At 43.3% G+C, this 57671-nt stretch carries 50 protein-coding genes (2 of these 50 cut by a window edge); 27 read left to right on the plus strand and 23 right to left on the minus strand.

Annotation, left to right across the window (positions count from 1 at the left end):
- Positions 1–350: the 3' end of a pyrroloquinoline quinone biosynthesis protein PqqE gene (gene pqqE / locus ACHEVO_RS03670; RefSeq protein ID WP_394123958.1), read on the plus strand. It extends 823 nt beyond the left edge of the window; 350 of the gene's 1173 nt are visible here — the last part of the coding sequence; its start codon lies off the left edge, out of view; its stop codon occupies positions 348–350.
- Positions 347–1402: a dipeptidase gene (locus tag ACHEVO_RS03675; protein WP_394123959.1), complete on the plus strand. Its 1056-nt coding sequence runs from the start codon at positions 347–349 to the stop codon at positions 1400–1402. Before pqqE ends, ACHEVO_RS03675 begins: the two co-directional genes overlap by 4 nt.
- Positions 1403–1481: 79 nt before the next feature.
- Here the strand turns inward: ACHEVO_RS03675 and ACHEVO_RS03680 are convergent, their stop codons facing one another.
- Positions 1482–2396, minus strand: a complete 915-nt coding sequence (locus ACHEVO_RS03680) for a LysR family transcriptional regulator (protein WP_394123960.1) — start codon at positions 2394–2396, stop codon at positions 1482–1484.
- A gap of 172 nt (positions 2397–2568) precedes the next feature.
- On the opposite strand from ACHEVO_RS03680, the gene ACHEVO_RS03685 reads away from it, so the two are divergent.
- The 3 genes from ACHEVO_RS03685 (at position 2569) to ACHEVO_RS03695 (ending at position 5062) form a co-directional block, all read left to right on the plus strand.
- Positions 2569–3543 carry a hypothetical protein gene (locus tag ACHEVO_RS03685; protein ID WP_394123961.1) on the plus strand — a complete coding sequence of 325 codons (975 nt, stop codon included), beginning with the start codon at positions 2569–2571 and terminating at the stop codon, positions 3541–3543.
- A gap of 304 nt (positions 3544–3847) precedes the next feature.
- Entirely contained in the window at positions 3848–4504 is a 657-nt protein-coding gene (gene nfsB, locus ACHEVO_RS03690; protein ID WP_197177063.1) for an oxygen-insensitive NAD(P)H nitroreductase, read from the plus strand.
- A 168-nt stretch (positions 4505–4672) separates the two neighbouring features.
- Entirely contained in the window at positions 4673–5062 is a 390-nt protein-coding gene (locus ACHEVO_RS03695; protein WP_394123962.1) for a nuclear transport factor 2 family protein, read from the plus strand.
- 116 nt (positions 5063–5178) lie between these two features.
- Here ACHEVO_RS03695 and ACHEVO_RS03700 read toward each other — a convergent pair whose 3' ends face one another.
- Positions 5179–6072: a LysR family transcriptional regulator gene (locus ACHEVO_RS03700; RefSeq protein ID WP_298810777.1), complete on the minus strand. Its 894-nt coding sequence runs from the start codon at positions 6070–6072 to the stop codon at positions 5179–5181.
- A 147-nt stretch (positions 6073–6219) separates the two neighbouring features.
- On the opposite strand from ACHEVO_RS03700, the gene ACHEVO_RS03705 reads away from it, so the two are divergent.
- The gene (locus ACHEVO_RS03705) at positions 6220–7095 is read left to right on the plus strand and encodes an MBL fold metallo-hydrolase (protein WP_394123963.1); all 876 of its coding nucleotides are present in this window, start codon (positions 6220–6222) and stop codon (positions 7093–7095) included.
- 133 nt (positions 7096–7228) lie between these two features.
- Complete coding sequence (locus ACHEVO_RS03710; RefSeq protein WP_394123964.1) at positions 7229–7843, plus strand: GNAT family N-acetyltransferase; 615 nt, start codon at positions 7229–7231, stop codon at positions 7841–7843.
- Positions 7844–7931: 88 nt separating this feature from the next.
- Here ACHEVO_RS03710 and dddP read toward each other — a convergent pair whose 3' ends face one another.
- Positions 7932–9284: a dimethylsulfonioproprionate lyase DddP gene (gene dddP, locus ACHEVO_RS03715; RefSeq protein WP_394124381.1), complete on the minus strand. Its 1353-nt coding sequence runs from the start codon at positions 9282–9284 to the stop codon at positions 7932–7934.
- A gap of 195 nt (positions 9285–9479) precedes the next feature.
- Complete coding sequence (locus ACHEVO_RS03720) at positions 9480–10349, minus strand: DMT family transporter (protein WP_379544322.1); 870 nt, start codon at positions 10347–10349, stop codon at positions 9480–9482.
- Between the two features lie 131 nt (positions 10350–10480).
- Between ACHEVO_RS03720 and ACHEVO_RS03725 the strand changes: the two genes are divergently transcribed.
- On the plus strand, positions 10481–11371 hold the full coding sequence (locus ACHEVO_RS03725) for a LysR family transcriptional regulator (protein ID WP_394123965.1): 891 nt from the start codon (positions 10481–10483) through the stop codon (positions 11369–11371).
- Positions 11372–11492: 121 nt separating this feature from the next.
- A complete protein-coding gene (locus ACHEVO_RS03730; RefSeq protein ID WP_394123966.1) occupies positions 11493–12239 on the plus strand; it encodes a carbon-nitrogen hydrolase family protein in 747 nt (248 codons plus the stop codon).
- 171 nt (positions 12240–12410) lie between these two features.
- On the opposite strand, the gene ACHEVO_RS03735 is transcribed toward ACHEVO_RS03730, so the two are convergent.
- Both ACHEVO_RS03735 and ACHEVO_RS03740 read right to left on the minus strand, forming a co-directional pair.
- On the minus strand, positions 12411–12998 hold the full coding sequence (locus ACHEVO_RS03735; RefSeq protein WP_298810790.1) for a 2-hydroxychromene-2-carboxylate isomerase: 588 nt from the start codon (positions 12996–12998) through the stop codon (positions 12411–12413).
- 63 nt (positions 12999–13061) lie between these two features.
- Positions 13062–13790, minus strand: a complete 729-nt coding sequence (locus ACHEVO_RS03740) for an SDR family oxidoreductase (protein ID WP_394123967.1) — start codon at positions 13788–13790, stop codon at positions 13062–13064.
- Positions 13791–13892: 102 nt separating this feature from the next.
- On the opposite strand from ACHEVO_RS03740, the gene ACHEVO_RS03745 reads away from it, so the two are divergent.
- Positions 13893–14366 (plus strand): winged helix-turn-helix transcriptional regulator, encoded by a 474-nt coding sequence (locus ACHEVO_RS03745; protein WP_394123968.1) that lies wholly within the window; start codon positions 13893–13895, stop codon positions 14364–14366.
- Positions 14367–14400: 34 nt separating this feature from the next.
- Positions 14401–14613, plus strand: a complete 213-nt coding sequence (locus ACHEVO_RS03750; RefSeq protein WP_394124382.1) for a zinc-binding dehydrogenase — start codon at positions 14401–14403, stop codon at positions 14611–14613.
- A 166-nt stretch (positions 14614–14779) separates the two neighbouring features.
- Here the strand turns inward: ACHEVO_RS03750 and ACHEVO_RS03755 are convergent, their stop codons facing one another.
- The 3 genes from ACHEVO_RS03755 to ACHEVO_RS03765 all read right to left on the minus strand — a co-directional run bounded on the left by ACHEVO_RS03755 (position 14780) and on the right by ACHEVO_RS03765 (position 17240).
- On the minus strand, positions 14780–15085 hold the full coding sequence (locus ACHEVO_RS03755; RefSeq protein WP_394123969.1) for a putative quinol monooxygenase: 306 nt from the start codon (positions 15083–15085) through the stop codon (positions 14780–14782).
- 99 nt (positions 15086–15184) lie between these two features.
- Positions 15185–16234, minus strand: coding sequence for a zinc-binding alcohol dehydrogenase family protein (locus tag ACHEVO_RS03760; protein WP_394124383.1), 1050 nt, complete (start codon positions 16232–16234; stop codon positions 15185–15187).
- A gap of 142 nt (positions 16235–16376) precedes the next feature.
- Positions 16377–17240, minus strand: coding sequence for an SDR family NAD(P)-dependent oxidoreductase (locus ACHEVO_RS03765; protein ID WP_394123970.1), 864 nt, complete (start codon positions 17238–17240; stop codon positions 16377–16379).
- Positions 17241–17622: 382 nt separating this feature from the next.
- On the opposite strand from ACHEVO_RS03765, the gene ACHEVO_RS03770 reads away from it, so the two are divergent.
- Positions 17623–18003 carry a LysR substrate-binding domain-containing protein gene (locus ACHEVO_RS03770; protein WP_394123971.1) on the plus strand — a complete coding sequence of 127 codons (381 nt, stop codon included), beginning with the start codon at positions 17623–17625 and terminating at the stop codon, positions 18001–18003.
- Positions 18004–18191: 188 nt separating this feature from the next.
- Here the strand turns inward: ACHEVO_RS03770 and ACHEVO_RS03775 are convergent, their stop codons facing one another.
- Together ACHEVO_RS03775 and ACHEVO_RS03780 are read right to left on the minus strand one after the other, a co-directional pair.
- A complete protein-coding gene (locus tag ACHEVO_RS03775) occupies positions 18192–19130 on the minus strand; it encodes a response regulator (RefSeq protein WP_394123972.1) in 939 nt (312 codons plus the stop codon).
- Between the two features lie 33 nt (positions 19131–19163).
- Entirely contained in the window at positions 19164–21521 is a 2358-nt protein-coding gene (locus tag ACHEVO_RS03780; RefSeq protein ID WP_394123973.1) for a sensor histidine kinase, read from the minus strand.
- A 609-nt stretch (positions 21522–22130) separates the two neighbouring features.
- Here ACHEVO_RS03780 and ampC point away from each other — a divergent pair.
- Positions 22131–23306: a class C beta-lactamase gene (gene ampC, locus ACHEVO_RS03785; protein ID WP_394123974.1), complete on the plus strand. Its 1176-nt coding sequence runs from the start codon at positions 22131–22133 to the stop codon at positions 23304–23306.
- Between the two features lie 132 nt (positions 23307–23438).
- On the opposite strand, the gene ACHEVO_RS03790 is transcribed toward ampC, so the two are convergent.
- Positions 23439–24656 carry an acetamidase/formamidase family protein gene (locus tag ACHEVO_RS03790; protein ID WP_201569086.1) on the minus strand — a complete coding sequence of 406 codons (1218 nt, stop codon included), beginning with the start codon at positions 24654–24656 and terminating at the stop codon, positions 23439–23441.
- 258 nt (positions 24657–24914) lie between these two features.
- A complete protein-coding gene (locus ACHEVO_RS03795) occupies positions 24915–26096 on the minus strand; it encodes an MFS transporter (protein WP_394123975.1) in 1182 nt (393 codons plus the stop codon).
- Positions 26097–26361: 265 nt separating this feature from the next.
- Here ACHEVO_RS03795 and ACHEVO_RS03800 point away from each other — a divergent pair, with 265 nt between their 5' ends.
- From ACHEVO_RS03800 to ACHEVO_RS03815, 4 genes are all read left to right on the plus strand, one after another.
- Positions 26362–27741, plus strand: coding sequence for an aminotransferase-like domain-containing protein (locus ACHEVO_RS03800; RefSeq protein WP_394123976.1), 1380 nt, complete (start codon positions 26362–26364; stop codon positions 27739–27741).
- Positions 27742–27998: 257 nt separating this feature from the next.
- Complete coding sequence (locus ACHEVO_RS03805) at positions 27999–28967, plus strand: EamA family transporter (protein WP_394123977.1); 969 nt, start codon at positions 27999–28001, stop codon at positions 28965–28967.
- A gap of 293 nt (positions 28968–29260) precedes the next feature.
- On the plus strand, positions 29261–30691 hold the full coding sequence (locus ACHEVO_RS03810) for a patatin-like phospholipase family protein (RefSeq protein ID WP_394123978.1): 1431 nt from the start codon (positions 29261–29263) through the stop codon (positions 30689–30691).
- Between the two features lie 428 nt (positions 30692–31119).
- Positions 31120–31551, plus strand: coding sequence for a DUF6789 family protein (locus ACHEVO_RS03815; RefSeq protein WP_394123979.1), 432 nt, complete (start codon positions 31120–31122; stop codon positions 31549–31551).
- Between the two features lie 191 nt (positions 31552–31742).
- On the opposite strand, the gene ACHEVO_RS03820 is transcribed toward ACHEVO_RS03815, so the two are convergent.
- From ACHEVO_RS03820 to ACHEVO_RS03830, 3 genes are all read right to left on the minus strand, one after another.
- Positions 31743–32870 (minus strand): M14 family metallopeptidase, encoded by a 1128-nt coding sequence (locus ACHEVO_RS03820; RefSeq protein ID WP_394123980.1) that lies wholly within the window; start codon positions 32868–32870, stop codon positions 31743–31745.
- Between the two features lie 380 nt (positions 32871–33250).
- The gene (locus tag ACHEVO_RS03825) at positions 33251–34795 is read right to left on the minus strand and encodes an ATP-binding protein (RefSeq protein ID WP_394123981.1); all 1545 of its coding nucleotides are present in this window, start codon (positions 34793–34795) and stop codon (positions 33251–33253) included.
- Position 34796: 1 nt separating this feature from the next.
- The gene (locus ACHEVO_RS03830; RefSeq protein ID WP_394123982.1) at positions 34797–35519 is read right to left on the minus strand and encodes a heavy metal response regulator transcription factor; all 723 of its coding nucleotides are present in this window, start codon (positions 35517–35519) and stop codon (positions 34797–34799) included.
- Positions 35520–35928: 409 nt separating this feature from the next.
- On the opposite strand from ACHEVO_RS03830, the gene ACHEVO_RS03835 reads away from it, so the two are divergent.
- The 7 genes from ACHEVO_RS03835 (at position 35929) to ACHEVO_RS03865 (ending at position 41666) form a co-directional block, all read left to right on the plus strand.
- On the plus strand, positions 35929–36213 hold the full coding sequence (locus tag ACHEVO_RS03835; RefSeq protein ID WP_394123983.1) for a hypothetical protein: 285 nt from the start codon (positions 35929–35931) through the stop codon (positions 36211–36213).
- A 177-nt stretch (positions 36214–36390) separates the two neighbouring features.
- Positions 36391–36687 (plus strand): hypothetical protein, encoded by a 297-nt coding sequence (locus ACHEVO_RS03840; RefSeq protein ID WP_394123984.1) that lies wholly within the window; start codon positions 36391–36393, stop codon positions 36685–36687.
- A gap of 194 nt (positions 36688–36881) precedes the next feature.
- A complete protein-coding gene (locus ACHEVO_RS03845; protein ID WP_394123985.1) occupies positions 36882–37475 on the plus strand; it encodes a c-type cytochrome in 594 nt (197 codons plus the stop codon).
- 155 nt (positions 37476–37630) lie between these two features.
- Positions 37631–38284, plus strand: coding sequence for a DUF411 domain-containing protein (locus ACHEVO_RS03850; RefSeq protein WP_394123986.1), 654 nt, complete (start codon positions 37631–37633; stop codon positions 38282–38284).
- A 119-nt stretch (positions 38285–38403) separates the two neighbouring features.
- Entirely contained in the window at positions 38404–40104 is a 1701-nt protein-coding gene (locus ACHEVO_RS03855; protein WP_394123987.1) for a copper resistance system multicopper oxidase, read from the plus strand.
- 25 nt (positions 40105–40129) lie between these two features.
- Complete coding sequence (locus ACHEVO_RS03860; RefSeq protein ID WP_394123988.1) at positions 40130–41155, plus strand: copper resistance protein B; 1026 nt, start codon at positions 40130–40132, stop codon at positions 41153–41155.
- Positions 41156–41198: 43 nt separating this feature from the next.
- On the plus strand, positions 41199–41666 hold the full coding sequence (locus tag ACHEVO_RS03865) for a DUF305 domain-containing protein (RefSeq protein WP_224737935.1): 468 nt from the start codon (positions 41199–41201) through the stop codon (positions 41664–41666).
- A 35-nt stretch (positions 41667–41701) separates the two neighbouring features.
- On the opposite strand, the gene ACHEVO_RS03870 is transcribed toward ACHEVO_RS03865, so the two are convergent.
- The gene (locus ACHEVO_RS03870; protein ID WP_394123989.1) at positions 41702–41923 is read right to left on the minus strand and encodes a hypothetical protein; all 222 of its coding nucleotides are present in this window, start codon (positions 41921–41923) and stop codon (positions 41702–41704) included.
- 109 nt (positions 41924–42032) lie between these two features.
- Entirely contained in the window at positions 42033–43160 is a 1128-nt protein-coding gene (locus tag ACHEVO_RS03875) for an alkene reductase (protein WP_394124384.1), read from the minus strand.
- 185 nt (positions 43161–43345) lie between these two features.
- Here ACHEVO_RS03875 and ACHEVO_RS03880 point away from each other — a divergent pair, with 185 nt between their 5' ends.
- The gene (locus ACHEVO_RS03880; RefSeq protein WP_394123990.1) at positions 43346–44230 is read left to right on the plus strand and encodes a LysR family transcriptional regulator; all 885 of its coding nucleotides are present in this window, start codon (positions 43346–43348) and stop codon (positions 44228–44230) included.
- 164 nt (positions 44231–44394) lie between these two features.
- Here ACHEVO_RS03880 and cobA read toward each other — a convergent pair whose 3' ends face one another.
- The 5 genes from cobA to ACHEVO_RS03905 all read right to left on the minus strand — a co-directional run bounded on the left by cobA (position 44395) and on the right by ACHEVO_RS03905 (position 54263).
- Complete coding sequence (gene cobA, locus ACHEVO_RS03885) at positions 44395–45306, minus strand: uroporphyrinogen-III C-methyltransferase (RefSeq protein WP_394123991.1); 912 nt, start codon at positions 45304–45306, stop codon at positions 44395–44397.
- 157 nt (positions 45307–45463) lie between these two features.
- The gene (locus tag ACHEVO_RS03890; protein WP_394123992.1) at positions 45464–48955 is read right to left on the minus strand and encodes a molybdopterin-dependent oxidoreductase; all 3492 of its coding nucleotides are present in this window, start codon (positions 48953–48955) and stop codon (positions 45464–45466) included.
- The gene (locus ACHEVO_RS03895; protein WP_394123993.1) at positions 48952–50430 is read right to left on the minus strand and encodes an NAD(P)/FAD-dependent oxidoreductase; all 1479 of its coding nucleotides are present in this window, start codon (positions 50428–50430) and stop codon (positions 48952–48954) included. Before ACHEVO_RS03895 ends, ACHEVO_RS03890 begins: the two co-directional genes overlap by 4 nt.
- Positions 50431–50482: 52 nt before the next feature.
- The gene (locus ACHEVO_RS03900) at positions 50483–52624 is read right to left on the minus strand and encodes a protein kinase domain-containing protein (RefSeq protein ID WP_394123994.1); all 2142 of its coding nucleotides are present in this window, start codon (positions 52622–52624) and stop codon (positions 50483–50485) included.
- 16 nt (positions 52625–52640) lie between these two features.
- Positions 52641–54263, minus strand: coding sequence for a NarK family nitrate/nitrite MFS transporter (locus ACHEVO_RS03905; protein WP_394123995.1), 1623 nt, complete (start codon positions 54261–54263; stop codon positions 52641–52643).
- Between the two features lie 526 nt (positions 54264–54789).
- Between ACHEVO_RS03905 and nirB the strand changes: the two genes are divergently transcribed.
- Both nirB and nirD read left to right on the plus strand, forming a co-directional pair.
- On the plus strand, positions 54790–57390 hold the full coding sequence (gene nirB / locus ACHEVO_RS03910) for a nitrite reductase large subunit NirB (RefSeq protein ID WP_394123996.1): 2601 nt from the start codon (positions 54790–54792) through the stop codon (positions 57388–57390).
- Positions 57391–57569: 179 nt separating this feature from the next.
- Positions 57570–57671, plus strand: partial view of a nitrite reductase small subunit NirD gene (gene nirD, locus ACHEVO_RS03915; RefSeq protein WP_296210530.1) — the 5' end (the start) only. The gene runs 249 nt beyond the window's last position; the window shows 102 of its 351 coding nt (coding positions 1–102); the start codon lies at positions 57570–57572; its stop codon lies off the right edge, out of view.

Below are 57671 nucleotides of genomic sequence, written 5' to 3' on the forward strand. Positions count from 1 at the left end.
TACGACATACACCACTGTCGGATATTTGGTATGAATCTGCGAGCTTCAATCAGTTTCGCGGTGACGATTGGATGCCCGATATCTGCCAAAGCTGCCCAGATAAAGAGCGCGATTATGGCGGCTGCCGTTGCCAAGCGTTTATGCTAACTGGGGATGCCAAAAACGCCGATCCTGTCTGTGGAAAATCGCCTTATCACTACCTGATTGAGGAGGCATGTATCAACAGCGAGACGCCTGTACCTTTTGAAGAACTGCGCTTTCGCAATCCAAAAAATTCTAAGTCACTGAGCAATAAACAGCTGAATAAAGACACACTGATTCCTACTCGTATGGTGACAGGTGAAATATGAATGCTAATACTAAGCCTGTGATATTTGATGGACATAACGATCTATTGACTCGCCTTTGGCTAAGTTCAGCTGCCGATCCGGTACATGATTTCATTTATGGTACGTTACCGGGACATTTGGATTTACAACGCTGCAAAGACGCGAATTGGATGGGCGGATTATTTTCTATTTTCTTGCCGCCCTACGCTTATGTGAAAAACAACCATCCTGACAAATTAGCCGACCCATCACATTCAGATTTTACTCCGCAAGAAATCGTCGATATCTGCTGTGAGCAATTGAAACTGGCTCAGCAACTAGAGGCAAGATCTGACGGTCAGATTCAGATTTGCACCTCGTTAGAACAAATTCAGGCCTGTCAGCAGAATAAGCAACTGGCCATTGTATTGCATTTGGAAGGTGCTGAGTTTTTAGCCATACAGCCTGACCTGCTGGATGTTTTTTATGAGGCAGGCCTCAGAAGCATTGGCCCACTATGGAATAGAAAGAGCCTCTTCGGTGATGGCTTGAATGCCTCCTTTCCGCACTCTCCAGATACAGGATCTGGTCTGACCGCTCAAGGCAAAGACCTCATTCTTAAGTGCAGTGAAAAGCATATGCTGATCGATGTGTCGCATATGAATGAACGCGCTTTTTGGGATACGATAGAGATTGCCTGCCAGCCTATTGTTGCGACACACTCCAATTCGCATGCTCTCTGTCAGCAAGCACGGAACTTAACCGATCAGCAGCTGGCTGCTATTAAACAAAGCGATGGTTTGGTTGGGGTGAATTTCGATGTGGCGTTTCTTCGTGCAGATGGGCAACGTAATACGCAAACCTCACTTGATGTGATTGTCGATCATCTTGATTATCTGATCGACCATCTAGGCGAAGATCACGTTGGGTTTGGCTCTGACTTCGATGGTTGCCTACTACCTGATGAGTTATCTGATATCAGTCAAATCTCTATGCTGATTGAGCGAATGCAACAACGTCACTTCTCAAACCGACTTATTGAAAAGGTGACGTCAAAAAACTGGTTTACGGTGCTTGACAAGGTATGGCAATAGTCATAATAATCAAGCAATTACTGTCTAGGGATTGCTGTTTTGCTCGTCTGATTAAACAGGGTAATCATTAGTTCTCGTTTTACCTTAACACCTGCTCTACTCGTTCAATCAAGTATTCTTTGACCGCATTAAACAATGGATCGATTAAGCGCCGTTCTGGACAAATCAAATACAGCGGATAGTTGGCCACTTGCCAGCCGTCCAACTCTACCTCGACAAGTCTCTCTGCCTTTAAATCGCCGGCTATATCTAACTGAGACTTTAATGCGATGCCTTTACCCGCCACTGCCCAGCGGCGTACAACGTCACCGTCTTTACTTCTGCGATTGCCATCCACGGCCACACGTTTAGTCTTGCCCGCTTTCTCAAAAGTCCACTCGCTCAAATACTTTTCATCATGCCCCAAACGTAAACAGTTATGCTGCGATAAATCTTCTGGCATTTTTGGGATACCGATACCCTTATCAATCTTGCTCAAATACTCCTTTGACGCACAAAGTATAGGGCGATTATTCAACACTATGGGTAGTGCGACCAGTGATGAATCTTTGGGCGCGCCGTAACGTAGTGCCAAATCAATCTGCTGACCGTACAAGTCCACATAGCTGTCTGACATATGTAACTGCACCGTCACTTTTGGGTGAATGTCTATAAAATCGTCCAACCAAGGCAAAATTAAGTTTCGTCCCAAATCTGATGATGCCGACAGTCGAATTGTACCCGTCAGCTCGGCATCATTATCATGCAATCCTGCATAAGCGTTATCTAAAATAGCCACGGCATCTCGGCAATGCTTTAAATATTGCTCACCCTTGCTAGTTAAACGCAGCCTACGAGTAGAGCGAACAAACAACACCGTCTCAATTTCGGCTTCTAATCGCTTGACCGCTGCACTCACAACTGCAGGCGACAGATCTAAGTGCCGAGCACAGGCAGATAGGCTGCCTAAGCGAGCGGTCTCAATAAAAATACGTAAATCCTGCAAATTTTTCATCGTCATGCCTTCGTTCAATTAGCGTCTAACTTAGCAACCACCATCGCTTGCTGCTAGCCTCATTATTATATAAAAATTATTGAAACTGTTTCTCTAAACCTGCTGATTATCAAAATCATTAATTATAGTAGCATGCACCTATAAGGTTTACTCACACATTTGGAGATACACGATGGATACTATAATACGGCCTACAAGCACACAGGATACTCAACACCATAGCCACCATGATGGAGATAATCAACAAAGCGCACTACAGCAAGCACGCAACTTACCACTACCTTCAAAATCAAACATGCTTAGACGTGCACCATCGGTAGAGCATTTCTGGCATCAAAACAGCCAGTTATTAGAGCAAGCATGGGCAGAGTGGGAAACCACTGAGCATGACTTGCCTGTACTTGATGACTCATTATTTGATCCAACTCTACGTGATGCAGTGACGCAAGCATGGCGCACTCCTTCTACGGAGACGGCTGTTAAAAATTTATGGCAAGAGATACTACCTGACGTATATCAGGGACAACTCTTTGACCCAGCACAACTATCAACGCTGCGCCATTATCTGCAAGCAATCGCAGACGCTAACATTCCCATACGTCCTCCTTACGGTATTGCCTTGAACAGTAATGGGGCCATGCTAGATGCGCGCTCGCTAGGCTATTTGGCCACCCCTAATTTTCAGGCGTTTTATCATAAAGTCATGAATCAATATATGCGCCCTATCGCTCGGTTGTTATTTGCCAATATTTATGGCTATGACACTCAGACCTTTGGGTTCTCGATTCAATACCAGCCGACAGGTGATACATCGCTACAACTTCATACCGATGCTTCAGCGGTGACCATGAATATTAACCTAAATCTGCCAGGCGAAGACTTTACTGGATCAGAAGTTGACTTTGTTGATCGCCATTTAGGGCAAACCAAACGTGCTATCTTTAAACCTGGCATGGCGATTATTCATAGAGGCTCGGTGCCGCACGCCGCACATCCAATCACCAGTGGCAAACGTACCAATATGGTGCTTTGGCTGTATGGCGATAATATGCAAGTACCACGAGGAGTTGGGCTTAATAGTCATATTGATGCCAATCAACGTTGGACTGCTACGCACAGCCAGCCTGATAATTTCGCGCCGTTTTAAGATCAGTTTATGCGTTTAATGGATTTATCAATTGATAAAGCACCTTCATTATACGTCCTAATATAGCTAATAAATAACCTTTAGATAGATTAAAAACGCCATATTCTCAAAATAATATTGAAAGTGTTTTCTCTTGTAGCTAGTGGTTCTAATGTATGAACTTTACTATTATGAGTCATCGCTAGGACGGGCTAATCATTCAACTTATCTATGCACGAATAAGGATTGAGTAGCACCGTTTGTTAAATCCGTTTGTATTACCAGCTGACTAAAAAAATGAAACTTACTTTACTTAAGGACAATCATGAAAACCATTAATGAAGCACTAAACTGGCGTTACAGTACCAAAGTATTTGATGCCAATAAAAAGATATCTGCTGAAGATTTTGAGCAGATCAAAGACATGCTACAAATGAGTCCATCAAGCACCAATATTCAACCATGGAGCTTTGTCATTGCAGATGATGACGCAGGCAAAGCGCGCATTGCCAAAAGCACGCAAGGTGCCTTTCATTTTAATACACCTAAAGTCCTAGATGCCTCACACGTGGTGGTTTTCTGTACTCGTATTCATGCCGACGATGAATACATGCAGGCGGTGTTAGAAAAAGAAGATCAAGATGGTCGCTATGCGCAGCCAGAATTCAAAGCACAGATGCATCAAGGTCGCCAATTGTTCTTAGATATGCATCGCTTCGATACCAAAGATGAGCCACATTGGCTTGCCAAACAGGTATATCTCAACATGGGCGGAGTACTATTGGGCAGCGCGCTTTTGGGTATTGATACCGTCCCTATGGAAGGCGTTGATTTACAGGCGCTTGATACGGAGTTCGACTTACGTAGCAAAGGATATTCTGCTGTGGCAGTGGTATCGTTTGGCTACCGCAGCGATGATGACTTTAATGCCAAAATACCTAAATCACGCTTGAGTGAAGAAACTATTTTTATTAAGGCTTAAGCAATCATTAGGGTCTAAACATTATCAAATGGTCAATAAGCATAATTTTAACGTTGCTATTGGCCGTTTGAGTTTCTGCTATAGATTTTCTGACGTTTTTTGATAATATTTCTTATTAATTTACTGTGTTGCTTTCAAAATAAACATAAATAATAACTGGAGACGACGATGAATTTGGCAAACAATAAAAAGAATGCTATCGCGTTCTATAAGACCGCTTACGAGGGTAATCCACAAAAGGCCGTCGCTGATTATGTGGGCGATGATTATATTCAACACAATCCCGCTGTAGCCAATGGTAAATCAGGATTTATTGAATACTTTGAACGGATGCAAGCACAGTATCCGAATAAGTCAATTGAGTTTGTACGTTGTATCGCTGAAGATGACTTAGTCTCATTGCATACCCATCAAGTCTGGCATAATGAAGATAAAACCATCGATGAATTCGTGACGATGGATTTCTTTCGATTTGATGATAGTGGGAAAATTGTCGAGCATTGGGATTCTATCCAACAAATACCAAAAGATTCTGCTAATGATCAAACCATGTATTAGTTCATATATATAGAGAGGTGACAACCCCTTTTATGCGTAATCAGACTGTGCATAATCTACGCCTTTAATCCTTAATCATAGTAGTAACAAATACCTATTGGCTTATGAGTTTCTTGCTACCAATAAGGCGAACGCTTTATTTCTTCGGCAAGAAAATCAATAAACTTTCTTTGTAGTGGTGTCACCTGCTTTCGATTGGCATAAACTACATAAACACCTAAAGTTTTGGGTTTCCATTCAGGCAATAACTCAATAAGTTGTCCAGATGCAATCAAAGATTTGACTGCGCCAGATGGCTGTAAGCTGATCCCATGTCCACGCAACGTGGCAGAGAGCAAGACTTCAGAGATATTGGCGCTGATGTTGCCAGAGATAGGAACAGACTCTGGACCATTTGGCCCGTCAAACACCCATGCCGACCGTCCAAAATACGCAAACGATAGACAGTTGTGATGTACAAGCGACTGTACATCTGTAGGTCTGCCACGACTTTGTAAATACTCAGGTGCAGCGCATACGATAGAGTGGCACTCACCGATACGTCTGGCAACGACATTTGGCTCCAAGTCATTGGTGATACGAATCGCCAAGTCAATACGGGCATCAACTAAATTGACTGAATCATCAGTGGTAAGAATATCAATTGCTGTTTGAGGCCAGTGAGAAACAAAGCGACCAACCACATCCATCAAAAGGCTATCAATCAGCGAAAAGCTGGCAGTGATTCGCAGCTGACCTTTTAGCTCCAAAGTATTTTGATTGCGTATCTGATCCAACGAGTCAGTCAATCCAAGCAACTGGTACGCCACCTCAAGAGTCTGCTCACCAGGTGCAGTGAGGCTCAAACTTCGAGTTGTGCGATGCAATAAGCGCATATCCATCCAGCTCTCAAGCTCTGTCAGATAACGCGTTACCTTAGCTCTAGACATGTCTAAATTGTCCGCGGCACGGCTCAAGCTACCTTGTTCAACGATCGTAACAAACACCTGCAACGCGGTCAGTCTATCCATCTCTTCATCCTTATTTGCGCGAAAACTGAAATAGTAAATGCCGAATTATAGCGTATTTAAACGAAATACAATCGAATAGAATAGCCATTAACAACGAATACCGCTATTAACGCGGTCTATTTACTCAAACGAAAATATAGGTGAATTATGAAAAAATTAATGACAGCTTCTATGGCGGCCAGTGTGCTACTGCTCGCAACCCAAGTAAACGCAGCCGATCTACAACTGCAAGCATATAAACCAGATCAAAATGCTATTTTCCCAGTGACCTCTGTGCTGGCAAGTGGCGAGAAAGATGCTATTTTGTTCGATGCACAGTTTAGTGTTAAAGATGGTGAAGCATTGGTTGATATGATCAAAAAAAGCAATAAAGACCTAAAAATGATTTATATCACGGCAGGCGATCCAGATTACTATTTCGGTCTTCAGCCTTTAGTCAAAGCCTTCCCTGATGTGAAGGTTATGTCTAGCCCTTCTATTATTGAACACATTGAGGCGACTAAAGATGCAAAATTAAAGCATTGGGGCCCAATCCTTGGTAAACATGCGCCTACCAAGATCACAGTACCGCAGACACTTGATCAGTCCACATTGACCTTAGAAGGTCACAAAATCGAAATCAAAGAGATGGGAACCCATCAAGCATATATGTGGGTACCAGAGTCAAAAACCGTTTTCGGCGGTGTGTCAGTAACATCAGGTATGCATGTGTGGACTGCTGATACCCAAACTAAAGAAGCTCGTAGCGAGTGGATGCAATCATTGGAACACATGAAGCAATTAAAGCCAAACCTTGTGATACCAGGTCACTATTCAGGCAACCTACTCAAAAAAGACTATGCTGTTGATTTTACCCTCAGTTATCTAAAAACCTTTGAGAAAGCACTGGATGAGGCAAAAAAGCAAGACTCCAAGAAATCAGAAAAAGTGATTTCTACCATGGAAGTAGCTTATCCCGCGTTATCTGGGGATACTAGTTTACAAATAGGCAGTAAAGTAAATACAGGTGAAATGAAGTGGTAAATACGGACTATTAGATAAAAAGTATTATATTTTGCTAAGTCTGTTAGCGAAATACGAGTGTCAAAATGCTGGCGTATGAATGCTTGATCAATCAGCATACGCTAGCACTTTTAATGATAGATGAGAGTAACTAATGACAATACAGTATCGTCGTGCTATGCCTGAAGACTTTACAGCCATTGTCGACCTCTTTGTCGTCAATATGAATTTGAGTGTATTTACTACTGCTACAGATAAGCAGGTTCTAAAGCAACTGGCTACCCTATTTCTTGCGAAAGACTGTTATCGTGCTACTTTTATACAAGTTGCAGAATATGATGACATTATTTGTGGTGTGGTTATAGGTTTTACTAAAGAAGATTCATACAAGGCATTACCATTCGATGATAAGCCTATTATTGATCAGATAGAACACAAGCTGGGTCTATCTGATCAAGGTCGACAGGTATTAAGTGATTTACAGAAAAAAGAAACGGCTGGTGCGAAACGAAAAGAAGTCGATTTTGATAGCGAGCTACAGTTCTTCTGTGTAAATCCAGACTATCGTCGTCACCGTATTGGAGCGACGTTGATTCAAGCATTTGAGGCTTATCTCGTGGCACAGGGTGCAGACACGTATGCACTACATACAGACACCCTGTGCACTTATCAGTACTACGATAATAATGGCTATCAACGTGTTGATGAGCACCCCAACCATCTAAACCCGCAGATAATGCACTATACCTATGTCAAATCTTTATCTTAACAAGCTTGTATAGATGACCATCAATGATATTCAAACAAGCATAATCCAAAAGCTCTGAGACAATATTCATAAAACCAATAAACTATCTTTAACTAGCCAATAAAGCGGCTTCGAATGGATAGTTAGTAAGGTTTTCAAACCCAGTGTCTGTAATAATGATTTGATCTTCAAGTTTGACACCATTTTTACCACCAACTCGACCTACATACGCTTCAACGCAGAGGGCCATACCCGGCTCCAGCACACCACTATAGCCATGGCATTCAAGGTCTTCGGGGTAACGAATAGACGGGTATTCATCACAAAGACCAACGCCATGCATCATCACACCATATCTTTGCGCTCTATATTCTTCAGGAAGTACTAAACCAGATTTTGTCACCTCTTCAAATGTCATTCCTGGTTTTAATATAGTCATGTTGTGTTGGATATGTTCATAAGCTACCTGATAGAGATGCTTTTGCTCTGCACTTGGCAAGCACTCCCCAATCATCCAAGTTCGAGACAAGTCTGCACACATTCCATAAGGGCCAATCAAATCTGTATCGAATGCAAGTAACTCACCCTCCTTCACAATTCTAGGGCCACTTTCCTGAAACCAAGGATTGGTTCTAGGCCCTGAAGAAAGAATTCGACATTCTATCCACTCACCACCTCGACGAATATTTTCCGCATGAAGAATAGACCATATGTCATTCTCAGTGATACCGGGTACTGTTGCTTCTTGCATGCACTTCATCGCAACCTCTGTTGAGGCAATTGAACATCGCATGGCATTAATTTCATCTTCGTTCTTAATAGATCGAGCAAACTCCATCACTTCCTGACCATCAAAAACATCGATTCCTAACTGTTTTATCTTATTGAAACCAGCAATTTCAATTTTATCGATAGCCAATCTTTTATTGTCTCCAGCATGCTCCCGTAAAATAGATTGAATTTCTGAAGCAAACCTAGAGGCATGTTCGTCAGTTCTATCACCGGTTTCAAAGTAGAAAAAAGAAGCGCCTCCTCTGACCTCTTTGATCAAAGGAAGGTGTGCTGATAAGTGCTCACAATTGTGAAAATCCCATAAAATAAGATGTCCTGATGCAGATACAAAACAGGCTCTAGAGTGATTGTGGGTCACCCATACCTGCATATTTGTGGAGTCAGTCGCATATCGAATATTAAGAGGATCAAACAATAAGATGCCGCCAAGATCTCTTTTCTGTAGTTCTTTTACGATTCTTTGGAGGCGGTATTCGCGCATTCGTGTAAGGTTAGGAGGTGTCAGCCCTAGCTCAGCCCACTCATTGAAAGCAAGATCTGTTGGACCTATCTCGACACGGTCATTGTCGTTCAGAGAGCCATCAGCTTTAAACGTGCCACCTCGACGCCGTGAAGGGTCGATTTTTCGATTTGAAGATGTGACTGAGAATGTGGTTATATTGCTGATTATTTGGCCTACCTCATAGTAATAACTTCAACAAACAAGAGCTCCATTGAAGACTAGAGCCTTGCCTGAATGGTTGTATCTATAGTAATTTGCCACAAAAAATGAGTATGAAAAAACGATTTAAACACACGAATTCATGACATAAAGTCATGCTAATATTATGACGCTTTCTTTCTCCGCTCTCTATGTTTCAAAACGCTATAAGGCTGTTCTTTTATATTTAATAGACTCAAGCGTGGCGAGCCAAATTAAAGGTAAGACAATAAGAGCCGAACCTATTAAAAGACTGATATCAGGTATTTCATCAAACCATACGATGCCGATAACCACTGCTCCTAACAGACCCGTATATTCTGCACTAGATATTTTATGTGCTTCAACCGCTCGGTAGACCAGTACGCAGATACCCGCATAGATCAAAATAAACAAATTTGAGCCTGCTGCTATCCATAGCGCGTACCAACTCAAAGGAGCATGTTCCCAAATAGCCAAACCAAGCCCCAACGGTATTCCGACTAAATTGGTCAAAAACAAGGTCTGAGCAACGGTGTGATTCGAAGGCAATTTACGCACTAGTAGGTTGTTTGTCGCCATGGTTAAGGCCACGATCAGCGCAAATATAGCACCCATATTAATTTGTGTTGGTTTTACCACGACAAGAATACCTATGAAGCCTAGTATTGCCACAATGATGCTTGGTGCTGTGAGTCTGTCTTTATAAAACAGAAACCCTAACGGCAACATCAGTAAAGGTGCAGTATAAAAAATCGCATTGACCGTGGCTAGCGGTAGCGCTTGGATAGACAACACCATGAATACCGCGCCAAACAACCAAATATGCCCACGTACAAAATGCCATTTTACGTTACTAAGTAGCTTGGCTTTTTGGTTAAATAAACAAAACGGTAGTAGCATCAAGACAGCTGTTAGCTGACGCAATAGCACAAACTGATAGACCGCTGCACCATCTGGCAACTCTTTTATCAGCGCATCTGAAAGGACTGCAATCATGTTTCCTGCAACCAACAGTATCATTGCAAATCCAACACTCATCTTCGGCATTATCATGCTTATACCTATCTCAAAATACATAAAATTTTAAATTAAGCCATTTAATCTAATGGTCAGATAAATAGTATATTCGCGTATACTCATGACGTATAATGATATAAAAACGTTTAGTATTAGTTGAACTCATAATGAAACTCCCCCCATTACGTGCCATACAATGCTTTGAATCTGTAGCAAGGCTTAATAGTTTTTCCAAGGCAGCAGAAAGCCTCAATGTAACGCAAAGTGCTGTGAGTCATCAGGTTCGAACGCTTGAAGAATATCTTGGAGAAGCGTTGTTTTATAGGCAGGGTCGGACACTTTCTTTAACAGATATAGGTGCTCGCTATTTCACAGAGGTGAATCAATCGCTGACTACTCTATCCAATACCAGTCAGGCCATTCGCCATGATAAGCCTGGCCATATTCGCCTAGCGCTGTATAGTTCAGTGGCTGTCAATTGGTTGATTCCTCGGTTAGAAAACTTCCGCGAACAGCACCCAGAGATTGAGCTGACCTTAAATATGGTGACAGACCAAGACGACTATAATGAGCAATGTTCGGATTGCTTTATTACCGTCAATCCACCAAAACGCAACGTAGTCAGCAAGCTTTTATTCGCTGAGAAGCTATTTCCCGTCTGTGGCCAAAAGCTTTGGGCAGAAATAAAGGATCAGCCATTGCCTGAGGCGTTATGGCAACACCCTATACTGTCCGTAAAATATGCTGGAAAAAGTGAAGGTACGGCTAATGATTGGCTAAAATGGTGTAAAGCAGGCGGGTTTGAGATGCCAAGCGAGGTAAAGATTAATCAATTTAGCCATGTACTGCTTGCCGCACAGGCTGCACGTTATAACTTAGGTATTACGCTTACAGACAACTATATGATGCTAGAACAAACACATCAGCAAAATCTTGTCAAAATCCCAATGCATGAATTACTCACTGGCGACAGTTTCTATTTCTTTTATAATGACTTAAAGTCAAATCAACCAGACATCATTAAATTGAGTCGTTGGTTAGAGTCACAATGTCTTTAAAAGTGTTTTAAATAGCATTTTAAATAAGTGTTTCTAAAGACCATCATTAACGAGTATTACCTATAATTGCGACCATAAACACTGTGAAAGTATCAACCCCCTACGATAAAGAGCAAGACCTATGCAAATAATCCTCAATCAAATGGATATTACCGATTATCAAGTATCAGTAAATGCTGCTGCGATATTAAAATCAATCCATGATCATCAAGTTTGTGATGGCTTTATGATTTTTCCAGAACTTGCTTTGACTGGCTTTCCGACGCTAGACAATATTGAAGCGTTGTATCATCAATCAACAGAGCACTTTCACAGCATATTGAAAGCAAGCAAAAATACAGATTCAACCATCATTATTGGACATATTGACAAACAGGATCAACTTTTCTATAACGCATGTTCTTTTATAAAAAACGGCAAAATCATTCATAAACACCGAAAGTCAAAACTTTGGCTTGATGATGTTGGGGTATTTACAAGCGGAGAAGACTTATCAGTGGTTAGCATTAATGATATGGTTTGTGGTGCTCAGATTTGTTTTGAGCTAGAGTTTCCAGAAGGCTCAAGAGCACTGGCAAAAAAAGGCGCACAGATCATATTTATGCCAAACGGCAATATGTCTCCCTATGCAAATACCCACTATGTATTGACTCAAGCGCGTGCCATTGAAAACCAATGTTTTGTGATTACTTGCAACGGTGTGGGCGTCGGTCATGGCGGTCAGTTTGTAGGAGAGAGTCTGGTGGTCTCTCCTACGGGACGAATCATCAAAAAACTTGGTTCGTCGCCAGATATAGTAACAGTAGATATAGATTTAGAGGAACTAGAGCAGTCTAAGCAAAACTATCAATATATAGACTTGTCTTAATGTCACCATAGAGCTTAGTCATTAAACTGAGTGGCAAGGTTGTTTTCTAGAGAAACCACAGTGAAGAAAAATCACCGTTACGTATCGCGGCTGATGTCTGGTGGCTTGAGAGCCGATGGATTATCGTTGAGCTAGTACAGCGCAATCTATATATCCTATGACTTACTATTCTCAGTCTCTCAAAGCATCTTCAACAAAGCTCAACCGGTCTTGACCAAAGTACATTTCATCATTTACGAAGAAACTTGGTGCCCCAAATATGCCTCGTGCTACTGCTTCTTCGGTACTAGATTTTAAACGCGCCTTGACCTCAGGCTCACTAATACGCGCCATAAAATCAGTCGCCTCAATGCCTACTTTCGACAGAACTTCAGCCACGACTTCTGGTGATTCCATATTTAACTTTTCAGCCCATAGCCCATTAAAGACAGCGGATAAATAACTCTCAAATTTAGGTGTCCCCAAATAAGCGGTAACACCGCGCATAAGCTGCATCGTATTGACTGGGAAAAATGGATTGAAGCGAAAAGGCACGTCATAGATGGCTGAAAAACGCTTAAGGTCTTTGAGCATATAAGCGCCTTTAGCAGGTACGGCAGCTGGTGAGGTGTTACCAACGGCTTGGAACACTGCGCCAAGTAACATAGGTCGCCAAACGACCTCGGCATTGTGACGCTGCGCGATACTCGCTAACTGTGTCCATGCCAAATAACTGGCTGGGCTGCCCACATCAAAGAAAAACTCTACTTGTTTATTCATCTTTGCATTCCTTGCAATATATTAAAAATCCATTAAAATTTGACGGTTACTAATTAGATAAGATCAAAAAGTTTCCATCCATGGGCGTAAATCCAGCTCATGCGTCCAGCTATCTCTTGGCTGACAGTGCAACTGCCAATACTGCTCAGCGATATGTTCTGGATTTAAAATACCGTCTTGGTCTTTTAGCTCATAGCGCTCAGGAAAGTTGTCACGAATAAAATCAGTATCAATAGCACCGTCAATGATAGGGTGTGCGACATGGATGCCCTTTGGCCCCAACTCTCGCGCCATGCTTTGTGCCAGTGCCCGCAGAGCAAACTTAGCGCTAGCAAAAGCCGAAAAACCTTTACTACCGCGTAAAGACGCTGTTGCACCCGTAAAAATAATTGTCCCCCTCTCACGTGGAATCATGACTTTTGCCGCTTCTCTACCTGTCAAAAATCCAGCCAAGGTACCCATCTCCCACACTTTTCGATAGACCCTCTCTGTCGTATCTAAGATGGAGAAATGAACGTTTGCCCCGATGTTAAACACCACCACTTCAATCGGGCCAATGTCCTTTTCAATATGAGCAAACAGCTCAACCATCTCTTGCTCGACACGTGCATCACAACCGAATGGCTTGACCACTCCTCCAACCGCTTCGATATCACTGACTAATGCCTCTAGCTTCTCAACAGTCCTTCTGGTCACGCACAAAGTAAAACCTTCTCGCGCAAAACGTTTGGCAACAGCACTGCCAGTGGCATCGCCTGCGCCGATTACAACTGCTACGGGTGCTCTGTTCATGTCTATTTCCTTATAGGTTCCTTTTTAGAACTAACAAAAACATAGCTTTATTTTTGGACCCTGTCAAGCTAACCTATATCTTAAAGATAAAGGAGATAACCTATGCGTTGGGATGAACTGGACCAACAGTCTTGCTCGGTAGCTCGCACTTTAGCAGTCATTGGTGATCGTTGGACGCTCATGATTTTACGTGATTGTTTTTTGGGAGTCAGACGATTCGACGTATTTGAGCAACGCTTGGGCATTACACGTCATGTCCTATCTAACCGTCTTCGTAAATTGGTTGAATACGATATTTTAAAAAAAGTCGCCTATCAGCAGCGGCCGCTACGTGAGGAATATAGACTGACCAAGTGTGGATTAGATTTGCACTCGGTCGTACTGGCGTTGGTCAGTTGGGGTGATAAACACATGGCTGATGAACGCGGGGCACCGCTGTTGCATAGACACAAGGCATGTGGTCACATTATGCATCCGGTGACAGTATGCTCCGAGTGCGCTGAAGCCGTTACCGCACGTGATATTGAGGTTGAGATAGGACCCAAATGGATCGGTAATGATGAAGTAAGTATTTAACTTAGTAGCGGTTTATGAATAACTGGAGCTAGATATCAGAACACTTTATTTAAAAGACTTAACCTTTTACGGTTGTACCGTACTACAGCCTGAAGTATTCCAAAACCTCGTTAACTGTATCGAACAACGTAAAATAAATCCAATCGTTGCGTGTACCTTTCCATTAAAAGAGATACATACTGCTCAAGAGGTTTTCTTAGAAAAGAAACATGTCGGTAAAATCGTTTTGAACGTTGCTCAAGAATAATCATCGTTCAATAGCAAATAAATAGCATATAAATGGCTTTGAATATTTTATTCAAAGCCATTTATATCTAAATCAATAGCTACTATTTTGAAGCATGAAAGTCAATCTTATCAGTCATGACTGTCAACCATTCATTTTATTGTTAGTAGCAGAATATAGATCAAATCTATGAGATAACTGTCATTTCAGTAACGACAAATTCATCGACCATCCCATCTGTTACTTGTACATAGTTTTGGAAATGCGGGCTTTGTACATGTTGCTGAAGACACTCGTTGTTTTCCCAAATCTCATAAACCACGAAACCGTAACTATTTGCATTTTCTTGATGCAAGTCATATTGGATACAACCTTGATCATCTTGTGATGCTGCTGTCAGTTTAAGCAGCTCAGTTTTGACTTGTTCAACGTGCTCAGGTTTGGCTTTGATAGTGGCGACGATGGTAAGTGGTTTGTTTGCTTGCGTGCTCATCTATTTATCCTATGTTTATTATTATCATTGATTTAAATAGGTCCAACGTGTCTGCTAAAAACGTCACATTGGACCTATTAATCTAAATGGCGTTATGCGTTATGCAGACCAGCCTTCTAATACAATCTTGCCATGCGCTTGCTGTTTTTCTAGCATTTGATGCGCACTACGTAGGTGTTCAGCGGTGATAGCCCCAAGATTGTGCGCAACTGTGGTTTTGATCTCGCCTGCATCAATCAATTTTGCCACTGCATTTAATAAATGATGTTGTTCAATCATGTCTGGCGTATTGAACATTGAGCGTGCAAACATAAATTCCCAATGCAGGCTTAAGCTTTTGGTTTTAAGAGGGTTGGCATCTAGTGATTTTGGATCATCAATCAGTCCAAGCTTACCCTGCGGCTTTAAGCATTTAATGATTTCTTCATAATGATCTTCAGTATTATTGAGACTCACCACGTAGTCTACTTCAGCAATACCTGTTTTTTGTAGTTCATCAGACAATGGGCTGCGGTGATTGATGACATGATCAGCACCCAAATCTTTGAGCCACTGCACGCTCTCATCTCTCGAAGCCGTACCAATAATCGTGGCAGACGTTCTTGTCTTTAATAACTGAGTTAGAATAGATCCAACGCCGCCCGCTGCGCCAATGACCAATACTGAGACGTTATTAGCATTCTCGCTACTACCGCTATCATTCGCTGCGCTATCAGAGACAGGCACTTGTAAACGGTCAAATAACATCTCCCAAGCTGTAATCGTCGTGAGTGGTAATGCCGCTGCCTCAGCGAAAGACAAAGAGGCTGGCATGTGTCCAACGATACGCTCATCGACCAACTGATATTCAGCATTGCTGCCTGAACGGGTCAAATCTCCAGCATAATAAACGTTGTCGCCTACTGAGAATAAGCTGACATCTTCACCGACAGCCGTCACAGTACCAGCAGCATCCCAACCAATAACAGCATACTCACCCTCTGCGGCAGGACGCCCTTCACGGATTTTGTAATCTACTGGATTGACTGATATGGCTTTCACTTCTACAAGAATATCGCGGCCTGAAGCAATTGGCTTATCAAGGGTAATGTCTTGTAGCGACTGTTCATTATCGATAGGTAGATTGCTTTGATAACCAATGGCTTTGATAGTTTGCATAATATTGTGTCCTGTTTTTAATGAGAAAGTTTTTAATAATAAAATTTGAAAATATAGTTATTTGAAAATATAGTTAGTAATGGTTTAATTTTTCGAAATTTATTGATGCCGCAAAATATAAATCTTATGCATCTTATGCAAAAATTGACTGCAATACTGTCTGAGTCTGCTGCTCAAGCTCTGCAATGGCTGCTTGGTTTAGAGCATCAGCATGTGGTCGACCAAACGCCCCTCTCGCATCGCCATGTGCGCCATCTGTTATATCGTTATCAAAGTATTTACCAGTATCATCAGCGAACTCATCCGAGATGGCCAACTCCGTTAGGATATTTGCGCCCTTGGCTGCTGATGACCAATGCTGACCATACGCTTCGTTGGCCATTTTTGTGTTCAGCAGCGAGCCTGGATTGACGGCAATGACATTGATATCGTTGCTAGCGACGGTGTCAGCTAATGCCATACTCCACATCGTGAGTGCTAGCTTACTTTGGGCATAAGCATCCTTATCATCGAGGCGGGTCTGGCCTGCAAGTGCTTGATAAGATATTGACGCTTGCGCAGCTGAGCTTAAGTTCACGATACGCGCTTTATCAGACTGCTTGAGCAAAGGTAATAAAGCATTGGTCAGCTCATAAGGCGCTAGGTAATTGACTACGAAACGTACATCCAAACCGTCTTTAGTCATTGCTGATGCCGTGGTATAAATCCCTGCGTTATTTATGAGCACATCAAGCTTGGGCAGTTTTTCATTGACGTCTGCTGCCATCTTTAGCACATCCGTTAAATCAGAAAAATCAGCCACAAACCCATCAATATTATCTACTGCTACGCCTGTCGCGACTGCTTGAACTTCTGCAATGACGCTAGCAAGTTTGTCAGCATCGCGGCCATGCAAGTACACTTGGTGTCCAGCTTCTGCCAGTTTTAACGCTGCCAATTTGCCAATGCCATCTGTGCTGCCAGTAATTAAAATTGTTTTAGTGGTATTCAGAGTCATAAACCGTCCTTATTATTTGTTTGAATTATTTTTTCAGTTTTGGATACCTGTTCTATTTTATCCATCGTGATAGCGCTCATTGTAATGAAAGTGTTGTGCTTCAAACAGTAGTCATCACCTAAAACACTTTCAATATAATTTTGAAAGTAGGTTGTTTTTAAGGGGTTATTTAGATCGATATCTAAGCGGTTGCTTGTTATATTTGAGACAATACAACCGTCCTGTTTAGTCTGATGTTTCTCAAACGAGGGCCTGTCCTCCATTAGCGTATCTCAATAGGACAAATTGTTCATCCGCTTGACGCGCAAGCTCCGCCTTACTAACAAGGGTGAGCAGTTTTTACAGCACTGTAAGGATGCACTGGGCATCTTAGACAATGCCTATGTACTTAGAGAAGTGTGGTGAACCTAAGACACTGCCAGCATTGGCTGAACACAATCGGCTGTGTCTGGACACAATGACAAATATTTTAGCCAATGGACGTTTGAAGGCTTGGGCAAACAAACGAGCGTCGCTGTATCGGGCAAAAGATGGTGACGTGGTCAGGCGTTGGACAATAATGAGACATGGTGTTGCACTAGAATCTCGTTTGGACATTAGTTCTGATATCAAAGAAGGACGGCACATTGAAATTAAACTAGGGGGTTGGCAAGTTGCCCCCTACCCACTATATTTGATCTGTCCTGAACGACGATTGATTGACCCACTGTTCAATGCCGTAAAGGAATATTTAATCGACTGCGTGCAAAATGTTTTGGCTTGAATAGCGTTCGACCTTAAACAAAATACAGTCGACTCCTCTTAAAGAGCATACGGTTCTACTGGGATAAATATTGTGCAGCCTCTGTTATGCTTGCGAGCAGCCAATGAGAAAACTTATAACCATCAGCACATAGTAAAACCTACTAGCAAGATGATAATCATATGTATCACTTTTATGTTGGATTGACGTCACCTTCCAATGCGCCAACCTCTAAATTTGGCAAAAAAACGGTTTATCTTGTCAGAAAAGTTCAACGTCTCTGATTCCGGCACTGCTTCAACATGATGGCGAGCTGCCAATATCGGCTGCTGTACCAATCTTTCGTGATGATCAAACGCGCGATCAAGACTGATACTCATCATAGAAAAATTGGTCGGTCGTGGTAGGCAGCGATATACCTGACCTTTATTAATCAAATCAATCACCATATGTGCATCTTTGAACTCGGTCAACATGAGCACCATCAGATCAGGCTGAATATTTTTTAGCGCATAAACAATGGGAGTGATATTTTCTTTATTGAGCGTCGAATCCGTAATAGTGACGCCAAAGCGTTTTTTTTGTAATAAGCTTGCAGCCTGCTCAATATTGCTTGCCCAGCTCACGGTATAAGCACTCTTAAAATGACTTTTTATTTGCTGATAAACACTCTCATCATCATCTAACACCAATATACTACGCTTGCTATCAGTTCTGGCATGAATACGGTTTTGAATATCATGATTTTCAGTGGCATTTTGGGTGATTTCTTGGGTTTTCTGAGCAATCTCTGTGGCTTTATTAATGGTTTTTTTGAGTTCATCATTTTGCCAAGGCTTTGTGATATAGCGATAAATCTCGCCTTCATTCACAGAATCAATCACCGCATTCAGATCTGCATACCCCGTCAATAAGATACGAATAGTGTTCGGGGATGCCGACTTGATATCACGCAACACTTCTGTACCTTGCTTGTCTGGCATGCGTTGATCGCTGACGACCACTTGTACCTCATTCGCGCTGATATATTCCATCAGCTCAATGGCATCGGTGGTGATAAACACATCGTGTGACTGTCGAAAGTGCATTTTTAAACTGCGTAAAATGCGTGGTTCATCATCGATAAAGGCAATTTTTGGTTTTTGCATGAGGCTCTCTTTAAATAAGTAGTTGGAAATCTCTCAACTTTCAAATAAGGCCTGCGAAGATTCGGTTTTATGAGCGATAGACTGTATCGGCAGCAGGATGGTAAACGTCGTTCCAGTGCCAACGATTGAGCTGACCTCGATGCGACCGCTATGTTGTTCGATAATTTGTGCTGTGATAGCCAATCCCAACCCTGTGCCATCACCGGCTTTTTTGGTGGTGAAAAAAGGCTCAAAGATCTGCGTTAAAATACTCTCTTTGATACCAACACCATTATCTGTAATGCTGATTGCCACGTATTGTCGCGACTCATCAACAGACGAGAGGATCTGTAATGTCCCTTTATAATCCATTGGCATGGCTTGGGCGGCATTATTAAATAGATTGAGTAATACTTGGTTGATTTGCGAAGGATTGCATTGAATCAATGGTAGCTCAGCAAGGCTGGTGCTGACATCTAGAGTTTTTAGATTATTACGTGCCATCACCAAAGACGTGTTGATACAGTCATTGATATCGACCTCTTTTACCTTGGATTCGTCAATTCGAGAGAAATCACGCAAACTCACGACCAACTCCGCAATCTGATCGACGCCATACAGGCCGTCTTTGATCAAATCTGTCAAATCCTCACTGACTTCATCTTCTTTAATTGCCTCGCAATACTGCAAGGTCTCCTCTATCAATTGAGTCACTTGTGCTTGGTCAGCCTCTGGTTCTTTTAACGCATGCAATAATTGATCGGTATGCTGTATCAGCTCATCAAAACGCATGAGGTTATCACCGACCAGCTCCATATTACTACGCACATAGCCAAGAGGCGTATTGACCTCGTGCGCCACGCCTGCCACCATCTGACCGAGTGTGGCCATTTTTTCGGAGCGTACTAGGTGCACTTGTGAGGCTTTTAATTCGTCCATGGCTTGCTGCAAATCTTTCGTACGGGCGGTCACTTGGCTCTCTAGATGGACATTTATTTCAGCAAGCGCGCCTTCGTTTTCGACGACACGATCAATCAGTTGATTGGTCTGCTCGCTGATGACTTGGATTTCACTGACATTTGAGTGTGGCAATTTATGCACGCTTAATTTTTGATATTGTTTTTGCTCAATCAATGTGCCCATATCAGCCACGGCCATTGCCATGTGCTTTAATGGACGCGTAAAGTAGCGACGAAATACCCATGCAGTCAGTAATAAAATCGGAATAAACCCCAATAGCATGGCTTGAATCAGCTGGTTTGACAGTGCATTTGCCACGCTCATCATGTCATTATCAGGCTTAACGATGACCATCTTCCAATACGTAAATGGCATACGAAACACAAAAGCGGTGGCAGACTGCTGCAACACAAAATCATTGGGCACAGCGATGGTATCGACCAAATGACTGCCGACTAAGTTAAACGTCTGATCGATGTTCAACAGCAATAATGCGGAGAGTAATTGGGATTCTTGTTCGCTGATTTTGTCCAAATTGGTCGTGCTCAAAATACTACGGGCGGCGAGCGTGAAACGGCCTTCATCTTTGGCAGTCGCTTCATCGATCAGTGTGTGATTGATACTATCTAGGCGATCAGCAATAGGTGCAAAGCTAGGTTTTTTCTTGGCCAATTGATGTGCGGTTACCATTTCGCCCTGAGGATTATCTTCCGTCACTTGAGTGACCATCGACTGATCAGGAAAGGTCAAAAACCGATTGTCCAAGTCTACCAAGAAGACGTATCCACCTACCTTATCTTGCCATTTTTGCATGGCATCATCGAGATTATCCAATAACAAATTAAAACTCACCACGCCATCAAAAGCTTGGTTACGACTGTCATATAATGACTTTGCACACGTCATCATCGGCTGATTGCTCACGGGATCCACATACGCACGGCTCCAGACACAGTGGTCATGACGTGCATACATCGCTGGAATGTACCACCAATCTCGATAATAAGGATTGGGTGTTTGGCTCACTTGATTATAGCGTTCTGATGGTTGCATGTTGCCTGCATCATCACGCGCCCACACAAACGACTGACGCTCTCGACCTTGCTCATACATATTGGGGTCAAACCATACACCTCCGCCCACGATTCGCAGGTCCGTCTGCTGCATGAGATTGCCAAAGGTTTCTTTATAAAGAACGTCTTCTTTTGGCAAGCCACCAGCCATCGTACTGGTCGCCTTTGCCAATCCATCGACATGGCTGATACTCGCCATGATGCTATTGATTGCTTCATTACCCGTTTCAACCACTGTTTCTGAAGTCATCTCTAGTAGGCGCGGCTTCGCTTGGGTTTCAATAACCCAGTACACCATCAGAATAATCAATGAAAAAGCCAATGCCAAAATAATCAGCATGCGCGTGGAAATACTACCAAGCCGATTAGCCACACTCATAAACAAACCTTGTATTGATGCGCCTACTGTTATCAATGACTCATACAATAAGTCAAGACATCAGCCATACGCAGCCACCATTCATAGTGAGCTCAAGGATACGATGCGGTTATGACAAGATAATGACAAAAGTCGTGTTTTTAGGGTTTGTCCTCATTTTAAACATAACAAAAAAAATGCGCCAAATTGCTGTCAAACAAAAAAAACAGCGCAGACAATACCATAAGCATTTTGATTACTATTCATCATTCATCCCTGATTAATTCATTTAGTGATAAGTTAAGGTTTATCATTGACGACATCCCTTGCCTGTAGACTATAATTTCATAACAGCGCTTAGAAGTTTGTCGTGCACACGACAATTCCTCAATAAATGAGAGATAAATACGTTTAAACATTCATAGTAGAGGTATGAATTAACTTTTAATCCATGTTCAATAAACCGATTTCAGCTTGCCGGAATATTGGTATTCTGTAAAAATACGGAGGTTCTGTAAAAATAAAATAGGGAAATACGAAATGACATTCTCGAAGTCAGTAACCTATTTGCAGACTCGCTAAAGGAATAGACCTCCGCTACTTCTAACAAAACGGACAAGTAATATAATCATGAAAAAATCAGTGCAAACACTTTTTAGCCGAGTTGGTCTGACTGCTGTCATTGCCGCCTCATTGATATCTGGACAAGTGCAAGCAGCAGACAGCAACAGCCATCTGAAAAGCACAGTAGATGCACAAGCCAAGTCGCTAATGAAAGCACATGATATTCCAGGTATGGCGTTTGGTATTATTGTCGATGGAAAGTCGTCTTTTTATAACTACGGTTTGGCTGACAAACAATCTGGCAAGGCTGTTTCAGAAAACACTATCTTTGAGTTGGGCTCTATCAGTAAGACCTTTGCCGCGACTTTGGCCAGTTACTCCGAACTCAATGGCACACTCGACTTGGAGGATACCGCTGATAAATACATTCCTTATCTACAAGACAGCGCCATTGGTAACACCAAGCTTATCAACCTAGCCACCTATTCGGCTGGTGGTCTACCACTTCAAGTACCTAACGATGTCAAAAATAATAAGGAATTGTTCCGCTACTATAAGTCGTGGCAACCTGCCTTCCCTATCAACTCAAAACGTCTATACTCTAACGCCAGTATAGGACTGTTCGGCCATATATCAGCTTTGAGTATGGGCGCGGATTACACACAGGTAATGGAAGATAAAATACTGCCCTTACTCAATATGCCTAGTACCTTTGTCAATGTTCCTAATGACAAAATGGGCGATTATGCGTTTGGTTATAACGCTGCTGGAGAGCCGATAAGAGTTAACCCTGGGATTTTGGACGCCGAAGCCTATGGTATTAAATCAACCAGCGCGGATATGACTCATTACATGGCGGCTAACATGGGGTTAATCCCTTTGGATAAAGATATTCAACAGTCATTGCAAAACACTAGAAAGGGATACTATCAAGCGAGCACTTTTACACAGGGATTGGCGTGGGAGATGTATCCATTCCCCACTCAGCTAGATACACTGCTTGAAGGTAATTCAACGGATGTGGTACTCAAGCCACAGCCCATCATAGCAAACAATCAGCCGACACGTGTTTTAAACGATGTATGGGTGAACAAGACAGGCGCTACCAATGGGTTCGGTGGATATATCGCTTATATTCCCGCAAAAAAATCTGGTATTGTCATTTTGGCAAATAAGAACTACCCCAACGCAGAGAGGGTCAAAGCGGCTTACACCATCCTGCAAAGTGCGATGGCTAATTGAAGTAGAAGAAAATAGAACGTTACTGTGTTTCTAGTGATATTCACCTTTTTTAAACCAATATAATGAATGTAAAAAAGTCCTTTATATCAGTATAAAGGACTTTTTTTCTGAAGTTGAGATCGTTAATTTGTACTATTTTTCAAACTCTTTGAAATCTGCTTTACGAATTTTGGCATGAATACCTTTGGTCTTATCCACGACTTGCGATACTTCAAAATCTGTCGCTGCACTTAGGTAAGCATAAGCGATTGCCTCATCAATACCATACTCTTGATTTAAGAAACGAATCGCTTCACGAGTAGACTTCTTCATCGCCTCATCCAAATCTTCATCTAGCCCTGGCGTGATCCAAAATTCAGCATTCTCTGCCAAAGGTTGCACAATTTCCTTACCCGGAATCTTATCTTTACCTGCTTTTAGCAATGTAAACTTGAAAGTGGCACGAGCAGATGCTTCAAGGGCAGTCAATGCAACCTCGCCATCGCCTTGGGCAAAGTGACTGTCACCTGTATAAAACAGTGCACCTGCCACTTGTACCGGATAATAAACCGTCGCCCCTGCACCCAATTCATTGATATCAATATTGCCACCATACATAGCAGGTGGAACTGAATGTACTCGCTCTGAGGTGTTTGCTGCGACACCCATTAGACCCATAAAGGGACTGAGTGGAAAACGTATAGACTTACCAGAATCTGTTTTTAGGATACCTTCGTATTCACCTTTGGCATTTTTTTCGATAGGCGTAAATACGGAGACATTGCCGTAGCGCTCAGGGTGAGCGGCAGACGCGTTGTCTTGTTTTGCTTTTTTGGGAAACTCGCCTGCCAATGCGCCTTTGCCATGGCGGTTAGAGATGACACCATACGGCACGCGCGGCTCAACGTTGATGACTTCTACTTTTAGGATATCGCCTGGTTGCGCCCCTTTGATTTCGATAGGGCCTGTCACGATATGTGGACCATCTTTATCAAAGTCATGTTTTAATTTTGATTTTGTTATTGTTTTTGCTTCATCTAAAATAAAGTCGTCTTTGACCCCTTTTGACTTAAAGTATTTTGCTGCATCACGGCCCTGATCTTCGAGCAAACCTTCGTGTGAGACGGTATCAAAAGTCACCACACTACCAGAGGTAACAGACATAACGGGGCTGGCGTCTCTGTTGGGCAAATATCCCCATGTTATGGTGTCTAAAGTAGAAGGTACATAGTAATTGCCTTTGTATTCCCCACTACTCAACTGAGTAGGTTTATCTGCTATTTGCTTGAGAACCGTAAAGTCTTCTGCTTGGGATACTGATATACCAAACGCGCTTAGAATAAACAGTGAAAGAATGGTTTTTTTAAACATAGAACATACCCTCTTTAGTTAAAGCATGACAATATTGTCATACCTGTATAAGGGCAAGTTCTATGCCATGGGCAAAACGGTGTTTTCTATTAAAGTTAGGGATAAAAGCACTATATTGATACAATTGTTTGCTTTATCGTGGTGCTTCAGCATAAAAAAAGCATTGTTTTAGAGCATAGATATTGCATGTAGAGGTATTAAATTAAAAAATATTGAATGAAACGATAATGGATAGAGAACTGTACTATCAATTTTATTCTAAGTCACGCTATGCAAATTGGCGTTCGAACGATGACCGATTTTCAATATAGGCTGACTGGCAAATAAGACAATCACACCAACTAATGAAAACACACCAAAGGCGTAGAATGCAGTAGCAGCACCATACCGATCAACAATTAAACCAGTAAAGATGACAGGCACACTAAGCCCTATATATGCCATCAGAAAATAGCCTGCACTCGCACGTGCCTGCTCATTGCCAGCCGAGCGTGCGACTCCTAGCATACCTCCTAAATAGACAAAGCCATAACAACTACTACTAGCTAAAAAAGCGGCCAAAAGAATCACTGGTAGGTTGGCGTTCAAAGTTCCCCAAGCCAACAAAGCATATGCTGGTAGTAAGATCAAAAGACCAAGCTTGCTTGAAACTTGAGGGTCAAGTTTTCGGGCGATTGGCTGAACGATCAATCCACAACTGATGGCTAACATAGAGGATATCCCTGCATACTTAGCGAGTCCATGCGTGGCCAGTACAGAGGGAATAACTGACAACACCAATCCTGTCGTTGCCCAACAAATCAAAATACCGCTGCCATACCAAATGACTTCACGGTTAAAATAAGGTAGCCGTAGCATAGAGGTGGGCAAATTAGTGCGTTTAGGTGCTGTCTCTGGTAATTGATATAACAAAAACATAGCGAATATCCCGCTCGCTAGCAGTAAGAAAAAACTGGCTGGCTGATCGGTTTCATAAAACATCAAAGAAACTGTCGTCAATACAGGACCAAGACCAAAACCTATCGTCGTACTGGCCGTCACCCACGCTGTCGCACGCATCGTATCTGATGAGCCAAGCAGCTCAATCATATAGGCCGTCGCCGTAGCAGCCATCAGAGCCGTTCCCACACCCAGTATGAGTCGTGCTACTGCTAACGCTCGCGTGTACGGATAGAACAACATAAGAGCCGTCGCCGCTATTGATAGTGCCAAAGAGATTACAATGGTCTTGCGCCGTCCGATTCGATCAGACAATCCACCAAAAGCCAACAATACAGGTATGACGCCTAATACATAAAAGGAAAACGCTATCGTAGTTGCTAGTACACCATAGCCATCATTGTGCGCATAAACGGCATAAAGCGGCCCTTGAATATTGACGCTTGTCGTTATCACACATAAGGCAAACGCCAGATATTTATTATATTTTTTAGTGGTCATATATCGCTGCTTTTTGAATAATAATCGTTGAATTGACTGAGGTTAGTGTGATTCACAGTAGAAACACATCTACCTCTACATCGTTTACGTTCAATAATTAAAACAAAAGCACAGTAGGTTATCTATATACAATACAGTACAATTAGACAGAACTGTTTGGTCTATAAAACCCATACAGTTCGAACATAAAATTAATATATTGTCCTAGCTATAACCTTAAGATAAAACCTTCATAAAAGCCGCCCTACCAAAAATTGTAAAAAATATGAATAAGAAGCTAACACGCATCGAAGTTGTCATGGCTGACGTAAAAGAGAAAATAGCGACTGTCATCTACATGCCAGAGTCGCGACTACCCTCCGTCCGTGCTGCTGCCAAAGATTATGGGTTCTCGCCATCTACCGTGGTTGAAGCCTATGAGCGCCTGCAAACTGAGGGCTTTATTTACTCTCGGCCTGGTGCAGGGTTCTATGTGGCAGAGACGACAGCGCCGCTATCATTGACAGATATAGCACCAAAAATTGATCGAGTGGTAGACCCATTGTGGGTATCGCGGCAGTCGCTGGAGCCACCCGATGGTGCGCTAAAGCCAGGCTGTGGGTGGTTACCAGCGGACTGGCTGTTTGAGGCAGGTATACGCCGTGGTCTGCGAAATGTAGCAAAAGCTGACGCGTCCATTATCAGTGAGTATGCAACGCCGCTAGGGCTGTTAGCATTGCGTCAACTACTCACGCGGCGTATGGCAGGATTGAGTATCAATGCAGAACCGTCACAGGTCATATTGACGGATTCAGGCACTCAGGCGATAGATTTGATTTTTCGATTTTTGCTGACGCCAGGTGATACGGTCATCGTCGATGATCCTTGCTACTTTAATTTTCGAGCACAGCTGCTTGCCCATCGAGTCAAAGTGGTTGGCGTCCCTTATACGCCAAACGGGCCAGATGTAGAGGCCTTTGCAGCGATTTTAGATGAGCATAAGCCGCGTCTGTACATCACCAATGCTGCCATTCATAATCCTACGGGTGCCACGTTATCACCTGCTACGGCATACCGTGTATTACAATTGGCTCAAGCGGCTGATTTGTACATTATCGAAGACGATATTTTTGCAGATTTTGAAGTCAAGCCTGCGGCGAGATTGGCGGCTTTGGATGGGTTATCACGAGTATTCTATATCGGCAGTTTTTCTAAAACGTTATCCGCATCCCTACGCTGTGGTTATATTGCAGCACCTACAGAGTGGGTTGAGAGTTTGGTAGATTTAAAGATAGCGACTGGCTTTGGTGGCAGTCAGTTAGCAGCGGCGGTTGTGTTCTCAGCGTTGACTGATAGCGGCTACCGTAAGCATATGAATGATATCCATACTCGGCTGGCAAGCGCGCGTACTCATACGCTACCACGATTGGCTAAATTAGGCATCGTACCGTGGCTGCTCCCACAAGCAGGTATGTTCCTATGGTGCCGATTACCTAAGAATAATAATGCGACCGAATTGGCCAATCGCTGCTTATCACAGGGTGTGGTATTGGCGCCGGGCAATGTTTTTAGCCAATCGGACAATGCTGAGAACTTTATGCGGTTCAATGTGGCACAAATGAGTCATTCAAAAGTTTTCGAGGTATTGGCTCAATCTTTAGACTGACCAATCAGAGACTTATATAGTCATTCCACTATAAAAGTATGACAGCGTTAACCTCGCTTGAAGTATCAAATGTACATCTATACTCGGTTGCCTTGTACTACTTTTAAATTGAATCGACTATAGTGTGCTAGTACCGTCTTATTATATGGCAACCTTTCGACTATAATTCTAAGCCTAAATATCAGCCAAACATAAGCCGAACACAATTAAATCCAACCATCCCCGACAACGGATACTATTTCTCTAGGATAGCTCATATGTCCCCTATATATACTGCATTGACTGTACTGGTTACCTTTATCTGGGGCGTAAATTTTACTTTTATTGCGTGGGGTCTTGAGAGCTTTCCACCATTGATGCTTACCGCCCTGCGTTTTTTCTTTACTGCTGTGCCACTGGTATTGTTTCTAAAGCCGCCTAAATTCAACCGTACCTTGTTTATTTATGCCATCGGTACATTTGTCATGCAGTACGCCTTTGTCTTTACAGCGATGCATCTGGGTTCATCCCCGGGGCTGACGGCACTACTGCTACAAATTCAGATTTTTATCACGGTTTTGCTAGCGTACTTTATATTGGGCGAAGCAGTCAGCCGTATGCAAATCATCGGTATGTTGGTCGGTGTACTAGGACTCAGTGTGATTGCGCTAAACCTTGGCGGTGATATGCCTTTGGCAGGGTTCATCTGTATCCTGATAGCTGCCATCGGTTGGAGCTTTGGCAACATTGCCTCCAAGCAAGCATCAAAACAGGCCTCAGAAAAAACGTCAGAGCAAATGGCTCTAAAAGTGATGCCGCAAGGAACAAGGGTATCTGTTACTACATCTAGCACTGGAAAAAATAAAGCCTCTGCTCTGTCTGCGCTAGCGTTGGTAGTCTGGGGCGGTCTCATTGCTTGCGTGATGTTAACGATATCTTCTCTTACATTTGAGACTGATGCATGGCAGATGGCGACGTTTACTGAAGCATCACTCAAGTCTTGGCTCTCACTTGGGTTTATCGTCTATATCTCAACCTTAATTGGCTTTGGCCTGTGGGCACACTTACTCAGTCAAAATACCGCGTCTAAGGTTATGCCGTTTGCACTATTGGTGCCCGTATTCGGTATGGTGACCTCAGTACTACTCACAGGAGAAGTGGTGACTTGGTGGAAGATGCTGGCCATGATATTGATCTTATCAGGACTGCTATTGGCGAATGTGAAAATGAAAAGAAGGGCTATTTGAATGGTTACTCAGTTTTATCTTGACTCGCTATTACCGTCCAGTTAAGGTTTATTCATAGTAATTAAATTTCCCACCGTGACTGATACTAGCAAAAAATCAATCTATATCAGCTTTGTTTTATATACGTCATATTTATAAGGTGCCCACTGCCCTTAAGTTTACTGCTCTTAAGTTTACTGCTCTTAAGTGTTAAGTCACAACCGACATGGAAGTCGAAAACTGACGTGGTTTGCTCTGTCATCAAGTAAAAAGTACAGAGCGCACCGTAGTCTACAAACTTTGAGGTGATTTGCATGCGTATAGACATACCGACTTACTATGATCGTCTGCTGCAGAAACTCTCAAAACTGATGGTTTCACCTCGATTATGCTTTGCGTTTTTTTTATTTATCATCATTGTTATCTCGCTGTTATTCACTGGTTGCGCAAAACGAGTCTGGAACAAGCCTATTATAGATAAGAGCACTGCTCGCTATGATTTTCATAACAACCTCCCAAAAAATTCAGACGAAGTCTTTGTTGTACTTGCCTTTTCTGGCGGTGGTACACGGGCAGCAGCACTCAGCTACGGGGTGCTAGAAAAGCTACGTGATACACCAGTAACTATCAATGGCGTAGAGCGCCGACTATTAGATGAAGTCGATGTCATCTCTTCGGTATCTGGCGGGAGCTACACGGCAGCGTATTATGGGCTATTTGGCGATGACATTTTTGAGAAATTTGCTCCAGAATTTTTGTATGAAGACTGGCAATCACGACTGATTAGACTTGCGATACGTCCGCAAAGCCTAATAGCGATGAGCAGTTCTGAATACAATCGTGGGGATTTGGTGGCTGACAATTTAGACAACAGTCTATTTCAACAAAAGACCTTTGCTGATATGAGCCGTGGAAAATTGCCTTACGTTATCCTAAATGCAAGTGATCTAAACAACGCGATGACTTTTTCATTTACTCAGCAACAGTTCGACTTTTTGTGTTCGGATTTATCAAGCTATCCAGTTGCCAATGCGGTGATGGCCTCTTCTTCAGTCCCTGGCATCTTTGCCCCTATTGCTCTACACAACTTTTCTGATTGTTCGCAGCGCTCGCAGCCTTGGGTCAATGACGCACTAAATCAAGACAGTCATTTGCCGCGTAGTTATGCGATAGCTCGCGCGTTAGATCGGTATTCGCAGCCAGAGCGGATGCCAGTAGTGCGCTTGGTAGATGGCGGGGTAACCGATAATCTTGGCGTGCGCGGCTCAATGATGAGTCCTGTGACCCAATATGGCGATGTGCCCAACATGGCAGGCGCTTTCAGTCCTGCGAAATTACGCCAAGTCAGACAAGTACTGGTCGTTGTGGCCAATGCTCAGACCTATTCAGAGCATGAGTGGTCAGTAGAAAATAAAGACCCGAGTTTTCTTGATACCATTTCAGCGGCGAGTGAAGTCGCACTAGGCACACTAAATAACGAAACTGTCTCATTGGCCAAAAAAGAGTTTTTACAATGGGGAGAGCATGTAAATGCTCAGCGACCTGCAAGTGCGCCTCAGGTAGAAGTGCATTTCTCCGTATTAACCTTCGATCAAGTCAAAGATAAAACAGAGCGTGCAAAGTTCGATGCCATGCCGACCACTTTTCATTTACAACCTGAACAAGTAGATGATCTACGCTATTTGGGCAGTGATTTACTTGAACAATCTAAAGAGTTTCAAAATTTCCGCAATGCCCTCCAATGACCGTCATCATGCTTGCCAATAATCAAGTATGCGTGACTGTCAAAACGCATAAGCAGCATCATGACTGATAGCATGCCAGCCTACATTTACCGCATTTTTCTACCTTTATCTCTATTTACTATATCCACCTCATTTCTCTTCGAACTGAATATTTATAGCGTACTTGTGGTTACAAGTAATATTGAACGATTACTCAAAATTACTTGAATGACTGTTCAAGACCTTTTATCGTAGAAACAATACATATTGGGGTTTTTAATACTTGGCAGGTAGTACACGATAGTCTTGAAGATTACCCATATTCTTCAATATCTCTACCGTATATATAAGCGGCCGTCTATCTCCAATGTATTACGACTGGATAATAACCAAAATTAAAAACGTTAAGAAAATAATAACGATTCAAACCTGAAAAAGGAATGACTACTATGAACAAATATATGGCTGGAATAATAGCTGCTTTTATCGCGACCATCGTTATGTCGCTACTTCTCATGCTAAAAAGTGCAATAGGCCTCATGCCTGATTTAGATATTATTGCGATGCTTGTATCGATGATGGGTGGCAGTCACATAATAGCGTGGATTGCTCACTTTATGATCGGATCGATCGGCTATGGTATCGTCATGGCATTGATAGCAGGTACGGATAGGAGTAAGAACTTTACGCTGACTGGCGCAATGGTAGGTGCAATTGGTTGGTTTATGATGATGATTGCTATTATGCCCATGATGGGCAATGGCTTATTTGGTTTATCTATGCCAAGCGGCATTATGATTCCCATCGCTACTCTTATGCTACATCTCGTATTTGGTGTAGTATTGGGCAAAGTTTATGCCAAGCTGGTTGCCGCACACTAAAAACTTAAACACCAATCAGCTATAAGAATATTTGATTGAAACTCGATATCAAAAATCAACATTAAAAAGTGACATCAAAAATATAAACTTAAGTGCCTTTATAAGTATTTGAAATAAGCTGCTAACGATGACCACTAAAACACTTGGCCATCATTAGCAGCTTTTTATTTTCTGCAGCTTTTTTTCTATAGTTATCGTAAATCATCCACGACAGCTAGCATTGCTACCAGTGATGCTTCGCCTAATTTGATAGAACGCTCTGGCGACCAACCCATCTCTTCATCGGGCAGATTATCATTGTCTTTGAATGGCATCTCTAACGTATTGGCGAGGCAATCAAAACGCTCTGCTACCCAATTGGTGGCAACGGTCATATTGGCAGCACCTGGTGCATCAATCTCATAGCCAATCTCAGACTGAAAATCAGCACTGGCTAACTTTAATACCTCTGAAAACTTATCACGTAGTCCAGCAAGACGGTCACTGTAGCTTGGCGTCCCTTGTGACCCAGCGAGGAATACGTATGGCAATGCTTCATCACCATGCACATCATAAAATAGATCCACGCCTGTCGCTTCCATTTTATTAATCACACGAAATACTTCAGGGCTTTTGTCTAAGCTTGGACTTTGCCATTCACGGTTTAAATTGGTTCCGGCAGCGTTAGTACGCAAGTGTCCACGTACACTGCCATCAGGGTTCATATTAGGGACAATATAAAAATTGGCCTTGTCTAATAACTGTTTGCCAGTCGCATTATCGTTATCTAACAAGCTATACAACAAGCCCTCGATCAGCCATTCAGCCATCGTTTCACCTGGATGCTGACGAGCAGTAATCCATATATTGCGCTTACTAGCATCTCCATCCCCGATTTTGACTAGGGTCAAGTCACGTTTATCAAGCGTTTCGCCTAGATGCTCTAACGTCACTAGCGGATGCACTTGCACAGCGGCCAATAAATCTTGATGACGCTCATAGCTATAAGGCGCAAAGTACGCAATTTGAATGGTTTCGCATTCTAACTCTGCCACGATGGTCAATTTGCCATCTTTGTAAGACGTTGGCAGACGGAACCAATGCTGACGATCATAAGAAGCCACCGCTTGATAATCATCCCAACCCTCCAGATAAGAGGCCTCTCCTGCATTCAGAATATTGAGAACATACTGCTCCCCTATTTGACCTGACAGACGAAAGTTAAACCACTGAAAGAACTCGCCACCAACATCTGGGCGAATCGCTAATTGAATGTCTTTTTTGTCATCAGTATTGATCACATCAATATTGCCTGCATCGAAATTAGCCGTGATATGCATAGTCATTCCCTAATTGGTTTTTATGATTGTGTTTTAAGTATTATGTTCGTTATCGACTTACTATTTTACCTATTGCCTTTTAATAATCTCTAACTTTGTATGGGGCACTAGATATACATTTACTTGGTCATTACCAACTCGTTTTCAAGGCAATCACTTGCCAAATCTATCTATTCAGATTGAATATCTATTGTTGACTAGGGCGTGTCCTCAATTCAATCGATAGTCATCTAAATGAGTTAAAAATGGCTAAATCTTGCCAAACGGTGTCAAATAGCTGACTAATATCTCGATATTATCTGCGCTATTCTCCTTGTTTGACTGCGATTTATCTCATTTTTATCACCATTTTTAAAATGAGGACACGCCCTACTAAAAGATTAAACTTCCGCCAATAATTCGACACTCACTTGAAAGTATTCATCGTCTTTTATAGTAATACTGACGTTACCGTTATGCGCCCCAACGATAGACTGTACGATAGATAGACCCAAACCTGTTCCTGTATGGCGATCTATTGTTTTGTGATGTCGATAAAAGCGCTCAAACAACTTATCTGCCTCACTTTGTGTCAACGGCTCATCTAATTGGTTGGTGATGGTGATTCGTAGAATAGCTTGTTTTGATTGTTGGCGGCTGGTTATCATTGTGCCCACTATCTTATCTGAGTTTACTCTATCTGCACTAATGGTTATAACGCTATCTTGAGCAGCATAATAAATCGCATTCGATATCAGATTAGCAAAGAGCCTTTGTAATAAACTTTTATCTCCTAAAACAGCGCTGAACTCACCTTTGGTTTCAATAGCGATACCTCTGTCTTCTGCAATCATTTCGTAGTAATCAACAAGCTTGGTGATTAAACGGTCCGTATCCACATGACTGATTTGCGAGTCACTCAATCCTTTTTGGGTTTTTGCCAGTAGCAGCATGTTGTTTATCATGGCCGACAGCTGCTCTAACGTGTCATGTTGATGGTGTAGCTGCTCAATGTATTCATCACCAGCTCTCGGTTTGTTTAACATGACTTGCGTTTGCGTGCTGAGTGTCGCTATTGGAGTGCGCAGCTCATGGGCGATATTGTCTGAAAACCGTGACAAAGACTCAAAATTACTTTCAAGCTTGGCCATCATTGAGTTGTAAGATTCTGCTAATGGTCGCAGCTCTAACGGCATATCACTGACCGTGACTCTGTCATCCAATCTGTCAGGATTCATTGTTTTCATTTTTTGGACGATGGTCGCCAAAGGTGCAAAACCCCAGTACACACCCAACGCCGCTACTGAGACGAGCAACAAGGTAATCGCGAACAAAATCATACTAAGCTGACGATTGAACTGTAATAAATACTGATGATGCACATCTATAGGCAATGCGATAAGCGCAAGCATTTTGTCGTCTTCAATGACCATTGCTCGATAGTATCGGCTGTTGATATTCATCACAAACTGTTGCTTATCATTATCTTGTTTCAGTGATGAAAGATTAAACCCTGCTCCTAGCTCTTGAGCAAAGTTATTGGGGGTACTAGACAGTATCTGCCCTTCTTTATTAGCGATAATGGTTTTTAGATCGTAATCCAGCCAAGAAGAATGCTGATGATCAGCTTCCTCTGATATCACTGCGGTAGAAGTATCTCCATCAGGCATTACGTCAGGTGCCGCTCTTAGCGGCTGTTGACTATTCAATAGATTTTGAGAGCTAGGTAGGGTTTGAGAAGTTATAGGGCTACTATCTATCACTCGTTTACGTAGGTTAAAAGCCGCATGGGTCATAATCTCAGCGTCCATTTGCTCAAAATGGCCTTTAACAGAACGCTGTATCCATATATAAATAATAACCTGCGATATAACAACAAATATCGTGAGCAATAGCACAGTACGCCATAATAGTGGCAAGCGCCGATTATCAAACCTATATTTCATATTAGATATTGCCAGCTTCGTGAGATGGTTTGCTATCAAGCGCTGTATCGACCGCTTCTAACCGATAGCCCATCCCGCGCACCGTATGAATCAGCTTTGCGTCATGCTCATCGTCTATTTTTATACGAAGACGCCTTATCGCCACATCAATCACATTGGTATCATTTTCAAAGTTCATATCCCATACTTGGGAGGCGATGATTGAGCGTGGAAGCACTTCACCGCGACGCTCTAATAAAAACTGTAGTAAGGAAAACTCTTTTGCCGTGAGCTTAATAGGCTTATCTCCTCTATGCACCGTACGCTTGCCAATGTCCATCTTAAGATCCGCTATTTGCATAATCGTACTTTGATAGTCGGCTTGATTGGCACGTCGTAATAAGCTTTTCATCCTGACGATCAATTCTGCAAAGGCAAAAGGTTTGGTCAAATAATCATCACCACCAATCTCAATCCCTTTTATCTTGTCGCTCAAATCATCTTTTGCGGTTAGAAATAACACAGGGGTATGCTTGCCAGCCGCTCGGTAATTACGCACCAGCTCAAAGCCACTAACATCAGGTAGCATCACATCCATCAATATCACGCTAAATTCTTCCGTCATCAATGCATGATAGCCATCTAATCCTGTTAGCTGATGATCCACGATAAACCCAGCTTCGGTTAAGCCTTTTTTTATATACTCGCCAAGCTTCAATTCATCTTCTACCAGCAGTACTTTCATTGTAATTCCTCAATACGGTCATGATTGTTTAACGTTCTAACTAGCACAGGTGACAACATTGACTGGTAGCTGACAAAGATGTCATGTGCTCGTAATCAGACTGTCAGTTTTATTTTGCTAACCTACATAAACGATAAATAGCTGCTCGTTTTCGATACCTAGCTACTATCCAATACTTAGGGCATGTCCTCAATTCAAACGAGTGTCTCTAAATGGGCTAAAAACAGCTAAATTTTGCCAAACATCGTCAAATAGTTGGTCAATATCTCGATATTATCTGCACTATTTTCCTCGTTTGACGGCAATTTATCTCATTTTTATCACCATTTTTAAAATGAGGACACGCCCTAACTACGATGAATTATTTTTATCGGTAATCAATGTAAATAACTTACAAAAGAGGTTTTATATGAAAGTTCACGGTTCATTCAAAAAAGTATTACTGCTGTCGGTATCTGTACTTATCGGTACTAGCACTGCCAATGCGCATACGACGGATCTAAGCACTTCAATCATCAACAACTGCGACGCTGTGACTGAGTTTGCAAAAAACTTGGATCATAACGATGCTCAGCTCTCAAATTCACAAATGAAAAGCTATATCGATGCGAGAGTGGCTTGTGAGATTGAACACAAAGATCAACATCTACAGTCTGAAAAATACTTTATCAACAAATATAGTAGCGATAAGTGATATCAGCTCTGATGTCATACTAAAGGATTACTGACAACATTAAAAACCATAAATAGTAAGATGACAGAATTGTAATCTTACCGTCATCTCTCTGTCAGAATCACTAAAGTATGCTTTAAAGTAACTTAATATCTTAAAGTCTTTTCGACTACATACCAATTTAAATAAGGATTTACCATGTCATTATTCAAATCAATGCCACTGCTCAAATCAATGCCACTGTCTAAATCAATCGTAGCAACTGCTATAGCCTTAGTTGTTTCAACCTCTGCTTTGGCGCACGACCCAAAAATGCATGCTGAAAAAGACCAAATGAACTGTGAGAAAATGGAAAAGCATATGCAGATGATGCAAAAAATGGATCATAGCAAAATGGATATAAATGATCCTGCTATGAAAGCCATGATGGCTAACATGAGCAAAATGAAAGCGATGTACCAAAAGCACTGTGTGAGCAGCGATAGCGACTCTTAAATATCGATTTATAAGTTCAACACTATAGTCAGTTCAATATAATTTCGATACAAGGAAACCGAGTGCAAGTTATACATTAGTATGCTTAGCGAGGATAACGCTGTAGCGGATTTATATAGACTTGACTATATTGTCAGAGAAGCTGATCAAGCAGTAATGGGATATTAAAGAAAATGGATTTTTAGGACAAACCTATGAAGTTCTTGTTAGGAATATTTTTTACTGTCTTTGTCGCTATTGTGGGTATTTTTATTACGGTGACTAGTGGCATGATAAATATCGGTGCTGATCGAGCTCATAGTCCGCTGGTTTACGATTTTTTAGAAACTGCCCGCACACGCTCGATTGAACATGCCAGTAAGAATATTTTGGTTCCCAATTTAAAAAAGGCGGAAATGATCAGCTCGGGCGGTGCAGATTACAAAGATATGTGTGCAGGCTGTCATTTGTCTCCTGGCGTCAACAGCACAGATTTAAATAGCGGTATGTACCCAAAGCCTCCTAACTTTACTCAGGCGGATATCGTTAAGCGCTATCGAAACGAGGCTGGTGCCAGACAAAGCTTTTGGGCGATTAAACATGGCATTATGGCGTCTGGCATGCCCGCTTGGGGCGCTACTCACGATGATGACAGGATATGGGCGATGGTCGCTTTTATTAGATCGCTACCTGACTTAAATGAGAACCAATACACCATGCTAACGACTCGGCTAGACGATAGTATGTTGGATATGTCATTTGATGGTGAGATGGATATGTCAGGTGATGGATCCAAAATGCAACATTGATTTTTTGTACAAAATGCAGTGCTCAATAGTGCTGCTTTTTGCGATTTGAGTTTTAAGCTTTGCTAGCACTATTTTGTCCAGTGATATTTTATCCAGTGATAGGGCTCTAGTTTTTATAATATTTAATCGTCAGACAGACGCTCGGGAGTGGTTTTATGAGACGCTATACTAATAGATTTATTAATGAACATAATCTGATATCTGGCCGTGTGCTCTCGGCGATCGTGGTATTACCATTATCGTTAACGATTGCCGCTTGTAGTCAACCTAATTCCGCTGCTGCTGACTCAACACCAGCGACTGAGCCAACTGTTGCTGCACAAAACGTGCAAACTACGCAAACGGAGCAACCAACAGCGGAAATAATGCCAGTCAGCGCTCCTTCAGATACCCAATCAACTATCCTAAAAAACATCTCAGCCACCGTCTATAAAGATGCCAATTGTGGCTGCTGCAAAGAATGGGTTGGTTATGCCGAAGGTCATGGTCTAAACGCAACTGCACAGAATGTCGAAGACGTATCCTTATTTAAAGAGCGATACAGCGTACCGCAGCAAATGCGCTCTTGCCATACCACCGTCACTACTGATGGCTACGTTTTCGAAGGTCATGTCCCTGCTAAGTATATGGCTCAGTTCCTAAAAAACCCGCCAAGTGATGCGATCGGTCTTGCCGTACCGAGCATGCCAGTCGGTAGCCCAGGTATGGAATACCAAGATAAATTTATGCCATATAAAGTGATGCAGCTTAACAAAGATGGCTCAACAGCTATTTATGCAACTATTGACACACCGCAGCAGCAAATCTAGCTTGGTTGTCGTTTAAATCGCTTATCTAGCTCTACTAATAAATGACCAAAGTCATAGGCTTAGCTGATAAATATATAGACCCAACTCTCACTTTATGGATATAAATCAGGTGAATAATTATGAACAAAACTATGCTTAATCGCAGGCGTTTTTTGACAGGATCTTCTACCTTGTTAGGGGCATCCATGCTGTCCACCCTACCGTCTATTGCCAATAGTGCGCTCGGTAAAGGCCAGCAGAATGTAGCCGTCAACAGTGATAAATCTGACCATATCGTACCTATCCTAACCGGTAATGAGTTTGATTTGTATGTCAGCAAGAAGCCCGTCACTGTCAATGGCAAGTCGAGTATGGCGACGCTGATCAATGACTCGCTGCCAGCGCCAACGCTAAAGATGCGTGAAGGCGATACCGTAACTATCCGTGTACACAATCAGATGGATGAGTCGACCTCTATTCATTGGCATGGTCTGCTCGTCCCATTTGAAATGGATGGCGTACCAGGTATCAGTTTCGATGGCATTCCTGCAAATAGCACCTTTACTTATAAATTCAAACTCAAACAATCAGGCACCTATTGGTATCACTCTCATAGTGGGTTCCAAGAGCAAACAGGAATGCTTGGCGCTATCGTCATTGAGCCAAAAGGCCGTGAGCGTCATCCAGTCGCAGAAGACCATGTGATAGTGCTGAGTGATTGGACGCAACGCGATCCACACAATCTCTTGAAGTTGCTCAAACAGCGCGCTGACTTTGATAATTATCATCTGCCAGACTTCAAAAAACTATTGTCTGATATTGCCGCAACAGATTTAGAAGCCGCTTATGACAAGCGCAAAATGTGGAATCAGATGCGCATGATGCCGACTGACTTTACCGATCTGTCTGGCGAAAAGACCTTTACCTATCTGATGAATGGTAAAACCACAGCGGCCAATTGGACACAACTAGTAAAAGCAGGACAGCCCGTTAAATTACGCTTTATCAATGCTTCAGCGCAAACCATCTTTGATGTGCGTATACCGGGTCTCAAGATGACTGTGGTAGCAACAGATGGTATTGATGTCGCACCCGTTGCGATTGATGATTTCCGCATTGGCGTGGCTGAGACCTATGATGTCATCGTCACGCCTACTCAAGATGCACATACGATATTTGCCCAAAACATCGATCGTTCAGGCTATGTCGCGACCACGCTTGCGACCAAAAAAGGTGCGCGAGCTGCCATACCTGCTATGGACAAGATCGAATGGTTGACCATGGCCGATATGATGGGTGCGATGGGTGATAAAGGCTACAAAGCAAAACACGCCAAGACCGAGTATGACTTTAAATCTGATATGCGTGTCGACAGTCCACGTATGAACCTAGATGATCCCGGTATCAACCTGCGTAATATCAATCGTGACGTGCTGAATTATAGTCAGCTGCGCTCTGTCGATGAGGCCATATTTGCAGAGCAGCGCAAGCCTACCCAAGAGATCGAGCTACATTTAACGGGTAACATGGAGCGCTATATTTGGGCGTTGGATGGTGTCATGTTTAAGGATGCAACGCCTGTCAATATTAAACCTAACGAGCGCGTGCGTATCACCTTAGTTAATGACACGATGATGAACCATCCTATGCATCTGCATGGTATGTGGAGCGACTTGCGCACGCCATCTGGAGACTTTCAGGTACGTAAACACACGATTGTGGTTCAGCCAGCGCAAAAGATTAGCTTCGATGTTACGGGAGAAGTTGGACGATGGGCATGGCACTGTCATCTTCTCTATCACATGGAGGCCGGTATGTTCAGAGAAGTTGCCGTCGTTTAACAAACCTTCGAATATGAGGCTTATTATGAAAATATCTAAGAAAAATCTGTCATTCATTGGTTTGTCATCGCTAGTCTTGCTCACATCACCTTTTGCGACAGCTGCTGAGATGTCGAATATGGATCACAGTGGCATGGATATGTCCGGTGGTATGTCCGATATGGATCACAGTGGCATGGATATGTCGAGTGATATGTCTGATATGGATCACAGTGGCATGAATATGTCGGGCGATATGTCTGGTATGGATCATAGCAGTATGGATATGTCGAGTGATATGTCCGATATGGACCACAGCGGCATGGATCATGCCAGTATGAATATGTCAGGGATGCAGGGTGGTGAACCACCGGCTGATGCTCGTAGTCCAGACTACTCAAATGGGGTTCCCTACGGGCAGTATGGTAAGCCAATGATGATGGGCAGCATGCCATTATGGGGAGTGTCAGTAGACGACTTGGGCCATCAGTTTGATGACGACCAAATCAATTTCGAAGCGACGGGTTGGTATGGTACGGATAGTAATCGTGTAAGGCTACGTACGGAAGGTAGTGCTCAGACTAAGGATGATAAAGAAATTGATAGCTTGAGCTCACTTGCTTATTGGAAACCACTGAGTGCTTTTTGGAATAGTGAAGCTGGTATTGCTTACGATACTGAAAATGATAACGCTGCCGTGATGGCAGGTATTGTCGGCACGGCGCCGTATTTTATCGAAACGGATGCGAGAGCCTACTTATATACGGACGGTCAGTTTCGTCTTGATTTGGGCGCAGAATACGAGTGGCGTTTGGATCAGCATTGGGTGGTTATACCGGAGGTGGGGTTGACTGCCTTTAGTAAAGATGACAATGATAATGACATTACCAAAGGCTTTAATGAGATGGAGGCGGAAGTTAGGCTTACTTATGAGACATTCAGTCGCCAGCTAGCCCCTTATGTGGGGGTTAGTTATGAGACAGCACTTGGCAAGGCTCGTGATCAACGACGTCAAGAAAATGAATCGGTTGATAGCAGTAGTTTGACTGCGGGGGTCAAATTCTGGTTTTAACTGTCTACCCACTTTAATTTAACAAAACAATGGAGGTCATATCATGGAAGCTGCTAAGCAAAAAAATATGAACCCTTATGTAAAATTTACCTTAATGATTCTGACATCGACTGTCATCATGTATATTATGATGTACTTCAATACCTACCAATGGGATCACATTTACTTTAGTGAAACCCGAGCTTATATGGCACTCTACATGGGTGCCGGTATGGCAGTCGTCATGTTGGCATTTATGACCAATATGTATAAAAAGACCAAGGTCAATTTGATGATCTATGGTCTAAGTGTATTGATGTTTGCAGTTGGTATCTGGGGCGTTAGATCTCAAGCAACTGTCGATCAAGTCGATTGGATGCAGGCGATGATACCGCATCACTCGATTGCCATTCTCACCAGTAGTCGTGCTGATATTGAAGATCCGCGTGTGCAGCAGCTTGCTGATGATATTATAAAAGCCCAAAAGCGTGAAATTGATGAAATGAAGCAGTTGATTGATGAGCTTGAATAAGAGGAAGGTTTACAGGCGGACGGTGTAAGGAGCGATTATTTCTCTTTTCTTAGCATATCAACCAGCTTACCCGCTAGTGGGAAGGAAACTAGCTGTGTCAATGGAACGAGTATGATGGTTTCAATTAACACCACCACCGGTAGGCTTAAACCCTGAGTTATAGGCTTCAATAACGTTAATACAATTAGGAGCGTTGGATACAGCCCTATATATCCTATTAATATGCGTATAAGTCTGTCTTTAGAATTTTTATTCATTGTATGATACCGACTGATAATTAAGCCGCTGCTTATATAAAAGCGTTAAATTTACAAATAGAGATAAGGCCATTAATGGCCTTATCTTATTCATTGTTTAAGTGCTTCGCTATTCTTGATAGCAAGGATAATCACTATAGCCAACATCGGTACCACCATACATCGTGGTAGGATCTACTTCATTCAATGGCCAGTTATTGGCGATACGCTCAGGTAGATCTGGATTGGCAATAAAAGGACGACCAAACGCGAATAAATCACCGTAGCCTTTTTCTAAAATGTTCACGGCTTTTTGTACCGTGTACTTGCCAGCATAAATGATACGTCCTGAGAACTCAGCTCTGACCGCTTGATAAAAAGTGTCTGGTAAATCAGGCGCATTATCCCAATCAGCTTCTGCAATTGACAAATAAGCGATGCCCGCTTGCTCAAGGACTTTAATCGCTTCAATATACGTATGATGAGGGTTTGACTCTACCAAGCCTAAATACACACGCGTCTCATCCGTACTCGCAAACAAAGGCGCAAAACGCACGCCTAAACGATCAGCACCCACCACTTCACTGACAGCAGCCACGATTTCTTTTAAGAAGCGCAAACGATTGGTCAACGACCCACCATATTGGTCATCACGTGTGTTGCTATGCTCAGAGATAAACTGATTGACCAAATACCCATTGGCACAATGCAGCTCTACCCCGTCAAAACCTGCCTCCAATGCATTGCGTGCGGCGGCCGCATACATACTTACCAGTTCACCAACTTCATCAGTACTAAGTGCACGCGGCTCACTTGGATCAGCCAATGCGCCTTCGCCTGGGCCTGTTTCAATAAAGACTTTTACGTTGTCAGCAGCGATCGCTGATGGCCCTACCGGCTGAGCACCATTAGGCTGCAAGCTGGTGTGCGACACACGGCCTACATGCCAAAGCTGAGCAAAAATAATACCGCCTTTGTCATGTACTGCTTGCGTGACTTTTTTCCAACCTTCAACTTGGGCTGATGAATGGATACCTGGCGTCCAAGCATAACCTTGACCTCTTGGCTCAATCTGCGTACCTTCCGTCACCATAAAGCCTGCTGACGCACGCTGTGCATAATAGCTGGCCATTAAGTCATTAGGGATATTGTCAGGTTGCGTGCTACGAGAGCGTGTCAATGGCGGCATTACGATACGGTTTTTGAGCGTATAAGGCCCAAGTGCTACAGAGGAAAATAATGTCTTTGTATCTGGAATAGTTTGTGTCATAAGTGTCTCTTTTAAAGCAGCTGATGGCTTATTATTAAAGGTATTTGGCCTGTTTTGATGCTTAATAGCTCACTCAGTGGCTACTTAAGCAATGTTGGTCAGCATAGCGTTTTAAAGGTACAATTAGAAACAACCGTTTTTTGTTTAAGATACAATTATTAATGGTATGCATTATGAATGGAATGAATCGGCTCGATATTAAGCAACTTAGAGTATTACAGGCGTTACTTGATCTAAAAAACTTGTCGCAAGTCGCACGCAAAATGGGGCTGACCCAACAAGCCATCAGTGAGCAGTTACGCAAGTTACGTGAGGTATTTGATGATCGTTTGTTTATTCGTCAAGGCAATAGCATGGTAGCAACACCAAAAGCGCTATCGATGCAGCAACCTATTGACCATATATTAAAGCAGTTGGAAGATTTGTTAGAGCCAGAGATTTTTATGCCGCACACATACAAAGGCATATTTACGATTAGTGCGACTGACTATGCGACGCAGGCATTATTACCGCAATTGTTTAATATTACGCGACGCGACGCACCTGATTTGAAGTTAATCGTACGCGATTTTGCCTCAGACAATATCAATCAGCTAATTGCAGCAGGCGAGCTTGATTTGTTGATTACCTTCCCTGAATTTATCCCTGATAACTTATCGTATGTGACTTTATTTGAAGAGCAGCATTTATGCGTGACAGGTTGTGAAAACACCTTTGCCACAGAGCCATTAACGCTGGCGCAAGTGGCTGCACACGCGCAGCTAGTAGTGTCACCCTCGCGTGCTAATTTACGCGGCTCTCATGATCAATGGTTTGCAGAAAAAGGTCTAAAACGAAATATTGTGATGTCGGTTCCTAGCTTTTCGGCTGTACCAGATATTTTGCACACGACTGACATGATTGCGTTTTATCCTTCGCGATTATTGCCGAGCAGTAAGGTCAAAGAGCTTAAGGTTGAAGCATTGCCGCCTACTTTTAAGGTCATCGCAGCATGGCATCCACGTACTGCTGACAGTGGCATACATCGTTGGTTAATCGAGCAATTACGAAATCTATAATAATTAACTTAGCTATAGTTAACTTTGAAACGACATCGGAAGTTTTTAAACTTGATGTAAGTATTATCTAGACTAAACATGGTCCTACACAAAATTCTGGACAGGTTCACATAATTACCTTAGTAACAGTTTCTTAAAATAACAGTCTTTTAAACATAGTTATCCTACCCAATACTCTCCAAATCGGGTATTAACTCATTACTGCTTATCACTTTATCAACATCAATAAACTCACCTTTACCCATGGCGCCAAGATTATAGTCTGCAAACTCATGATATAAAGTGACCACATCACCCATAATCAATAGTGCAGGGGTTGGTAGTTTTGCTTCAGCTTGCTGATCAGCGATATCACTTAATGTGCCGATAAGTACTTGCTGCGTTGGCATACTGGCATGACTAATGATAGAAAAAGGAGTTTCGCTGTCGCGCCCCGCTGCTATCAACCCTTGTGTCATCTCATGCAAACGGTGCAAACCCATGTAAAACACAACTGTCTGGCTGCTGTCCATTAGCTCACTATAATCGTTATTAGGCGCGCCATTTTTTTTGCAAGCAGTGACAAACTTGACCGATTGAGCATGGTCACGGTGCGTTAGTGGAATTCCCGTACGGCTAGCAGCGGCACTTGCGGCAGTAATACCTGGAATAGACTCAAAATGAATGCCATGACGTACCACTTCCTGTAGCTCTTCGCCGCCGCGTCCAAAAATAAAAGGGTCGCCCCCTTTTAAGCGAACCACTATTTTTCCTGCCAGCGCGTGTTTGACCAGTAGCTCGTTAATACTTTCTTGTGGCAATGCATGATTAGCGCGGCGCTTACCAACGAATATTTTTTCAGCCGTGCTCGCGCACATATCCAAAATATCCTCAGACACCAGACTGTCGTATAACACTACCTCTGCGCGCTGCATTACTCGCCACGCTTTTAATGTTAATAGCTCAGGGTCACCAGATCCTGCGCCAATCAGATGCACAGTGCCTCTTTTGGTGCAAGTTTGCACGTTTTCTGCGCAGTGTTTATCCATTAGCTGATAGGTCAAATGCGTTGGGGTAGCGGCAGATATATTGGTCACGGTGGTGACTCCTGATAACAGAGTGAATACAGCAAAATGGGCAACCACAAGCAAAGTTGTCAATACACCCTTACTCTAAAATGGCTTATTGTTCATAACACAACACTCAACCAGTAATTGCATATAAAAGGTTGCAAGCGACGTGCCACACGACTATCTAAGCTTGCGCCAACGGGCCGCATTCTGCGATTAATGCGTTGATTTGCCCCACGCAAGATCCACAATTGGTACCTGCTCGGCACTGCTTACCCACTGCCGTCGCACTAGTACAACCATGCTGTGTGATAGCGTTGAGAATGATATTTTTTCCAACTGACATACATGAGCATACCAAAGGTCCTGGATCAACATAACCACTGGCAGGCCGCCCCGCGAGCAACCATTTATATCGTTGATTGACAGGTATTTGGCTAGTATCCGTAAAGCAGCTATCGAGCCAGCGGACACTCGGTAATTGCTTTTGCGTTGGGGCAACATAAATAGCCATAATCAGTTGTGTACTGGGCCTCTCATCATCAGATGACCCACTATTTATGGCAGCGTTATTTGAGTCTGTCTCAGGCGCAGATTGCGTCACAATAAAACGCAATTGATTCTGTACATTATCGACCGTAAACGCCGTATGCATGACACCCTCTTGAGGGTTTGGCTGTGATAATGATTGCATAGACGCTATAAAATGCTGCCAAAACTCGGGGTACGCTAAGGTACTACTAGCCTCCACCATCGGGCTAGCGAGATTGATCAAGACGCTGTTATTTTGATGACTCAAGCTCCAAGTGATTGCAGGTAATGCCTCTGGTAAAATGTTGTTTGAACGTGCTTCGCATTTTTTTTCAGACAATCCTTTCTCTGACGCTTTGGCAGAAAAATTGGCCAAAATAGTACGTAGTTGCACTATAACGGCGTCTTGCCACTCAGGATGCACCAAAATCTTGCCAAATGATTGCATAGGAACGGGCGTGACACTGATCGCCGAATTTTTGAGCTCTGGCTGCCCTGAATGTGGATCGACAACTGTTGGAATAAGGGGACCTACCCGAGCAAAGCTAGCAAAAGCATTGCTCCAATGCATGGGCATAAACGCATCACCAACGCGCAACGTATCGCTAATGGCAACTTGCGCCAGTACAGTACTTGCGGGCTCGTTACCATCCCTAGCCGTACTCATCGCGGTATCACTGACTGTGCCATCACTGGTCACATCGTTCTCATAACTTTCATACTTTCCGTGGTTTTCAAACCTACGATGAAGTTGTACAAAGTCATTGTCTTGAACACCTAGCTGCCGTGCATCATTAGGATGTATGGTCAGTGTCGGTACTGGCTGATGTTGATTTAACTGCGGTGCAAGGCCAGTGCGAGTCATGGTATGCCATTGATCACGCAGCCTGCCAGTAATCAGGCGTAAATAAACCACCTGGTTTTCAGGTTGAGTATCATGCTCAAACTCGTGTTTAGAGGGTGGTCGATTCTCGCCAATCGTTTGAGGGGCATTCCTTCTTTGACGTCGATGCACATTGGCTATGCTCGCTTCATTAGAGGGTGTAATAGCGATTAACTGTGACTTGGTAATAGTGGCAGCGGAATTAATGACCTCGTTTGCTAAAGGTTTTATCTTATCAATCATGGAAATACGCGTATCACCCCATTGAAACGGTAACATCTCTTCGTATGCTTGCTGACTGAGTGCGATTGGCTGATATGTTTGATTGCCGTTCTGGTTAATATGCTGGCTAATATATTGTTGAGCAGGTTTATCGGCTGGTACCTCATCTGTCATTAAAGCAGACAAGTCTTTGCTAAGGTTCAGATAACGAGGGTAATTCTTATTAGATTGAGATGTTCTGTGGCTATGCATATTACCATAAGCGGTCAATGCCACGTGTTCATTAAATATCTCGCTAGGATGTTGATAATCAAACCCCGTTAATCCCATTCGTGTGGCAACTTGAGACAGTATCCACCAATCTGGTTTGGCAAGCCCTGCTGCAGGCATTAATACCCGCTGCCGAGATATGCGCCGTTCAGAATTGGTGACCGTTCCAGATTTTTCGCCCCACCCCTGGGCAGGCAATACAATGTCAGCACACCTTACCGTGTCACTGTCTACCGAGCAGTCAGAGACAATCACCAAATCACATTCAGCAAGCGCTTGGCGAAAATTATCAGCATCTGGCAAGCTGACCACAGGGTTGGTGGCCATAATCCAAATGGCCTTGATACGACCATCCAGTATGGCAGCGGCAGCATCGCAGGCTTTGACACCCACGTTTGGGGCGATAGATTGAGGTGACTGCCAAAAGTCTGCCACGAGCTGCCGATGATCAGCATTGTCTAGTTCTAAATGCGCCGCCAACAAATTAGCAAGGGCGCCGACTTCTCGTCCACCCATTGCATTAGGCTGTCCAGTAAGTGAAAACGGACTGGCCCCTACTTTGCCCACACGCCCCGTGAACAAATGGGTATTGATGATGGCATTGACCTTATCAGTTCCGCTTTGTGATTGATTGACCCCCATACTAAAGGCAGTGACTGTTTTATCAGTGGCGGCAACGCATTCATAGAACTGGCGGATACTTTCCGCAGACACTTGACAAGCACTGGCGACTTCATCAATGCTCCATGCTTTGGCCGCATTCACCGCATCATCAACGCCCAAGCTTTGGTTAATATATTCATCATCTTGGCAACCCTGCTGATCTAGGTAATGCAGCAACCCATTATATAAATGTGTATCCGTGCCCCCAGCAATTGGTAAATGCAAATCGGCAAATTCACAAGAGTCCGTACGGCGCGGGTCTATTACAATCAGTTTTTTATTGGGATTGGCTTTTTTGGCTGCTAAAAATCGACCAAACAAAATAGGATGGCACCATGCCATATTGGAGCCTACCAGTACCAATAAATCACAAGCTTCCAAATCCTCGTAATTACCTGGCACAAGGTCTGCACCAAACGCACGTTTGTGCCCAGCTACTGCAGATGACATACACAGCCGAGAGTTGGAGTCGATGTTATTATTACCAATAAATCCTTTTATAAATTTGTTAGCCACGTAATAGTCTTCAGTCAGCAACTGGCCTGAGACATAAAACATAATGCTGTCTCGCCCGTGTTTGGCGATGGTGTCATTTAAACGACTGGCAACGTCCTCTAGTACGGTATCCCAGTCTGTCTGCTCTATAAGTGGCTTGTCAGATTTACGTTTGGCATTGAAATCATTACCCAATTGCATAGGCTGATGCTGTTGCATGACTGCTTGCTTATTTTGATAATATGGCTCGGTCAAGCGGCGCGCAGTGCCCAATGTTTGCGCCAATGCACTTCCTTTGGAGCACAATTTGCCAAAGTTAGCAGTATGATCAGGATCTCCTTTGACGCTCAGCACCTCTGTCTCATTTACGCTCGCTAAAACACCGCATCCCACTCCGCAATAAGGGCACGTCGTGCGGATAGTAGTGATAGAGCTATCAATCAAATCACCATCAGATGACAACGGTGCTTTTTTGATATTTTTGGTGGCGCTTATGTCATGTGTCTCAATGACTCGGTCTGTTGCTTTTTGCACGCTATTAGGTAGGCCGTTCGATTTATTAGCTGATACCACTTTGCTTGCAGCAGATTGATTGGCAATAGCGTCATTCATAATGCATCCTCTAACAGTTCAGCCGCTTTATGATGATCGACGTTCCTGTCTGTCTCATTAAATTCTATATCTACTTCCGTAGTTGGCGAATTGTTAAGCGTGATTTCATCCAAATGACAATATGCCTCGCCAAATATGAGTGTGTCTTTGATAGGCGTAATATCAACGTTATCCATAATCAACTGGCTATAAAAGCTGCCATCGCTGGTGTCCCCATAAAGCACAGCACCAATGAGTTTGTTTTCTTTGAGGTACAGACAATGATAATGGTTTAAGTCAGGCTGACGATATACGAGGGTTTCAACAGCATTAGCAGCTTCGTCATCAAAAGCGATTTGCCCTGCAGAAAATGCCGACATGCCAGATACTTTCAATTTTAATGACAGCGGCTTACTGACAAAAGGAACCCAGTGAGTTGGTACGGTGGCTCTACCATCTATCACATTTATATCGTTTTCTATCAAAGCATCTTTTAAAACCGTGACCAACGTATCCACTTGTTGATTTACCGGAGCCATCATTCCAAATAGCTCGCCCTCTCGCTCTATACACTCACCAATGGCATAAACATTGGGACAACTGGTGTGCATAAAATCATCGACCACAATACCGCGATTAACCTCAAGCCCGCTTTGCTTAGCAAGCGATGTATTGGGTATCACACCCACTGCCATCACGATAAAATCGGCCGCTAGCGTGCGCCCGTCTTTTAAAGACAATCCGCACACTTCTCCTACATCATTCATTTCGATAGCCTCAGTATGTGCAGAAACCGCGAGACCAACCCCGCGGCGACCGAGCTCAGTTTGCAAAAGCTCGGCAGCTGGCAGGTCTAATTGACGATTGAGTACATAACCATCCATATGAATGACCGTCATGCTCGCGCCCTGTGCCGCTAACGCGCAGGCAGCCTCCAATCCCAGTACGCCACCACCAATCACCAAACCTGTTTTTCCTCGACGGGCATAGTCCATGAGAACGGTCACATCAGCAAGGTCTCGAAATACATGCACGCCTTTAGCCGTGTGGTTGGGGAACGGAATGACTCGGGCAGTTGACCCTGTGGCCATTACTAACTTGGCGTAGTTGAATGTTTGCCCATCATCCAATTCAATACACTGGCACTTGGTATCTATTGTCTCTACTGCAACCCCAGCCAGCACGGTGATACCTAGCTGCTCATACTCTGAGTTGTCATATAAATAAGTATCTTCAAACGCTGTGTCGCCAGCCAATACGGGTGACAGCATAATTCGGTTGTAGCCCACGTGCGGCTCTTTACTGATTAACGTAATTGGCAAACGGGATTTATCATCATTTGATTGCGTGCGAGCAAGCTCAATGGCAAAACGACTGCCTGCCATGCCCGCCCCGATGATAACGATGCCAGCGTTTTTTTGATGACCTGATGCTAAGGCGTGATTGTTGGTATGAGTACCTACCGTAGTGGCGGCTTGCAATATAGATAACGACATAAACAGAAAGTCCCTTAGCCGCGCGGAGCAGCATTGAATGCAAAACAGCGTGTCATGAAAAATACGCCAACAACAATAAAATGATGACAAACTCTATGAAGCAAATGCCATGCCATACCAGCAGAGGGTTACGCTTAATGAGGGGTTCTGGGTCACGGCTGTGTGCCTTATTATCGGGGTTAAAATCCTGTAAAAACTCGCCAATGGCTTGATAGCGCGCGTTAGTATTGACATGCAGCGCACGCATGAGTGCCTGTTGGCTGGCGTCAGGCACATTCTGCTGCCGTAGCGGCTGCGCGGGCATCATTAGTGTTTGGTTTGGCATCATTAGTGTCTGGGTATTAAATGGCAATTGTCCCGTCAGCAATTCATAGCCAATCACTGCAATCGAGAACAAGTCAGAATGCACGCCTTTTGGTGCATCGGTGTAATATTCTGGTGCAGCATAGTGCAAATCACCATTTGGTGGTCGGGTGCTGTCTTTTAAGATAGAGGAACTGGCGGAACCAAAATCAATCAGTTTGACCGCGCCTGATTTAGTTAAAAGAATGTTTTCGGGTTTGATGTCTTGATGCAGCAGATAGTTGCGATGCATGACCCGAACCGCCATGCCAATTTTGGTGAGTAAATCAAAGGTTTGCCACACATCACAAGGCGCATGACGATCCATAAAGTCCCGTAAACTCTCACCGGCGATATATTCAGTCAAATGATATAAGTATGTGGTACTTGCTGGTAATGGATAGTAACGCAGCAGCCCCGACTCACTGAGCCCAGCACCCACGTTATGACCAATATTGTTGGATGCAGGATTGACAGGTAATCGATTAGGGTCAGCTTGATTGTAAGCCGACTCGCCCGCTCGGCGATGTTTTGATAGGCTCAAACCAATTTTACGTTCTTTTAAGAAATCACGCAGATAGTGGCCATCGGCAACAGAGTCTAAACTGGGTGATTTTAAAACAAAGTCATGGTTGTATTCATCTTGTACCCAGTACACGTGACTGCGAGCTGTGCGGGCAATGATACCAATTACAGTAAAGCCGTCAATATGATCGCCTATCTGTAAATCGGTTGGCAGCTGGTAGCGATTCACATCATGTATGACCGTATCCAGATTATCAAAGTCAATGCCATTTAAATGACCAATACCTTTAGAGCCATTGATAGAGGTAAAACGGGCTGAGCGTATGTTCATACTCAGCATAATCATGCTTAGATTATCATGACTGCCTGCACTAAAGGCCTGCTCGCATACAGCTTGACTGGTGTTAAGTCCTAGCGGTAATTCGTGTGTGGTGGTCATCAACTGAAGTATATCAGTCGCACTGCTGCACAGCTCAAATTGCAACTCTGTGGGCTCTATATGCTCATAAACCCCATCCGTCATAATGGCCAAACACTCGTTTTGATGAAGGGTAAATACCGATTGTTGTAGCTCTAACTGGCTATCTGCGCCGATAGCTGCAGCAAGCGCTCCTTTGTCTTGGCCGCGGTGCACGCGATGATCTTTGCTCAATACTGTCAGACAATCTACCCCAACGCGGTATATTCGAGAGTCGCCTGTATGAAACAGGTGAATACGGTCACCGATACAGAGCAAGCCTGATAACGTAGACAACAACGGCGGCACCCGTTGATACGATTGAGGAAAATATAGAATATCGTTGGCTTTGTTGACTGCTGTTTTGATGATAGTGGCGACTTGATCATCATCAAAACTGATGGATGACGTCTCATCTTGCGATTGTGTCAGTGCAGTCAACCCTAATGTGATTTTGTGGGCAATGGTATTCACTACCAGTCGACTTGCCTGTTTTGGAAACTGACAAGCGCTGACCCCATCTGCCATCAGCACCAATAATGGGGCTGATGAGGACGGGTGAGATCTTGCTTGAGATATTGAGCGATTAGCATTAGATGATTCTGCACCTGAACATTGATAGGGCAAGCAGGTGGTGATAAGTAAGCTGTCTTGGTTTTCAGTCTTGCGACCTGCCATAGTAAAAAAATCAAGCCACCATAATGCAGTGCTGCCATCATCAATACTCTTACTTTCATTAGTCTCATCAATAGCAACAAACTGACTTGACTCTATCAAAGATGACGGATTACCTTTATTGAAATGAGCAGCCATCTCATCCGCATTTTGACTATTGTTTCTATTGGCGTTTGCTGCATGTGTTATCGTCATCTGTCATCACCCCATACTATCTATGACTCACTTGTATTTCGGCAAATGTGCCATCTGGCATCTCTTCAATAATAATGCCTTCTGGCTCTTTTAAGAGAAACAATGCAAAGAATCCAACCACTGCTGTCGCGGCAATTACAAAGAAAAACACTTGATAAGACACCAGGCTCAGCACCGTTAAATACACCACTGACCCAACATTACCATACGCACCTGTCATCCCTGCAAACTGCCCTGTCATACTGCGTTTGATCAGAGGAATCACCGCAAAAACAGCACCCTCACCTGCCTGTACAAAGAACGAGCAAAACATCGTAATTAACAATGCCAATGCCAGTGGCCATGTTGAGTCAAGGAAGCCCATTAATAGATACCCGATGGCCAAACCAGCTGTCAAAATCAACAAAGTTATTTTGCGACCAAACTTATCACTGAGCCAACCGCCGCCTGGACGTGACATGAGATTCATAAAGGCATAGCTAGATGCCAATACCCCTGCCATCACAATCGATAAACTAAAAGTTTCTTGGTAAAATAGAGGTAGCATCGACACGACGGCAAGCTCTGATCCGAAAGTGGCAAAATATAAAATATTTAAGATACCTACTTGCTTAAAATCATAACGATGCGCCACTGGTACAGGCGTGGTGAAAACCTCTTTATTAAAGCGGTAGCTGCTGATGAACTCGTAAACATACAGTATCGCAAGGCCAATATAGACCATGGTGACACTAGACTGGCTCAATAAGCTCACACCATCAGGTGATAGTTTCCATGCCAATAATGCCAATGCCAAATACATAGGCAGTTTAAAAACCATCATTAACCAAAAATCACCTGATGACGTCACCATCATGGCACCTGATTTTTTGGGTTTAAAATAAGTAGCCCCTTTGGGTGTATTACGCGCCATCTTATAAAAAATAATGCTATAAAGCGCCATCACGACCCCTGATGTGGCTGTTGCATAACGCCACCCTTCATCACCACCGAACACTGCTGCTGCACCAATCGCTATAGTTGGTAATAACAGTGCCGCTGCTGCCGAGCCAAAATTACCCCAACCGCCATAAATACCTTCAGCCGTCCCCAATTCATTGGTTGGAAACCAATCACTCATCAAACGAATACCCACCACAAAACCTGCACCAACAAAACCCAGCAAAAACCGAGACAGCGCCAAGGTGTTGTAATCCTGCGCGAACGCAAAGGTAAAACAAGGAATAGCACCAATGGCTAAAATGGCGGTATATACAATGCGAGGGCCAAAACGGTCTGTCAGCATCCCGATAATCACACGGGCAGGAATGGTCAATGCTACGTTTAAAATGAGTAACGTTTTGATTTGGTCTTTACTCAGATTGAGTGTTTCTCCAATCGCTGATAAAAATGGTGCATGGTTGAACCATACAAAAAAGGTAAGGAAAAATGCCATCCAACCTAAATGAAGGATTTTATTTTTACCCGTAAATGACAAAACATTAAGCTTGTCTTTACTAGGTGCAACGGGGGCTGATGATGACATAGGCAACTTCCTCAAATGATTAACTTCAGGGTTCTGACAACGTACTAAAGGTACTAAGTGTTCAAAAAATGCAGTGTTCAAATATGATAAGTAGCAATGTTTCAGGCGGTGCAATGGTTATGCCAGTTATTTTTGTACGCTGCCAAATCTGTATAAAGACCAACGCTTATTGAGTCTCTAGACGCCTTTACTGGCGGGTCTATAACCATCACTACACCTGACACTTATGCTAATAAAGCATTAACACAGCAGATTTAAAACACTCCATCAGCCTCCCTTATAGACAGCAATAACATCCAATTTGGGGCACAACAGTAACTATTTTGGTGCATCAACTTCTGATATCTCAGTCGGTGACAACGGTATCTATCCTGATTTTTGGTAAGTCATAGCGCTGATCAAGCTGACGTAAAAACCTTTGTACATAAGTGACTGGTCCCGACACAGCATACCTTTATGTCTAATGGCAACACGCAAAAACCCAGCTAATCGAAGTGCTCTGGCATGATTATTGAATACTCTGTAATGGTAGGTATTAAATGCTGTTTATCAGCTGTTGTTGAGAAACGGAGCCGTTTATAGCGTGATAAAAAATAAACGATGACCGCCTTCAACCAGCCCCATTACTAAGGACAGACGCATGATTAGCACTGCATTAAACACAGAAAACAAAGGCAATTTGGTGGTGATTGGCAACGGTATGGTCGGTCATCACTTTATTGAACGAGCAATTGAGCAAGGACTGCACCAGCAATTTGATATTCATGTATTTGCTGAAGAAGACCGCCCTGCTTATGACCGTGTTTATTTGTCGAGCTACTTTGAACATAAAGATGCCAGTAAGCTGAACCTAGTAGATTTAACGGCTTACGAATTATCAAAAGTTAATTTGCATTTGAATCAATGCATTGTAGATATCGATTCGGCCAGTCAGCGTATTACTACTGAGGCAGGCGATATTATTGAGTACTCTGAGTTGGTGCTAGCGACTGGCTCATATCCTTTTGTACCGCCCATCCCAGGCCGCGAGCATCCGCATTGCCACGTATACCGTACCATTGCAGATTTAGATGAGATTTTAGCCATTGCCGATCTGCCCACTGTCAAAAAAGGCGTGGTGGTTGGTGGCGGTCTACTGGGGCTTGAGGCCGCAAAAGCGCTCGTGACGCTAGGGCTGGATACCTATGTAGTCGAGTTCGCACCGCAATTGATGGGCGTTCAGCTTGATGCCGCTGGTGGTGAGATCTTAAAGCGTAAAATAGAAGCACTGGGTGTCAAAGTACTGACAGGCAAAAATACCAAAGAGATTCTGTCTAATACTGCACGCAACTCTGATGACACCAGCAGTGATGGTCAACATTTAACCATGCAGTTTACAGATGGCACCTCTCTAACGACCGATATGATTGTGTTTAGCGCTGGTATTAGACCGCAAGACGGTCTCATTAAAAACAACCCCGAATGCGGTATCGAAATGGGCGGGCGTGGTGGCATCTTGATCAATGAGCAGTGTCGCACCAATGTAGATCATGTTTATGCCGTAGGCGAATGCGCAGTATGGGACAATAAAGTATTTGGTCTGGTGGCTCCCGGTTACAACATGGCCAGTATCTGTGCCGCGCAAATCGCTGGTGATAGCAAGCAGATATTTACGGGTGCTGACATGAGCACCAAGTTAAAACTGATGGGTGTGGATGTGGGTAGTATTGGCGACGCACATGGCACAAGCGAAGGCAGCTTAAGCTACCTGTATCAGAACCCTGCTGAGGGAATTTATAAAAAACTGGTCACCACACCGGATAACAAACGATTGCTTGGTGCTGTATTGGTAGGCGACACCGAAGACTATAACAACCTATTACAATTGTATTTAAATGACATTAACCTACCCGCCCACCCAGAAAGCCTGATATTACCCAATGTCGAAAAACCCGTGATGGGCATCGACAATCTGCCAGATACTGCCACGATTTGTTCTTGTTATAACGTGACCAAAGGCGCTATCTGCTCGGCCGTCGAAAACGGCGCATACTCCGTCAGCGATGTAAAAACCGTGACCAGTGCCGGTAGTGGCTGTGGTGGCTGCGCACCTATGGTCAAAGATACGGTCAGCTATCAACTCACCGCCATGGGCTTTGAAGTAAACAATGACTTGTGTGAGCACTTTGCGTACTCTCGTCAGGATTTATATAGCCTGATTCGCGTGCACGGTATCAAAACCTTTGATGAATTACTGACTGAACATGGTAGCGGTCATGGTTGTGAGATATGTAAACCAACGGTCGCCTCTATTTTGGCATCGTGCTGGAATGATTACGTACTCAAAACCGAACTGACACCACTACAGGACAGTAACGATTACTACTTAGGTAACATCCAAAAAGACGGCACTTATTCCGTTGTGCCGCGTGTGCCGGGCGGTGAAATTACTGCAGACAAGCTCATCGTACTGGGTCAAGTAGCGAAACAGTTTAATTTGTACACCAAAATCACTGGTGGGATGCGGGTCGATCTGTTTGGCGCACGCATGGAGCAATTGCCTGATATTTGGACGCAACTGGTACAAGCAGGCTTTGAGACTGGCCATGCCTATGGTAAATCTTTACGTACCGTGAAATCTTGTATCGGTAATAACTGGTGCCGTTACGGAGTCGATGACAGCATTGGCCTCGCCTTAAGATTAGAGAATCGTTATAAAGGCGTGCGCTCACCGCACAAAATCAAGATGGGTGTGTCGGGCTGTATGCGCGAATGTGCGGAAGCGCAAAGTAAAGACTTTGGCATGATTGCGACTGAAAACGGCTGGAATTTATTTGTCTGCGGTAATGGTGGTATCACCCCGCGTCATGGCGAGCTGTTCGCCACCGATCTCGATACCGAAACCATGGTCAAATACATCGACCGCATCATTATGTTTTATATTAAAACAGCGGACAAGCTACAGCGTACCTCAAAGTGGCGTGAAAGCTTAGATGGCGGGCTGGACTATCTGAAGGCTGTCATCATTGAAGACAGTTTGGGCATAGCAGATGAGCTCGAAGCGCAAATGCAATTGTTGGTCGACAATTACGTGTGTGAGTGGGCAGCGACGATTAATGACACCGAAAAACTCAAACGTTTCCGTCATTTTGTAAACAGTGAGAAAGGCGATGATAATGTCGTTTTCGTGACTGATCGTGAGCAGATTCGCCCAGCGACTGATGCGGAAAAAGCAACCATCAATCTGGTTGAGTTGGCCTAGCCAATGATGAGTGCCTTGTTAATTATCACAAAAATCAAGGCGCTGTTTTTTCCACTCATGTTTTTAGACTCAAGATTTACGACTCATTTTTCTCAAATCATGTTTTGCAAATTGCAGCTTATCACTCACGATTTATCATTCATACAGAGCAATATTATCATCACTAAGGATACCGCCTCATGAACCAACAGACTATTTGTACACTTGACGATATCATTCCTGAAACCGGTGTCTGCGCCTTGATAGATGGCAAACAAATTGCTATCTTTCGTACCAAACAG

The sequence above is a fragment of the Psychrobacter nivimaris genome (genome assembly GCF_043419765.1).
In the GTDB taxonomy this organism is placed as follows: Bacteria; Pseudomonadota; Gammaproteobacteria; order Pseudomonadales; family Moraxellaceae; genus Psychrobacter.

Bases quoted from the DNA above. Each gene is read 5' to 3' on its own strand.
- ACHEVO_RS03830 (WP_394123982.1), bottom strand. From the start codon at position 35,519: ATGAAAGTACTGCTGGTAGAAGATGAATTGAAGCTTGGCGAGTATATA.
- ampC (WP_394123974.1), top strand. From the start codon at position 22,131: ATGAAAAAATCAGTGCAAACACTTTTTAGCCGAGTTGGTCTGACTGCT.
- ACHEVO_RS03870 (WP_394123989.1), bottom strand. From the start codon at position 41,923: ATGAATAAAAATTCTAAAGACAGACTTATACGCATATTAATAGGATAT.
- ACHEVO_RS03775 (WP_394123972.1), bottom strand. From the start codon at position 19,130: ATGCAAAAACCAAAAATTGCCTTTATCGATGATGAACCACGCATTTTA.
- ACHEVO_RS03795 (WP_394123975.1), bottom strand. From the start codon at position 26,096: ATGACCACTAAAAAATATAATAAATATCTGGCGTTTGCCTTATGTGTG.
- ACHEVO_RS03820 (WP_394123980.1), bottom strand. From the start codon at position 32,870: ATGCATATCACGGCTAATTTCGATGCAGGCAATATTGATGTGATCAAT.
- ACHEVO_RS03725 (WP_394123965.1), top strand. From the start codon at position 10,481: ATGAAACTCCCCCCATTACGTGCCATACAATGCTTTGAATCTGTAGCA.
- ACHEVO_RS03810 (WP_394123978.1), top strand. From the start codon at position 29,261: ATGCGTATAGACATACCGACTTACTATGATCGTCTGCTGCAGAAACTC.
- ACHEVO_RS03780 (WP_394123973.1), bottom strand. From the start codon at position 21,521: ATGAGTGTGGCTAATCGGCTTGGTAGTATTTCCACGCGCATGCTGATT.
- ACHEVO_RS03735 (WP_298810790.1), bottom strand. From the start codon at position 12,998: ATGAATAAACAAGTAGAGTTTTTCTTTGATGTGGGCAGCCCAGCCAGT.
- ACHEVO_RS03880 (WP_394123990.1), top strand. From the start codon at position 43,346: ATGAATGGAATGAATCGGCTCGATATTAAGCAACTTAGAGTATTACAG.
- ACHEVO_RS03855 (WP_394123987.1), top strand. From the start codon at position 38,404: ATGAACAAAACTATGCTTAATCGCAGGCGTTTTTTGACAGGATCTTCT.
- ACHEVO_RS03770 (WP_394123971.1), top strand. From the start codon at position 17,623: ATGTACTTAGAGAAGTGTGGTGAACCTAAGACACTGCCAGCATTGGCT.
- ACHEVO_RS03685 (WP_394123961.1), top strand. From the start codon at position 2,569: ATGGATACTATAATACGGCCTACAAGCACACAGGATACTCAACACCAT.
- ACHEVO_RS03710 (WP_394123964.1), top strand. From the start codon at position 7,229: ATGACAATACAGTATCGTCGTGCTATGCCTGAAGACTTTACAGCCATT.
- ACHEVO_RS03845 (WP_394123985.1), top strand. From the start codon at position 36,882: ATGAAGTTCTTGTTAGGAATATTTTTTACTGTCTTTGTCGCTATTGTG.
- ACHEVO_RS03720 (WP_379544322.1), bottom strand. From the start codon at position 10,349: ATGATAATGCCGAAGATGAGTGTTGGATTTGCAATGATACTGTTGGTT.
- nfsB (WP_197177063.1), top strand. From the start codon at position 3,848: ATGAAAACCATTAATGAAGCACTAAACTGGCGTTACAGTACCAAAGTA.
- ACHEVO_RS03865 (WP_224737935.1), top strand. From the start codon at position 41,199: ATGGAAGCTGCTAAGCAAAAAAATATGAACCCTTATGTAAAATTTACC.
- ACHEVO_RS03755 (WP_394123969.1), bottom strand. From the start codon at position 15,085: ATGAGCACGCAAGCAAACAAACCACTTACCATCGTCGCCACTATCAAA.
- ACHEVO_RS03790 (WP_201569086.1), bottom strand. From the start codon at position 24,656: ATGTTTAAAAAAACCATTCTTTCACTGTTTATTCTAAGCGCGTTTGGT.
- ACHEVO_RS03700 (WP_298810777.1), bottom strand. From the start codon at position 6,072: ATGGATAGACTGACCGCGTTGCAGGTGTTTGTTACGATCGTTGAACAA.
- nirB (WP_394123996.1), top strand. From the start codon at position 54,790: ATGATTAGCACTGCATTAAACACAGAAAACAAAGGCAATTTGGTGGTG.
- ACHEVO_RS03680 (WP_394123960.1), bottom strand. From the start codon at position 2,396: ATGAAAAATTTGCAGGATTTACGTATTTTTATTGAGACCGCTCGCTTA.
- ACHEVO_RS03840 (WP_394123984.1), top strand. From the start codon at position 36,391: ATGTCATTATTCAAATCAATGCCACTGCTCAAATCAATGCCACTGTCT.
- ACHEVO_RS03745 (WP_394123968.1), top strand. From the start codon at position 13,893: ATGCGTTGGGATGAACTGGACCAACAGTCTTGCTCGGTAGCTCGCACT.
- ACHEVO_RS03805 (WP_394123977.1), top strand. From the start codon at position 27,999: ATGTCCCCTATATATACTGCATTGACTGTACTGGTTACCTTTATCTGG.
- ACHEVO_RS03695 (WP_394123962.1), top strand. From the start codon at position 4,673: ATGAATTTGGCAAACAATAAAAAGAATGCTATCGCGTTCTATAAGACC.
- ACHEVO_RS03705 (WP_394123963.1), top strand. From the start codon at position 6,220: ATGAAAAAATTAATGACAGCTTCTATGGCGGCCAGTGTGCTACTGCTC.
- ACHEVO_RS03895 (WP_394123993.1), bottom strand. From the start codon at position 50,430: ATGTCGTTATCTATATTGCAAGCCGCCACTACGGTAGGTACTCATACC.
- ACHEVO_RS03890 (WP_394123992.1), bottom strand. From the start codon at position 48,955: ATGAATGACGCTATTGCCAATCAATCTGCTGCAAGCAAAGTGGTATCA.
- ACHEVO_RS03860 (WP_394123988.1), top strand. From the start codon at position 40,130: ATGAAAATATCTAAGAAAAATCTGTCATTCATTGGTTTGTCATCGCTA.
- ACHEVO_RS03740 (WP_394123967.1), bottom strand. From the start codon at position 13,790: ATGAACAGAGCACCCGTAGCAGTTGTAATCGGCGCAGGCGATGCCACT.
- ACHEVO_RS03850 (WP_394123986.1), top strand. From the start codon at position 37,631: ATGAGACGCTATACTAATAGATTTATTAATGAACATAATCTGATATCT.
- ACHEVO_RS03835 (WP_394123983.1), top strand. From the start codon at position 35,929: ATGAAAGTTCACGGTTCATTCAAAAAAGTATTACTGCTGTCGGTATCT.
- ACHEVO_RS03900 (WP_394123994.1), bottom strand. From the start codon at position 52,624: ATGACGATAACACATGCAGCAAACGCCAATAGAAACAATAGTCAAAAT.
- ACHEVO_RS03800 (WP_394123976.1), top strand. From the start codon at position 26,362: ATGAATAAGAAGCTAACACGCATCGAAGTTGTCATGGCTGACGTAAAA.
- ACHEVO_RS03825 (WP_394123981.1), bottom strand. From the start codon at position 34,795: ATGAAATATAGGTTTGATAATCGGCGCTTGCCACTATTATGGCGTACT.
- ACHEVO_RS03815 (WP_394123979.1), top strand. From the start codon at position 31,120: ATGAACAAATATATGGCTGGAATAATAGCTGCTTTTATCGCGACCATC.
- ACHEVO_RS03765 (WP_394123970.1), bottom strand. From the start codon at position 17,240: ATGACTCTGAATACCACTAAAACAATTTTAATTACTGGCAGCACAGAT.
- ACHEVO_RS03675 (WP_394123959.1), top strand. From the start codon at position 347: ATGAATGCTAATACTAAGCCTGTGATATTTGATGGACATAACGATCTA.
- ACHEVO_RS03730 (WP_394123966.1), top strand. From the start codon at position 11,493: ATGCAAATAATCCTCAATCAAATGGATATTACCGATTATCAAGTATCA.